Source organism: Cytobacillus sp. S13-E01 (assembly GCF_029193815.1).
Lineage (GTDB): Bacteria > Bacillota > Bacilli > Bacillales > Bacillaceae_L > Bacillus_BV.
Genome location: NZ_JARFVC010000002.1, coordinates 115,343 through 173,013, shown reverse-complemented (window position 1 = coordinate 173,013; position 57,671 = coordinate 115,343). Strand labels below are relative to the sequence as shown.

The window sequence follows — 57,671 nt, the reverse complement described above, 5'->3', positions numbered from 1 at the left end:
ATTTGAGTTTGCCTAACTAGTTGCCGCAAGTGAAAGCAAAGATAGGCTAGAATTTATCTCTGAACATTTACAGCTTTTTTTATTGCTAAAAACACTATACCGAACGTATATTTCCTTTACTTCTCTCATATGATGAATTAAATCATATAAATGGGGTGTTCATGTTGATCGAAAAAGCAAATTCTAGTAAAGAATCCAAAGACTTATTAATTTCAGAAGAGTCTGCAGGAAGGTTTTGTGAACTAACTGAACAAGCAAAGAAAATAGATAAAGAATTGAAAGATTTAAAGAACAGTATAAATATGTATTTTGACGAGAAGGTTGGTGCAAATCAAAAAGGGGAAATAGTTATTGGAGAGTATAAAATTACTAGACAAATAAGAATCAGTGAAAATTTTGATGATGAAAAAACGGTACAAAAGTTAGAAAAATTAAAGCTAAATGATTGCATTGAGTATATTAAAAAGCCTGATTCCAAAAAGATTGAGGCTGTTATTACGTTAGGATTATTAGATAAGAAGGAGCTTGAAGGCTGTGTTACTCAAAAAACGACACAAGCGATTATAGTTAAAGCGAAGTAGATGTTTTAAACATTAAATGCTAGCTGTGAGCTTTTTGCCCTACCTTTTCCTATGGTAGTTACATATCCTAAAAGTAATTCCATAAGGAAGGGGGATAACTAGATGCAAAGAAATGTATTTGGATTTTGCGTTCCAGGATATAATTGGTGTGGTCCAGGGTGTAATGGACCTGGTGCTCCTACTAATAGGGTTGACGCTTGTTGTAGATTACATGATAGGTGCATAAACAGTTACGGACCTTCGTGTAGATGTGATAGACAGTTTTTAAATTGTTTACATTCTAGAATAAACCCTCATAGTAGGGAAGGCCAGGATGCGAGATTTTTCTATAATTTTATGAGGATGAAATATAACTTTGATTGTAGAAACTTTCATTGAATTTTTAGGGGCAGTTTATCCCCCACCTAAACTTCCTCGCATTTTCCAAGTTTTGAGGTGGGGGGTACGGCCTCTTAAGCGTGGGAAAAAAATGAGGCAACACTAGAGCGATTGTCACCTCATTTTTTAAAAGCAGTCTGTACCCGGTTATGGCATATAGAACCAGGTTATTTGTTTAACATTGAATATACTTCTGCATCTAGCTTTTTAGCTAATTCTTCTTTATACGTTTTTACATACTCTGGTTCAGCGGTAATTTTTCCTCCATAGAAGATAATGTCTTCTACAGATTCGACTTCCACTGTTACCACTCTATATTTCATCGTTTTTTCAATGACGTCAGAAATTTCTGCTTTTCCTTTAATAGAATAACAGCTACCTGCACCGATAACACCTAGAGTAATCTCAGGATTTGCTTGAATATTGGTAACACTAGTTCCTTTATGACCCAATGCAAATTTAATTACTTTGCCACCCTGATGTGCAACAAGCCAAGAAACAATAGAAAGGTTTGGTTTATTTGTTTCAGCGTCCATAGTTACTAAGGAAACAATTTTTTCCCCTTGCAGTAAATCGACTAATTCTTGACTTAACATTGTTGTATTATTACTACTCACAGAATTGTACCTCCTATATTCTAGTTGGTTTTAATTGTAAACAAAACTTACCAAAATAGAAAGTGTTTTGCATTCATAGTGTAATTAACATACTTTCAATGAGATTGAAAATAGTTTAAAATCGATTTATGTATTACAAAGGAGGTAGGAACATTGATTCATAAATCATGGCTAGAAAAACCAACAATTCGAAAAGTTAAATGTGTACATACCAACGCAGAAAAGTACATGGTCAATCGTGCGCTAACTGAAGGAAAAGAATACGAACTAAAAAATGAAACAGAAGAATTTTATTTTATTGTTGATAATACTGGTAAAATTGGCAGCTATTACAAAGACTATTTTGCTAGCTAACAAGAAGAACGCAGGGGATAAAAGGTAGCCTGAATTTATGGTAAGTAGTTCGGTTCAGAGGTGGAAAATCAAAATAACAGGTCATTTTTAAGACGAATTCGCATATGAATTCGTCTTTTTGTCTATACTGATATTATAAGGTTTATGGAGTTTTAATAGTAAAATTAGCATTAGTTTTAACAAACGTTTTAAGAGATGAGGGAATCAGCATCGTTTAATAAATAAGCGGAGAAATTTCTCTTAATTACGAAATAGCACTTAAAATAGCTTAAATAGACGGAAGGATTCCGACTATTTACACAAAAAACGTCAAAAAGGATCATTTTGCATTGCTTAAGCGGAAAACCTCCGCTTATATACCCCGAACCAAGCCTTATTACGCAGTTTAACCGGAAAACCTCCTCTTATTTTAATTATCACTGGGTACTAAATTTAGGAGATGACTTCTGATGTATTTAGAAATGTCGCAAGAATTGACATCTCAATTGACATTTAATTTTGAGTGTCCAATAAGCATTGTCCTTTAAATTTATTTTGTCATTAGTGGTTTTATTTTACTATAAGAGGTATTATAAATCCCTATATAAAAGGAAAATGGCATACGTCGATTCGTATGCCATTTCTAATGTTAATTTTCCGCCTGTGTACCTCAAAACGGAACGGTTTAATGTTAAAACCTCTGCGTTTTCTATGCGTTTTGAGTTGGCAAAAATTGTGTAAATTGGCTGGTTATTTAACTTGTTAAATTGAGTTTTCTACTTCATAACCGAACTACCTAAAATTATGGCTAGCTCCTTAATTTTACAGATATTGATTAAACATTTGTTGTATCAGCTATATATTCATTCATTAAACCAACGATATATGTTGCTTCTTCTTCTCTAAAGAAAAACATAATTTTTTCTTCAGATTCACCACCATTTTGTCTTGTGATTGTATTTCGCAATAATACACCTTCACCAGTATCACGCATTTTACCTACTTTATAAGAAATAGCATGTTCCATACTGTCATAAGGGTTGTTATCTTCAATATGGATATACTTATCATTTGAAATCCACTCAATCTCTTCATAGTCGTCATAGTCTTCGTTATCATCATCTTGCTCTACATCATTGATGAAGTCTTCATCATCTAAAGTTTCTTCTTCGTCATCGGTAAGTTGTTCAACATACTCAGCGTCGAATTCCTCTAAATACTCGTGGAATGCTGTATGAATAAAACTTAACATTTCATCTAGGTTTGAAAATAGAACCTTTGCATGCAGCTCAGCCTCATCATCAAAATGATAAGAATAAAACTCTTGGTTAATTGGATCGAAATTTATTATACAAAATTCATCATCTTCATCCCCAAGATCAATAGAGAAAATGTAAGAAGGATGTTGTTCAGTTGTATCGGTATCAAATAATATTTCAAAATCCCGGGATCCTTCACAAACATCTGGTAGACTAACTCTAACTACATTCTCCATTCGCGAAAACCATTCTAAACTCATGAACATTCCTCCTCAGGGTTATAGTATGTATACCTTAACATTGTTCCCAAAAGTAAAAGATTAATTCTTTAAAGATGTATTCGTGTGAGAATGATATATATGGAAGCAGTTATTTGACACTCTCCTTGATAATCTGTATAGTTTAATGTATAAATACTAAATGAATAATCTAAAATATGTTTGTGAGACATTCACCTATTATAAAGAGTACAGATCCGGACTTTTTATAATGTGTGAATTTTTTTCATAAATGTAGAATTCTCTACATATCATTTAGTTTTGGAGGCAATTGTCGTGAAATCTGTGGTTTAATACAGAGAAAGGCTTCGGATTTATCGAAGTGGAAGGTGAAAGTGATGTTTTTGTGCATTTTAATTTAAACTAAAGACGGTTTTAAAGCTCTAGAAGAAGGTCAACTTGTACAATTTGATTTTATTGAAGGAAAATCGCGGACCTCAAGCAGAAAATGCAGTGAAATTATAAGATATAATTTATAGTTGCACTCCCATTGTAAGGGTAGCTTATATGTAACACATTCACAGGAGGGATTAATTATGGCATTTGGAAGAAAACCTGAGGAAGAAATTATAAAAGAAGAAACAAAAGTATGGGAATGTTCTTCAGATGAGTGTAAATGTTGGTTAAGAGATAACTTTAAAAGTACTGAAATTCCTGCCTGTCCAATATGTGAAAGTGAAATGGTAGAATCAACTAGAGAGCTACAAGTACTTACAAATCATAGTCAAGTTAATAAAGCGTCTAGCTAGTTAATAAAAGAACCACAGGGCTCGGAGATTTTCCGAGCCTTGTGGTTTTTTAGTCAACAACAAGGTAAGCAATCATCGGACCGTTTTGTTCAATATCTGAATGTGTTAAACAGATTAATCTGTAAACGCCTTCTTCGTTAATGTTGAGATTTACGATTGTTTCTTTGCCCTTCGTTACTGTTCCTTTACTATCAGTACCCTCGATGATAAATGGATGTTCATTTCCATTTACACCATATATACTCAACTTAACATTTTGTCCTTTTGGTAGATAAATCGTACCAGGGTCCCAGCGGTAAGCTTCTATTTCTTTCCCATCCGCTGTTTTACTTTTAAATTCACCAGTAACCATGTTTACTTCATACTCCAATGCTTGCCCCTTAGCAGTTGGTAGTGATTCTCTTTCGACAACATACCAACCGCTAACTGCAGCCAAACAGACTAACACTAAAAAGAATGCATATTTTTTCCTGATATACACCAACCTCATCATTATCACCCCTAAGCTTGTATTACTGTCATATATATGCGCTAGGGGTGCGAAAACTTGTCTACTTTAGAAAAATAATCTAGGTATTGGAAAAATGTAGTATATTTCTATTGATATTGGTAAGGAATATCAAGTCAAAAAGCCGTTGCTAAACGACATGTAGAAGGATAAAGCAACTAAGAGGAATGAGAAAATCGTCATTCCCCATCAAACTGAAGATTTACCTTATACTCCACCGCTAGTGCTTGGAATCGTTTTTCATGTTGATCAAGTAATTCATTTACTTGATCAACTTTATTGTTAGCTTCATCAAATAAGGTGTCATTATCTGCTTCAAGTGAATCTTTAAAATCGATAAATACCGCTAACTGCAATTCCATTGCTTGAATGTAAAGTGAATGTAACTCTGTTACTTCTTCTGTTTCCAATTCAATATTTTTTAAATTCACTAGAAAGGACTGAAAGGGTGGAATAATTTCTTGATTTAAATTAGTAAGGGCTTTTTCATTATCAGGCTCTTGTACAAAGCTTTCCTCATATTTCGCAAGCAGGGTATTTTGTACTTCGTTTAATGTACTAATTTCTTCAATATAGCTGTTGATTTCATTTTTTACTTTAATCCCATTTATAATTTCTCCTGGCCCAGCACAGGCGGCCAATAATAAAGCTGAAATCAGGATAGAGGGAACTATGTCGAAAGTTTTCCTCACGTTATCACCTCGTTTATACTGTTTTAATTATGATTAACAATGCAAGTAAATATTATGTTCTACATGACAAAGACACAAAAATTAGGTAAAGTAACATAATAGTGTAATTTTTAAAAATTAAAAAATCGATTTTTAATGAGGTGTCATATGAATTTTACAGTTGCTACTAGAATGAACGGTTTTAAAGAAAGTGTATTTAACGAATTGTCGATGTATAAAAAGCTTAAAATAGCGGAGGGGAAAGAAATAATAGATTTAAGTGTTGGTAGCCCAGATCTACCACCACCAGCATACATAACAGATGAACTTAACAAACATATTAAAGACCCAACAGCTTATGGTTATACATTGACAGGGACAAATGAGTTTAAAGAGGCAGTAAGTAGTTATTATAGAACTAGATATAATGTTTCATTACAAGCCACTAATGAAGTGTTGATGTTAATGGGTTCTCAGGATGGACTCGTGCACTTACCAATGGTATTTGCAAATCCTGAGGATTACATTTTGGTTCCTGATCCAGGGTATACTGCCTATGCTACAGCAATTGCAATGGCAGGGGCTAAAGCTTTCCCATTACCGTTAAAAGCTGAAAATGAATTTATACCTGATTTATCAAATGTCCCTACCGAAATAGCACAAAAAGCAAAACTAATGATACTTAACTTCCCAGGTAATCCAATTCCAGCGTTAGCATCTGTTGAGTTTTTTCAGGAAGTCATTGATTTTGCAAAAAAATATAATATCATTGTCGTCCATGATTTTGCATATTCAGAGCTTTATTATGAGAAAGAAAAACCAATTAGCTTTTTATCTATTCCAGGCGCAAGGGATGTTGGCGTTGAATTTAACTCTTTATCAAAAAGTTTTAATTTAGCGGGCTGTCGAATTGGATATTTGGTAGGCAATCCGGGTATTATTCAATCATTACAAGTTCTAAAAAGCAATCTAGATTATGGTGTATTTTTACCGATTCAGAAAGCGGCTATTGCAGCACTAACTAATTCTAGCGGATTTAGTGACGAATTAAGGAATACATATAAAAATAGAAGAGACACTTTGGTTAATGGTTTAAACGAACTCGGTTGGAATGTCGAAGCACCAAAAGCATCCATGTTTGTTTGGGCTGAAATTCCTAAAGGTTATACTTCAACTTCATTTACATATGAACTACTAGACAAAGCAGGCGTTGTGGTGACACCTGGAAGTGCCTTTGGTGAAACAGGGGAGGGTTATGTAAGGATTGCTCTTGTTCAAGATGAAGAAATATTACTAAAAGTAGTTACAAAAATAAAAAATAGTGGATTGTTTGAAGGAGAAAGTTAAGTCGAAGCTAGAGTAGGAGTTCTGTTTGTTCGCAAATTCTATGTAATGAGCGAACCCTTAACAAATAATGTGTCCCATAGGTCGATATTAGACCTATAGGACACATTTTTTAAAAGATAAGAAAGTATAAAAATTTGTACCAAGTTTTAGTGTCTAGCTCCGGGCGCCACCCGGCTCTATGGTATAAGCCAATCCCTTCCCGAAGGCAAAAAACGCCTTCAGTCAGGGCTCGTCTTATGCTTGTCGCCGATAGGCGGGCGCGCCTTTCGCTTTTCTTATGATAAAGTTTGATCCTTGCTTTTTACATGTTTATTTTTCTTCATTGCCTTTGTAATGTATCCTCCTTTAAAATTACGAGGTTCATAAGATACGATAAAGGCACTAGGTTCGTACGTACTAACAATCTTTATAAATTCAGCCTCGCGATCACGTCTAGCGGTACAATCAAGTCGATATCTACGAGCTTGATTCATTCCTTCCACTTCTGCCGTAGACACACTGAAGCCTTCATCTCGTAAGTGACTAGTTAATTCTTCGTTTTTATTCATAATATTTACTTCGATCGAAACATAGCCAATTGCTAGCTTTTGTTCTATAATTTGACCAATATATATACCTACACCAAAACCTAACGCATAGGAAGCCATATTTAAATAATTTGATAAATCACTAAAAACAATTCCGAGTGCTATAACGTAGATGACCCCTTCGAGCATCCCAAGAGCTGCCGCTTTTTCTTTCATCCCCTTGACCATCGTAATTGTTCTCAATGTTAACACCGGAACAAATAAAAGTTGAGCAATGAAAATGATGAGTGCTTGAAGCATCATCCCACCTTCTTTCTAAAATTTATAACTTATGTAGTGTAACAGGATTTTATTATTGTAGCTAGTCATTTTTTATGTCAATTCTATTCTAGTATTTCAATTTAGTAACAAAAGAAAAGGTGTAAGTTGGTGCGGATAGAGGTGTGTATTACTGATTAGCATCTTCTGAAGTCTAACTGTAACAAAAATTAAGATAGGGGATTTACACTTCTAGTTCTGAAGACGATGAAAAAACTTCAATTTATAGATAATAACGAAATGATGTAAATTAACGAGTAACAATAGTTTACAAAGGGGACGGTAGGGAGGTAGCCCTTAAAGAAGGGGGAAATGTTAAAGAGCTTGGAATCCAAGCTCTTATCATAATGCTAATTGTAGTTCTAATTACTCAAAACTTTGTTCAAGCTCATCAACTAATGAGCCAACATATGCTACTGCTTTTCTGATTGCATCTGGTTTAGACATATCAACACCGGCATATTTCATTAACTCCAATGGAGTCTTCGTTCCACCAGCTTTTAATACTTCAAGCCAACGATCAACTGCAGGTTGACCTTCTTCTTTGATTAGTTGTGCCACAGCAGTAGATGCGGTTAATCCAGCTGAGTATGTGTATGGATACAATCCCATATAGTAATGCGGTTGACGCATCCAAGTTAAGCTAGCATCCTCATCAATCTCGACTGCATCTCCCCAGAAATTAGAAAGAGTTTCTGCTTTTTGTTCACATAAAGTTGTAGCTGTAATTGGATTTCCTGCTTCTGCTAATGTATAGATTCGTCTTTGGAACTCACCTTCTAGTAAGTGCGTTACAAAGTTGTGGTAGTACGTACCAAGGAATTGTAATAAGATCCAACGTTTCATCCGCTTATCATCTGTTTTTGCTAATATATGTTGACCAAGTAGAAGCTCATTCATTGTAGATGGTGCTTCTACGAAATATGTTGAAGGTCGTGTATTTGAGAGCTTTTGATTTTTGTTAGCTAAGTAAAAATGACCAGCATGGCCTAACTCATGTGTAAGAACGAAGGCACCTCGCATTGTATCTGTCCAACTAAGTAGGATATACGGATGTGAACCATATGGGCTAGAACAGAAAGCCCCAGTGGACTTACCGACATTCTCAGCTAAATCAACCCATCTATCCGTTAAAGCCATTTTCATGATTTCGTTATATTCTGGCCCCATTACTTCTAATGATTCAAGAATGATTTTACTAACTTCTTCATACGTCGTTGTAGGATTGAATTCTGGATCTAGTGGTGCTTTTAAATCACAAAATAACATCTTATCTAAACCTAGTACTTTCTTTTTAAGTTTAGCTAAACGACGCATATGTGGTGCAAGCTCGTTTTGAATAACATCTAGTTGGTTGTTGTACATTTCTAGTGTTACTTGTTGTGGGTGTAAAAGCATCTCTGTTACAGATCCATAATTACGAAGCTTAGAAATTGTCACTTGTTTCTTTACTTCAGTAGCATAAGTAGCAGCAAAGGTATTTTTATATTGCTTTAAAGTCTTTACAAATCCATCATACGCATTACGTCTTGTCGTAGTGTTCGGTGATAGTTCATAACGATCCTCAAATAAAGCGAAAGAAAGAGGCAACTCCTCACCATTGTCATCTTCAAACGATGCAAATTCCATATCAGATGATTTACTACGTTGATAAATCATGTAAGGAGAGCTATGTACTTCACCTAATGCCGCTAAGGCTTCTTCTGTATCTGCTGAAAGAGTATAGGGTTTTTTATCAAGTATATCTTTTAAGGTCTTTTGGAAGGTTTCTAGTTCTTTCTCACTTTCTATGTAACGTTCAAGAGTTCCCTCTGGTAAAGCAAGGGCCTCAGATTCTATGAAAGATAATGAAGCACTTATTTTTGCTAGCGCTGACGCAACTCTAGCAGCATTTGCTTGATTTACTGGATTCGTTCCATCTTCAGATATTCTAAGGTTTGCGTATGTAGCGACAAGTACAATTCTCTCATACAGATTTTCTTGGGCATTCAAGCATGCTAATAACACCTCTGCCCCATCTGATAATCTTCCTTTATATTGTGTAACTGAAGGAAGATCTTGCTGAACTGATCCTAATTCTTTTTCCCAGTCTTCAGTTGTTTTAAATAAATCTTCTAAATTCCAAGTTAATTCAACAGGAACCTCTGCACGAGTTAATCTTTTTTGTTTTATTTTTTCCATAGCGATTCTCCTTTTTTTCTATTTTGATGCAAGTATTTCGGTAGTCTAACGAATTTAATTATATAGTAAAAATCACTATTTGGGTATTAATTTTCTGAATCTTATACTTTTTAATAGAAGGTTAAATTTCAAAGATATACATTATGGTATAGGAGAAAAGAATAATAAACAGGGTTGCCTGTTAAATATAGTAAGTTCTGCAATCTCTATTGCCAAGCCATTCAATATTTCAGGATTCTGTATAGTCTGCTTTGTTAGATTTCAATGGAAGATGTATAGAAGTAGAATAGTAGTATAGTGGAGAAATGAATAAGCACATCAAGCTAGCCTTAAACGTTATTTTATCGGGTGTCATCATATAGAAAAGCCCCTACAATATTAGGAGCGGCTTTTCTATATGATTCTGAAAAATGCTAGCTTAACATTTCACTTCTGCATTTTTTCTAGCATAGTAATACCAGTTAATGATAATCGAAATTACATAAAATGCAATGAAGAAGTATAGTGCATTAATAGGTGTACCATAGGAATTTACAGACCATCCAAATAATTTTGGTATGAAGAACGAACCGTATGCTGCACATGCTGCACTAAATCCAAGAACTGGGGCAGCCTCTTTGGCAGGAAAAATGATAGGGATCATTTGGAATGTTGAACCAGATCCTATCCCTGATGCAATGAAAAGCACCAAGAATGAAAGTAAGAATCCTATGAAGTTTCCTGCGTTACTAAAGAAAATAACAGATCCAGCACCAAAAATCATTACAATAAATACGTAAGATGTAACTCTAGCTCCACCAAGTTTGTCTGAAATCCAACCACCTATTGGACGAAAAGCAGCAGCTAAAAATGCTCCAAGAAAAGCTAATGGTACATACTCAGGATATTGTGATTTTAATAAAAGTGGAAATGCAGCTGCATACCCGATGAACGATCCGAAAGTTGCAACATAAAGCAATGTCATAACCCAATTATGCTTACGTTTTACAATAACAAATTGGTCAGCGACTGATTGTTTTGAATTCGGAAGATTATCCATCCCAAAATATGCAACAATTGTCATAATTATAATTGGGATTACCCAAATAAACGCTGCGTTTTGTAACCAAATTTGTGTACCATCAGGTAGAACTTGACCTTCTCCGCCAATAAACGCAAAGGTACTTACAGTTATGATTAATGGTGTTACAAATTGTACAACCGAAACACCCATGTTACCTAATCCGCCATTTATACCAAGTGCAGTTCCTTTTTCTTTTTTAGGAAAGAAGAAACTAATGTTTGCTGATGAGGATGAGAAATTCCCCCCACCAAGCCCACAAAGAGCTGCTAATAAAAGCATTATGGAGTAGGGGGTATCTGGATTTTGAACTGCAAAGCCAATACCTATTGCTGGAATCGCAAGTGCCCCGGTCGAGATAACAGTCCAGTTCCTCCCGCCAAATTTCCCGACTGCAAAAGTATAAAAGAATCGTAGTGTTGCACCGACTAAACCTGGTACAGCAGCTAATGTAAATAATTGTTCAGGTGTAAATGCAAAGCCTATATCATTTAATCGTACCGCTACCACAGACCATATTTGCCAAACGATAAAAGCAAGCATCAGCGAAGGTACGGAAATCCATAAGTTTCTTCTTGCGTGTTGCCTACCTTCTGATTTCCAAAAATGTTCATCTTCTGGATACCAATTAGTTATTCTTGCCATGATAATTCCTCCAATATGTTTCATCTTTCATCTAGTAATCTTAAAAGTACTAATCTACCCTCATAATACTTTCTCTAAAAAAATCTAAATGTGAGGTTTATCACAATGATCTATGAAATGTTGTGGCTTTGGTTGGAATATCATAAAATTGTAACAACTGTCGGTGAATGACAGACAATAAGAAATGAGATGTTTCTAAATTATAAAGTCAGCCATTGTATTGTTTTATATAGGAAGGAAACTTATTTCGAATGTCGAAGTATTAGAGTGAGAAATATGAGAGTGGGGGAGAAAAATGATTACCGTAAAGAAAAGTGATGTAATAGAGGATTTTCATGGAACTAGAGTAGCAGATCCATATCGTTGGTTAGAGAATACAGATTTAGTCGATACATTGTACATTGGATTGGGAAAAGGCAATGGAAACAGAATGTTCGAATCGAAAGCGGGTCATGGATTAGGAAAGCCAACTTCAAAGTTGATAAATGAATGGGTGGACTTTTATGCTTTTCTTGATAAGGAATTAATTTAACGGTTGACAAAAGTGGGATTTTTCTCGCTTTTTTTAAAGATTAGAAAGTATTCCATTTTTACCTGGTTTTTCTGTCTAGCTCCGGGCGCCCTGGGCAACGTGTTGTAACAAGTAAATAGTATAACAAGTAAAAGATGTAATAGGAGAGAGCGTAACGTTAGAGTGACACATGCTCAAACCATCATTCATAAATCCAATGAAATTTAATTTTAATACATGTTGCTGACAAATAAAGACAAACTATAGTAGTGCTCATGCAACAATTTAAATTTTATGGAGGAATGATGATGTTAAAAAGGCTTTTCCTAATCACTCTCATCTTGATGTTTTCGGTACCGGTCTATACTGGAGCGCAAATTAAAACCTTTAAGGAGCCGCCATTCGAATTTTATAAGGTTTCTCCGGGTGATTCATTTTGGTATATTGCTCAGCGTTATGGTCTTGACTACCGCCAACTAATGCAGCTTAATCCAAATATAGTACCAACAAATATGCAAGTTGGGGAAATTATTCGATTAAAAGCATCTGCTTCAAGCCCGAGTAGTTTTGAAGACCAGGTTGCCAAGTTAGTAAACGCAGAAAGAGCTAAACAAGGTTTACGACCACTTACACATAGAGCAGATGTGAAAAATGTGGCACAGAAAAAAGCAAGAGATCTTATTAACTCAAACTACTTCGCGCATACAAGTCCAAACTATGGTTCACCGTTCCAAATGCTAAAAACATTCGGAATCAACTACCAAAGTGCAGGTGAAAACATCGCAAAAGGTCAGAAGACACCTCAGGAAGTTATGGATGCTTGGATGAACTCTTCAGGTCATAGAGCAAACATTCTTAAAGCAGAATACGATACAATTGGTGTAGGTTTTTACAAGGGAGCATGGGTTCAATTGTTTCTAAAAGCACGGTAGGTGTACCTAGAAAAAGTATGTGCTTCTGACAACGTAGATAAAATTGCCAAGTTGAGTGTAAAGATTTGTGTTGGTTTTTAAACTCAGCTTTATTTATCAGAAGAGGAACAAACATAATAAGGGCAAACTAAATAATCAGTTTGCCATTATTATGTTTGTACAATTTTATTATACCATTTTCTCCTTAAGTTCGCTGTACCTACTAATAGAAACTTCACCTAATAATTGGATGAAAATTTCAGCCGTCATTACAGCGTCGTTTAAGGCGTGGTGACGTGTTCTCCTGCTTATAGAAAATCGTTCAATTAAATCATCTAAGTAGTTTTTTTGTGAAGGGTATAACTTATTTGCTAATAAAAATGAATCTAGATATTCAGGAGAAAATTCAGGTAAACCCCATTTTTTAAACCTCTTTTTTAAGAAGTTGATATCAAAGCTAGCAGGGTGTGCAACTAGTATGGTTCCTTCACTAAACTGCAAAAACTCACTCATAACAATAGGTAAAGGTTCACCATCAATAATCTCTTTTTTCTTTAGGCCAGTAAACCTTTTGGTTGATTTGGTTACAGTTTGGAGAGGGCTTATCACTTTATAAAAAGAATTGCTATATTGGACTTGTGAGTGTTTAACCTTTACTGCTCCAATTGAGATTATTTCATCACCTAACTCAGGGAAAAAGCCAGTTGTCTCCAGGTCGAATATTGTAAATGTGCAATCAGCAAGCTCCTTATTATCAATTGCAGTTGGTTGATAGTTTTTTAATGTTTGCATTAAAGTAGCATAGGAAGGGTGCTGTTTTGCATTCCTAATTTTATATTTTAAAATAAATTGTTTTAAAAAATAGTATTCTAAAATCTTTAAGTCTACTGGCAAAACTATATCACCCGATTTCTATTTAAACTAATCTTAAGAGCTTGTTGCATTCGATTAGCAACCTGTAAGGCTTCTTTTAATTTATTTTTATCCTCTTTAGAAACTTCATTTAAAGTTAGAATGTTTGTAGTAGGCCTTCCTTCACGTAATTCAAATAAATTCTGTTTTAATCGCATAGAGATTAGGTGGTGAAGTGCAATTTTAGCATTTTCGATATCTCTGGGGTGAAAGGCTTGTAGCTTTTTAAGTTCGTTCAATCTTTTGATTGTATTTACCTCTCGTATGCCATATTTAATTGAATAAATCCGTACACAATTTATAATCTGCATTAATCCAGACTTCTTTACGTCTAATGTCTTTTGCTTTGTCAGGATATTCATTTTTCCAAGTGAGTTAACAGGAACCCGAAATCTTAATGTGTCCTTTATTAATAGTTGCTGTAGATTTAACGAACGTTTAACCTTCTTAGTGATAAGTGTTCTAATTTCTTCGGCAAGCATAAAATCTCCATAAATTGGACGAAAGTCATAAAACATTGTGAAATTTTGGATTTCTTCAGCGTCCATTTCTTTTAACCAGAACATAATTTCGTTCTGCCATTCACTGAAGGACTTCCGCCATTTAAGCTCACGAGCCATTATTCCACCTTTACACTCCTCGAAACCACAAGTAGCTAATCGTTTGTTTATTTTTGTGGTAAAAATGTCAAAGTATGAATTGATTTTATTTTGGTTTGAGAGATGGTTATAATCATTCAAGATAATTCCATTGTCTTGGTCTGTACTAAAGGCTTGTTCTTTTCTACCCTGACTTCCCATTACAATGAAACAATAATTAATAGGGGGTAGTCCGTATCCTTCATTTTTCATTTCTATTTCAGTAAGTTTAATAATTTGTCTATAAAGATGATCATTATGATTTGTGATCGTTTCTGATACATCATATGCAAAATGATCTTGCTCAAGTAAGCTTTCGATCAGTCCATGAAACTGCTGATTACCTTCTGGAGATAAATCGACCAACTCATCGTAAGACTCTGAAGAAATTACTTTATGTGTTAACTCAATAAAGTTGGAGTTTTCCATTCCTATAAAAGAATCTTTAGAAAGCGTGCCTTTTACAACTTGGTTCGTAGAGATAATTGGAATAAAGTTAATCTGATGAAATTTTAAATATGCAACTGCTTCATAGGCAAACGTTTCTTCATTTAACCAATAGGGGCTTCTATTTGCCCAATCTATGACTTTATTTAAAAAAGGAGAACCCTGTGTAATAAAGCGTAATATATCCACCTGGTTTATGACGCCTTCAAAGGTATTATTATCATTGCTGATAATTAGTCCGTTTACACCTAAAGTTAGCATTTTCTCTGCAGCAGTGGTCATCAGTTCATTTGGCTCAATAAAATAGGGTTTTTCCATAATAGTCTTGATTCTTGTTCGGAATAGTGAATTAGCTGTCGTATCATGTTGAGAGGATTTATATTTAATCTCGTCATATAAGGTTTTCATTCTCTCCCCGATACTTTCAAACATCACTCTAGAGAAGTCCTTATTCTTTGTCATAATGTCAAAAAAGTCTTTTTTGTTAAACCGAAAAACAGTACTATCCTCGATAACCTGTACGGAGAAAGTCATTTCACCACTAGTCACCATGATCATTAATCCCATTAAATCGCCAGGGTAGTAGAATCGCAATGAGACCTGCTCACCGCTCGGACGATGCAAGATATTTTTAGCAAGTCCGGAAACTAAAAAGAATATATCTAAGTCCTCAACCTTCTCATTTTCATGAAACAGATATTCATTCTTTGAAAAAGTCTTTTGTCTGGCATTCGTAACAATTGTCTCAAGTTCATCTTCTGTTAACAAATTAAAAGGGTAGTGGTTTTCAAAAAGAGTATATAATTCTGTATGGTTCATTGTTACACCACCTTTAAAAATTACTTTATAAATAAACCGTAACATTAATATAGAAAGATATAAAGGGATATGCGGTATATGTAGAGATTTTAGAAATAGGAAGGGAAAGTGAAAATAAAAAAAGACGTCTGTTTAAACAGACGTCTTTTGCGTATTGAGGCGAAGGACCGAACGCCACATCGCTCGTGCCAAAAGGCATGTCCTGCGACTTACACAATTTTAGCTCATCGCTAAATTAATATAACATGCATAAAAACATTATACAAGCATTTATATCTGGTAATATTGTCCTATAGTGGACGCTTTTGGATTACAAGACCATGTCAGACTGGACATAATGATAAAGTAATTTGGCAGTGTTGTCGATAGATGTTTCATGTGTACGTTCAAAAGCATGGGAAGAATCGATTCCCGGTCCAATTAACCCGTGAACGATGTCATGTCCTGAACGAATAGCAGCTGACGCATCAGAGCCATAGAAAGGATAAATATCAAGCTTATAACCAATCTTATTTTCCTCGGCTAGGCCAACAAGCTTCTTTCTAAACTGATAATGATAAGGACCACTAGCATCTTTTACACAAATTGAAACAGTGTACTCATCAGTTGACTGACCGTCCCCCATAGCGCCCATATCAACTGCTAAATATTCAACTGTTTCTGGAGTGATATTTGAATTCCCACCATAACCAATTTCCTCGTTATTCGAAATTAGGAAATGGGTAGTATAGGGAAGCTTAATATTATCTGCTTTAACTTGTTTTATTAATTGCAGAAGAATGGCAACACTTGCTTTATCATCTAAATGCCGAGACTTAATATAGCCACTTGGGGTTACTTGAACTCTAGGATCAAACGAAACAAAATCACCAACTTCAATACCTAATGCACGAACATCGTCAGCATTCTTAATAACTTCATCTATTCTTACTTCCATATTATCTTGGTTACGCTCTGCTTTTCCCGCATCTTTATAAACGTGAACAGATGTTTGATGCATAAGGATCGTGCCAGTAAATATTTTTCCAGAAGATGTTTCAATTTGACAATATTCACCCTCTATCGAATTGTATTTAAAGCCTCCAATTAAATCTAGCTTCAATCTACCACTGGCTTTAATTTCTTTCACAATTGCACCTAAAGTATCAACATGCGCGGTAAGCATTCTGTGTTGGGTGTTGTCTTTACCTGGTAAAGTGGCAATTAGTCCACCTTTTCGATTCCTTTTCGTTTCGACTTGTAATTCAGATAAGAATCTTTCTACATATGTAATCACTTCATTTGTGTTTCCCGAAGGACTAGGAATGGAAACTAAGTTTTTTAAAAGGTTTATTGTTTCAGCAGTATTTGGATAATTCAAAAGAAAGCTCCTCTCAAATTTTGGATTTGTACTATTTTCCAATTATATCATAATTGATGTAGACTACTAGTTATCTACTTTTCTCATCGGCAAGAGAGCCTGGATTTCCAAGCTCTTTTTATTTTTTACTATTTACGTAAAGAGGGCCTAATGTCACCTCAAACCCAATCGAAGTATTCAAATCTAACACACTAATACTGCCTTCAATAGTATCGGCAAAATCAAGATCACGTAGTGTAAATGTTACTTCTCCATCTGAATCGTTGGTAGTGATGGCAGTTATAGTTTCTTCCGTTAGTAATTTATCATCGTTATACATTTTTACATTTAACCGAAAAGCAACATTAGCGCGATTGATGACTGAAAATGATAGTGTGTTATTGTTAATACCTTTAAGTGTCGGAGTTGCTAAGAGTCTCCTTTTATCAATGGTAAGTCCCGTTTTTTCTTCAAAATAGGAGTGAAGTTTGCTTAGCTCTAATACATTCGTTAATTGTTGATTGTCATGCTGTATCATTGTATAAAATGCTTCATTAGTTAGTACATCTTTCACTTCAACCTTTCTAGTAGATCCGTAGAGTAGTACATAATCATCTGCTATTATTTCTTGAGGATAGGAACCATATTGGTTTGTTGAATAATTAACGAAGGCATCCCATCGAATGGAAGCCACATCTAAGCCTCTTAGTTTAGACCATTTTGAAAACGGGAAGTGATGGGAAGGGAAGTAATAATAAGTAAAATGATGCCCATATTCATGTGCAAGTGTTTCTCTATACATTTCTGGCTCAGTGTATTTATCACCGTGATATAAGGTAATTGTGTTGGTTAAGGCATGATATTGTCCCTTAGTATCATAATCCTCAGAAGGGTAATCACCTAAACCTTCTCCCACAACTTTTACTTCTTGTAAAAATTTAATTTCCTCACCATGCTTGTTTTGAATGAGTTCTTCATATAATTTCTGAAGCTTTTTTTCGTTCCATTCGTCTGTATAGCTAATAAACTGAATTCCCTCGGGAGATTTATAGTTTGCATAATAGGTAGAGTCATAGATAATTGGATCTAAACTTACTAAAAGCGGTAAACAGATAATGATAGATAGTAATAATAGACGTTTTTTCATGATGTATATCACCCTTCAATCCATTTTATCATGATAGTGTAGAAGGAATATCTAGTTAAATTTTAGTAATAAAAAAGATCAGTTTAACTTGATGTCAAACTGATCAGATGCAGATATGAAATTCATTAGAATCAATACATGATTTCTTGGTCCACTAGATTACCACTCATTTACTGATATAAAGGATTCCATTTTATTTCACCGGATTTATTAATATAGTCAACTTCAACCTGAAAATTATGTTTTTCATAAAAATGGATAAGTCGGTCTAAATGATCCCAGTCTCTTTCTGCAAGGTCGCCTGTTATATATTGAATGTTTTGTTCTTTAGCTAGGACTTTTAAATAGTCCATGCAAATCGAACCAAAGCCTTTGTTTGCGTCACCTTTAATATCTCCAATGTGGATAGTATTATTGTCCGAGTAATAGGCTTGAATTGAAAAGTCCCATATCCCTTTATAGGGTGTCTCACAATCATCTAACATAATTTTACAGGAGTTGCCATCATTGAGTACATAAATTATAACCCAGCTATTCTCATACGTTTGCTCAATACCAATGATTTTCCATTTTTTTGCAATTTCCTTCATATTATCTTGCATTCTAAATAGTTGAAATTCGAGATTTTCAAGATCTTCTCTTAATTCCCCCTCATCCTTTGTTTCCACATCATCCATTCCTAATAATTTCGTAAACACTAGTTAGAAACTCCTTTCTAGCCATTTTAGTACAGGGAGTGCTATAAAAATCACTCAAGATATATCATATATATTCAAGGCATAAATGTTGAGTGAGTAAATTTAAGCACAACAAGTTATAAATTATACTTTATTTTTACTGGAAATACAACTTGTTAAAAAAATAATATAGAGTGGTATGATAGTAGTAGGATTATTTAATTATAATAGAGTAATAATTGGATCATAAGTCAGGAGAGATCTTTCATGGAGAAGTTTATAGAGAACAAAAAGGAAGAAATGCTCGGGCTATTAGAGCAAATTGTTAATATTGATAGTGGTTCATATGTAAAAGAAGGTATTGACCAAATTGGAGAAATTTTAAAAGAAAAATATGAAACATTAGGTTTTGTAGTTGATGTTATTGAAGAAAAAGAAAATGGAAATCACCTTGTCATTTCACATAAGGAAGCTAGTAATCCGAAAATTCTACTAATTGCTCACATGGATACAGTGTTTCCAAAGGGTACTGTTGTACAAAGACCATTTACAATTGAAGGTGAACGTGCCTATGGGCCAGGTGTAATTGATATGAAAGCTAGTCAAGTAACTCTTTTATATGCAATTAAGTCTTTAGTAGATAGTAATGATCCATCCTATAAAAATATTCAAATTGTCTTAAACAGTGATGAAGAGATTGGTTCTCCTTCTTCTCGGTCTTTAATTGAAAAATGTGCGGAAGATAAGGGATATGCTTTAGTGATGGAACCAGCAAGGAAAGATGGGTCACTCGTTTCATCAAGAAGAGGAAAAGGAAACTATACATTGCATGTAAAGGGGCGTGCAGCACATTCTGGAATAGAACCCGAAAAAGGAAGAAGTGCGATCGAAGAACTGGCCCACAAAGTCATACAATTACATGAACTTACCGATCATGAAAAAGGTATTAGTGTCAATGTAGGTATGATTGAAGGTGGCTCTTCTGTTAATACAGTCTCTGATAATGCTATAGCACATGTTGATATCCGCATTACAGAATTAGACCAAGTACAGCCCTTAGAAGATAAAATTGAAGAAATTTGTGCTTCTACGGACATTCCAGGTACAGAAATAGAATTAGAAGGTGAAATGAACCGCCCTCCAATGGAAAAGAATGAGCAAACGAAATCACTTTTACACACGATTCAAAAAGTTGGTCACGAAATTGGGTTAGAAATTGAGGATACTGCAACTGGTGGTGGCTCTGATGCTTCCTTTACCTCAGCAAAAGGTGTTGCAACCATTGATGGACTAGGACCTGTCGGAGGTAATCCACATAGTGAAAACGAATATTTGGAAATTCCTACATTAACTGAACGAACATATTTACTAGCCAAGATTATTAAGCGACTAACTACCGATAAATGAAAAAGATAGAAGCAATCTAATCTTTGTTGGACAGTTAATTATTTAAAGCCTTATAATAATCTTATAAAAACGTAAGGAGATAATTACTTAATGAAACTATTTACTAAGCAACGTACTCTTGTATTTACACTAATTTTTCTATTAACAGTATTAGCAGGATGTGGTACTAAAGAATCAACTGAAACTGAGATTGGAAGTGACACCTCCGCTAAAACCGGTGAAAACCCAATAGTAACAATTACGATGGAGAATAAGGATATTATTAAACTTGAACTATATCCTGATATCGCTCCAAATACTGTCGCAAATTTCATTTCCTTAATAGAAAAAAATTATTATGATGGGCTCATTTTTCATAGAGTTATACCTGGCTTTATGATTCAAGGCGGTGACCCAGACGGTACAGGTGCTGGCGGTCCAGGATATAGTATTTCAGGTGAGTTCACCGCAAATGGGTTTACAAATGACTTGAAGCACGAAAAAGGTGTTATTTCTATGGCTAGAACTCAAGACCCTAACTCAGCTGGTTCGCAATTTTTTATTATGGCTGAGGATGCTCCTAGTCTTGATGGACAATATGCGTCATTTGGTAAAGTAATTGAGGGACAAGAGGTTGTAAGTTCAGTTGTATCTGTAGAAAGAGACAGCGTGGATAAACCATTAGAGGATCAAAAAATTAGTACCATAACAGTCGATACGTTTGGCGTAGATTATGGTGAACCGAAAAAGACAGAGTAGTAATGAATGATAGATAGACTAAGGACCTGCTTATTGCAGGTTCTTTTCTTATTGTTAAGGAATTTATAAAATTGTAAGGTTGTGTATAACTTCGTGACTCTGTCTATCTACGTCTAGCTCCAGGCGCCATCGACTCGAGGTCATAAGCCATTTCCTTTAAGAAGGAAAAACCACCTTCTTAAAGGAACCGTCTTATGCTTGTCGCCGATAAGCGGGCGCCCTGCGCTTTTGTTCAAAGATAAGAAAGTATAAAAATTTGTACCAAGTTTTAGTGTCTAGCTCCGGGCGCCATCGACTCGAGGTCATAAGCCAATCCGTCCGGAAGGTAAAGAACAACCTTCCAGCCGGCTTGTCTTATGCTTGTCGCCGATAGGCGGGCGCCCTGCGCTTTTCTTATTAGAAAAGTAAATTATCCTTCGATTATCGAAATAGTTGTTGAATATACATATGTAATCATTTAGAATTATAAGATAATTTAATAATTTGAACAGCTTCTGGGGGACTACAAATGTTAAGAGTTTTATCGTATTTAAAGCCTTACCGCATTGCAATGGCTATTGCGTTAGCACTTATGCTAACCGAGTTAATTGTAGAGCTTTGGCAGCCATTACTAATTGCAAAAATAATTGATGATGGGATTTTACAAAATGATCTTTCTGTTGTGTATAAATGGGGGGGAGTAATGGTTGGGTTGTCGTTTTTGGCTTTTGCAGCGGGGATTATAAATTCTTTCTTTGCTGCACACGTAAGTCAAAGCTATGGATTTGACCTTCGTAAGAATCTATTTATGAAGGTTCAATCATTCTCATTTGCTAATTTCAATGAATTTCAAACATCGTCATTGATAACACGTTTTACGAATGATGTCACACAGCTGCAAAATACTGTTTTTATGAGTTTGCGAATAATGCTAAGGGCTCCGTTACTGATAATCGGTGGAATGGTTATGGCCTTATTTGTAAATGTAAAGCTTGCCTTGATTTTAGTGATTGCGGTTCCAGCGTTACTAGTATTTTTATTAATCGTGATGAATAAAGGAAGTAGATTATTTAAATCTGTTCAAGAAAGATTAGACGATGTAAATAGAGTAATGCGCGAAAATCTTTCGGGGATGAGACTTATTAAAGCTTTTCTTAGATGGAAACATGAAGTCAACCGTTTTACAAATGTTAATCAAAAACTAATGGATAAAACAATAACGTCATTGCGTGTCATAGAATTCACAATGCCAGTTTTATTATTAGTGATGAACGTAAGCATTTTAGCAATCCTTTGGTTTGGAAGTGTGCAAGTAAATGTTGGCAATGTAAAAGTAGGGGAAATTGTTGCACTTGTCAATTACTCAACCCGGATCATGGGTGCTTTTTCTATTTTTACTTTTATCATATTAATTTTTTCACGTGCCAAAGCATCTGGAAATCGTATATCAGATGTATTAGTAGCAGATGTTGATATGACTGATGCACTAGATTCCATCTATCCTACAAGATTTAAGGAAGGTGTTATTGAGTTTAAGGATGTTTCTTTTACATATCCAGGGAATAATCAGCAAGTATTACATAATATTTCCTTTACTGCTTATTCTGGTCAAACAATTGCAGTGCTTGGGGCAACAGGCTCAGGGAAATCTTCTTTATTTCAATTAATACCACGTCTGTATGATGTTAACAGTGGTCAAATTTTAATTGACGGTTTAGACGTAAAAACCTTAAAACAAGATAATCTACGAAAACAAATAGGCTATGTCCCACAGGAGGCTTTATTGTTTACAGGTACGGTAAAGGACAATATGATGTGGGGGAAGGAAGATGCTTCAATGGAAGAAATTATTGAAGCGACAAAGAATGCACAAATTCATGAAACAATTGATAAACTTCCTAATAAATACGAAACGTTAATAGGTCAAAAGGGTGTTAATCTTTCTGGTGGACAGAAGCAACGCTTGTCAATCGCTAGAGCGCTTATTCGGAAACCTAGAATTCTACTGTTAGACGATAGTACAAGTGCGTTAGATTTAAAAACAGAAGCTAAACTGCTAAAAGCATTGGAAAAGTACATTTGTACAACCTTGATCATTACACAAAAAATTACAACGGCGATGGAAGCAGATAACATATTGTTATTAGAAGATGGGAAACTGATTGAACAAGGTAATCATAACTATCTTGTGAAAAATTCAGATCTTTACCAAAAAATCTTCCAATCACAATTTGGAGAGGAGGCGCTTAAGCATGTCAGAGAAGCAAACTGAGCTAATCCCAACATCTAAAAAAGCTGGTAAGAAGGAGATAAGAAGAAATTGGCTTGGTACACTAAAAAGAATATGGATGTTTCTTGCTGATCGAAAAGGCTTGTTACTGCTCGTACTGCTTATGGTTGTCATCAGTTCGGCCTTAGGGTTACTTGGACCATTTCTGGTAGGTATGGCTATTGATAAATATATTATTACAAAGGATAGTCAAGGACTTTTTATTCTTTTATTGTATTTAATCATCATTTATATCATTCATTCGATTTCGATTTTCTTTCAAAACTATTGGATGATTGGAATAGCTCAAAATACTGTATTCAAAATGAGGACACAGCTTTTTAATCATCTCCATAAACTACCGATTCAGTTCTTTGATAAAAGACAGCAAGGGGAGCTTATGAGTCGTGTTACAAATGATATTGAAAATGTAAGTTCGACTTTGAATAGCTCTTTTATACAAGTTTTTTCTAGCGTACTTACACTAATCGGTACAATTGCTGTAATGTTATACTTAAGTCCTTTATTAACTTTTATAACATTATTGATCATTCCAATTATGTTTTTAGGGTTAAAATGGATTACAAATAGGACAGGAAAACTATTTAAAGAACAACAACGCAACATCGGAAGTTTAAACGGTTATATAGAAGAAACCATTTCTGGTCAACGAATTGTAAAGACATTTTCACAAGAGGAACGAGTCATCGCGGAGTTTATGGAAAAAAATAAAAAACTTAAAGCCTCTGGATATTGGGCACAGACCTATTCAGGCTTCATTCCAAAACTAATGAATTTGCTTAATAATTTAAGCTTTGCACTAATAGCTGGGATTGGTGGATTGTTAGCTTTAAATGGTGGTAGTGCTAGTATATCCATTGGTGTGATTGTCATTTTTACGGAATATTCGAGACAGTTTACCCGCCCTTTAAATGACCTTGCGAACCAGTTTAATACATTATTATCTGCTATCGCCGGTGCAGAGAGAGTATTTGAAATTCTTGATGAGGAAGTTGAAGCAAAGGACGAAAAAAATGCGTTCGAATTAGATCAGGTTAAAGGTGCAGTGGAGTTTAAAAATGTTTCTTTTTCTTACGAAGAAGATGGCAATACCATTCAGGATGTCAGTTTCTATGTAAGTCCTGGAGAAACTGTAGCGTTAGTAGGTCCTACAGGAGCAGGTAAAACAACGATTATAAACCTTATTTCAAGGTTTTACGATACGAATCAAGGAACAATTCTGATTGATAAAAAAGATATGAAAGACTTTAAACGGTCAAGTCTCCGTCATCATATGGGCTTTGTCTTACAAGATACCTACCTGTTCCAAGGAACAATAAGAGAAAATATTAGATATGGAGACCTAATGGCAACAGATGAGGAAGTAGAACGTGCTGCTAAATTGGCTAATGCTCATTCATTTATTATGAAATTGCCGAATAAGTATGAAACGCTAATTAATCAAGATGGTAGCGGGATTAGCCAAGGACAAAAACAGCTTTTGTCTATTGCGAGAGCGTTCTTGCCAAACCCATCAATTTTAATACTAGATGAAGCTACAAGTAGTGTTGACACAATAACCGAGTTGAAAATACAGGAAGCTCTACAAAGACTAATGAAAAATAGAACCTGCTTTGTTATCGCTCACAGATTAAACACGATTCAACAAGCAGATCAAATTTTAGTGTTGGAAGAAGGTAAAATTATAGAAAAAGGCTCACATGCTACACTCCTAAAACAGAAAGGATTTTATTACGGGCTATTTCATAGTCACTTAAAGCAAGAGATTGGATAACAGATTATATAGTGCAGTATCCGATAAAGTGGATGCTGTTTTTTTAATCAATTTCTATCCCACCTTAAATTTAAACATTCGCTTAAATATCAGGGTAAATTTGATATCTGGATTAATATGGTATGAGCAAAAAAAGAAGTCTAGGGAAATAATAACAACGATAACCCTTGAAAGGATGGATGCCTGATGTCATTAGAATGGTTTGATCGTGTAAGCGGAGAACTTCAAGACCACTTAGAATCAATCTGCGACAAATATGACCAAGTGGGTCATATGTCTATTGATCGTGGTGCGAAACACCCTCGTATTGAGTTTTTTGTTGATACTCGAGAAGATGATGGAAGAGATTATTTTTGTACATTGTTCTATGATCCAAATAATGAAGAATTTTATGTAGAATCGTTTGATTTTGAATTCGAACAGACATCAAGAACGCTTCTTTCAGATATAGAAGATATCGTTGACGCGGTTCATGAAAGCTTCCATGAGTATATGAATGAAGATGATGATGACATAGAAGAATTCTATGTAACTGAAGATGATGATGGAGAAGAATACTTATTGAGTGATGATGATGAGTTTGAAGAATATTATGCTAGTGAAGATGATACAGGTAATGATATTATGGAAGAAATTGATGTAGAATGGACTACTCCTGAGGTAACAGCATATGAACACGAAGATGAAGTTACCGTAACCTATCAATTCGGTATTGTTGAAGAGACTGGTGACGGTGTGCTTCGTCGTGTTAACCGGGTTAGGACAATTGATGAGGAACTAATTGAAGATGAAACTAATTTTATTTTTAGCAAAGAAGAAGCAAGTACAATTATAACAATGATTGCTAGTAATATGGACTATTTAAGTGAATTAAACTTTGATCAATTGGATTAATACATTAAAACGACTACCAATAAAGTAGTCGTTTTTTGCGTGCTTAATTAATATTCAAATAGATAACATAGGTTGAACGGTCTTCATCAATTTCGGTAGAGATTTTTTGATATTCAATTTCACCTAATAAAATATAATCATTACCTAAAAAGGCCAAAGCTTCATCATGCGAATGAAAATCATATTTAAGTAATAAAGTAGATTCCTTTTCAGCAGAATAATGTCTAAGCTCTAATGTAACATGGGAGTATGAAGTGGCACTATAAAAGGCAGTTTCTTCCTTATCCTCTTCAACATAAATAACAAACATATTTCTTTCTAGGGCAGATGAAGTTTTAGTATATACTTTTTTATCTTTAATAAAATAATCACATAGCCTTCTACAAAAAATCTCAGTTTGGTCTAAGTTGTTATAATGATATAATGCAGGATACGCATTTTGTGGATCATTTAAACGGTATTCTAATTTTGTTATTTTTTCCATTTTAACCTCCAAAAGTATCGTTATTTCTACTATACTATAATAGGGTGACCTGAAGCTATTTCTTAATAAGTGTGTTTAGCTCCGGGCACGCCTTGCACTTTTCGTATGAAAGGAGGAATTGAGTTGACAAAAACGAAGAAGCTTTTAACCGGAATTATCTCCGCAGCAATGGTTACTTCCGTTGCTGGATGTAATAATCAGCAGTCATTACCGCCTGAGCCAACCGATGAGGAATGTCGTGATTGGGAGTGGGATGGTGAAGATGGTGTTTGGGAATGTGATGATAGAAATTCACCGCGATATGGACACTTCTTTTACGGCGGAATGTTTTTTGCTTCTAGAAGTCTGCTGCGTTCTAATAGCTCATTTCAAAATTATAAATCGAGCAACTCATTTAAAGGAGCAAAATCGGGTTTTGGGTCCGGTTCTAGGGGAGGATTTGGAGGCTAATGTCAAAAGGCTTAGCTATAGGGCATCATAACATAATGAGAGAAAAGTTTTACGGGTCTATCAAATCCTTTTGGCATAACCTTAATGATCAAGAATACGCGCTTTACGATATTTTATCGATGACGAATGTTGAAGTGGAAGAAATTAGACTGGCTACAACAAGAATAGGTCATATCTTTTTCAAAACAGCCAAGCTTTTAAGGAGGTCTGATGAGGCAACTCTTAAACAGTTAGATTTTCCAGGCGAAATTCTCCCGTTTATTAGACATATTGCTCTTCCGGTCGAATCAGTTATTTCAAGGGTAGATCTTGTGAGAACAAAAGATGGCTTAAAGGTTCTTGAGTTAAATGCTGACACGCCGACGTTTGAAAAAGAAGTCTTTCATATAAATAATGTCGTGTTAAAGCATTTTGGTATGATAGATCCAAATCAAGGATTGGAAAGTGTATTAGGGAAAGAAATCCAAAAAGCGATTATTGAATGCCATCTTCGAACACAACAAGAACATAATCCGTATGTTGTCTTTACTTCCCATGGTGATCATGTTGAAGATAAGGAAACTACTAAATATTTGATGAATCTCAGCACTATTACTACCTCCTATATCCCATTAGATAAGCTACATATTATTAAAAATGTAGGCCTTTTTGATAATGAAGGTAGAAAAATTGATGTCGTTTACAGACAGACATACCCACTGGAACATTTAATTGAAGATCAAGATACACCTTCTAGTGAAAAGGTTGGCTTACAGCTGCTAGAACTTGTAGTAGCCGGGAAATTGTCTATGATAAATCCTATATCATCATTTTTACTTCAATCCAAAGCTGTACAATCGGTGATTTGGGGAATGATGGAGCTAGGACACCCTTTTTTTTCAGAGGAAGAAAGAGAATGGATTCACGCTTATTTTCTTCCAACATATCTAGAAAAAGATCCATTTGTTACAAGAGGTATAAGGTATGTTAAGAAACCGAGCTTTGGTAGAGAAGGAGATACAGTAGAAATCTTTGAAAATAACCAAATGGTTGATGAGGATATAAATAAAACATATAAAGATTCTCTTCCAGTCTACCAACAGTATATTGATTTACCCTCTCATCCAATTATGACAACATATGGTCGTAGAGAGAGCAAATTATTAATTGGAAGCTTTTTAGTGAATGGTAAAGCGAGTGGAATAGGGGTCAGAGCTGGAAATCAGATTACAGATAATAATGCATATTTTTTACCTGTGGGTATAAAATTGTAAAAATGAAGGGATTGAGTGAATGTGACTTTCTTAGAGCTATTTTTATCTACTCTATCGTATATTGGAACTGCTGTAGTGTTATTGTTCATCGGAATCGTCCTATTTGAAGTGACAACAAAAAATAAAGAATTTCAATTGATTAAAAACGGTAACAAAGCGGCAGTCTATGCTTTTGGAGGAAGAATCCTTGGACTTGCGATTGTTTTGTATGCCTCAATCTCGAACTCCGTTAATTTGTTTGATATGGTCATTTGGGGTACTCTAGCAATCATTATTCAAATTATTTTGTTTTATTTAGCAGAACTTTTAACACCAACCTTTAATATTACAAAAGCGATAGACGATAACAACCAAGCAGTTGGATTGTTTTTATTGTTTTTATCGGTATCACTTGGGTTAATTATAGCTGCGTCGTTAACTTATTAGAAATGTGCAGGCTCTACGGAGCTAGAGTGAAAAATGAAATGAAGATGGCAACGCATTAACACTCGGATAAAAAATCGAAGAATTTAGTGACGATTTATTCATTGGCAGTATTATTGTAACCTTCAGTGTATTTTACTTTCGTGTGTTTTAACGATTTTGTTTTCTAAGTTGAAATATAAAAGTGCTGAATATAAAAGTGCATATCTAAAGATATTGGTTTATGTTCTTCTCAGCACTCATTGATTTTATTATATTATAGCTCCATAAGTCTTCTCATCACAAATAATAAACAGCTTTGCGTTAGTAGAGATTTGTCGATCTAAATCTGATACGATAGAAATGTCATTACCGTCTCCAACGAGAACGGCACCGTTTGAGGCTAAGTATTGTGATGCGTCACGATAAGTAGTCCATTCTGCCTTTTTACTGATATGATATAAATCATAACCCTTGTGAGAGGTAAGTTGACGGATAATCTCACTTGAACCGTTAAATAACATGGACCTAGCAGCAAGATGTGCAGCAGTGTCGTTTGGTGTGATAAATTCTTCTACATTCGCATGCTCAAAGGCTTTCAAATGTTTGGAATCTAAAACCTCACATATCGTATAGATGCTTTTGTTATGCTGATTGCCAATTTGCTCTAATACAGAAGCGATTAGCAGGGTAACACCATCTGATTCTGACGTTTTTTTCGCACCATCTTGGGCAAATACCATGATGGACTTACATGATAGAAGATTTGCTTGATAGAGGGTTTCTTCAACCGCGGGATCCCCACTAACAAATTCAACCCGTTCGTGTAAGATGGGTATTTTTGCTAATTGCTCATCAACGATAACGATATGAATATCCTTGAATGTATGAAGAAGTTCTTGAAGAGCGATCCTAGTTCGATTTGTCCAATTAACCAAAATGATATGGTCAGTTGCTGTCACTTTCATTTTCCCTTCCTCCTTTAACCTCTTCCGAAGACTTAACGCTTCAATAATTTTGCCGATTACAACTGTCATTAAGCCGATGCCGATGACATATAAAAACATTGCAAATATTTTTCCTTGTACTGTTGTAGGAGAGATATCACCATATCCAACAGTCACAACAGTCGTCATCGTCCACCATAAACCTTCAAATGCACTTGTAAAAACATCAGGCTCTAAATAATTGATAAAAAAGCTACTAAATAAAATCAAAGAAGTAGTAGCAAAAAATAACGTCCAATTACTCATTTTAATTGCATTGATCCAAATCCGTTTAAAAAATAGCAAAATGCCACTCCCCATTTATAATGTTATGTTAGTATCTTAACATAGACCTACAGTTCTTAAGCAACTGAAAAACCGGAAAAAATTTAGTGATAATGTGAAATTAATGGATGGTGAAGTCATGTATTTAAAAAAAATCACACTGTTAAAAGAAAATATATCTAGCTTTCATTCTTATCCATTCTCTATCCCTGTATTTAAAGAGTTAAACGAGTTAAACTTTAAAAGCACGGTAACATTTTTTGTTGGAGAGAATGGATCAGGAAAATCAACACTACTTGAAGCAATTGCAACTCAAATTGGGTTTAATAAAGCGGGTGGAAGTCAGAATAATTTCTTTGAAATAGAGGATACGGTGTCATCCTTAGCGGGTTACCTAAGATTATCATGGCTCCCTAAAATTTCAAACGGCTTCTTCTTAAGAGCGGAGACATTTTATGATTTTGCTTCTTATTTAAACGAATTACAACGAGAAAACCCAAGCATTAACGTCTTCTCATCTTATGGGGGCAAATCATTACATGAGCAATCACATGGGGAATCCTTTCTTTCTTTATTTAAAAACCGGTTTGGAAAAAAAGGAATTTATTTACTAGATGAACCTGAGGCAGCTCTTTCACCAGCGCGTCAGCTTGCGTTATTAAAAGTCATTCATGACCTTGAGCAGGAAGGTGCCTCACAATTTATTATTGCTACACACTCACCAATTCTGTTAGGGTATCCCAATGCAACGATCTTACATTTTGATGGTTCGATCCATGAAATAGACTATGAGGATACAGAGCATTATCAGCTAACAAAATATTTTCTAAATAATAGGGAAGGGATGCTCAATAAGCTTTTGAATGATACAGATTGAATTCTGAACAGATGTGTTGTGGTCCTAGGTTTTAAAAAAATGGGTGTGTATCAAAGTGATACCATCCATTTTAAGAACTTGGACCATACTAGTTTTTCTATATTTGCTCCACGTCTTTCTTCAGCTTAAAGAGTTTTTCTTTTGCACTAGTGCTAAGTGAATACCCTTTTTGTACTTTTTTACTATCTCCCTTTTCTATACCTTCTAATTGAAGACTTAGTCCAGCTGTATAATCTGTTAGTAATTTGGTGATATAGTTTTGAAGGTCGTTTAATTCCTTGTTTTCGGTTATAGGATCGTTAAGGATTTTACTTACTACAATTAAGGTTTCTTCATGGGCGATACTCATTGCTTCAATTGCACCTTCAAGTTCATCATATTTCTGTTGTTCTTCTAATAACAAATCCAACTCTTTCATAATTTGGCTAGACAGTTGAACATTTCGCACAAACTCAGTAAATATTTCTTTTTCATTATTAGATAATTCGATTGGTAGGTTTGGCTGTTTTTGATTAACGTTATTATCTCTTGTAATTTCTTCATCGTTATTATTTGTTAGGAAGGTTATTAGTACAAAAGCCAGTGAAAAAATGAAAAGAAGGTAAAACGGGATAGATTTCATGAAATTTTCCTCCTATGCTTGTCATATGTTCCATTAATATCTATGAATGAAAACTAGTAAATATGTGTTTATTATAAGGGTATTTATTTTGTATGATGGTTAATTAAAATAAAAAAATGAAAGAAACACATTATTTTTTGGTGGTTTTACGAATAGTGAGATCAACATTATATGTTACGATACAAATTGTGAAGTGATTAACCACTCTATCCATTATTTTTTCCGCTTGGGGAGGAGACTTTTAAATGAAATTACGTGTATCAGCAGTTCAATATCATCTACACACAATAGACAGCTTTAAAGAATTTGAAGCACAAGTTACCCATTATGTAAAAACAGCTGCAGAATTTAATACTGACTTTATCCTCTTTCCAGAGTTTATAACAACACAATTAATGTCGATAGATAATCAAAATGTTTTCCAAACGATTCAACATCTACCACAATATACTGAGCTTTATTACAACTTGTTTTCATCACTAGCAAGAGAAACGGGGACACACATTATCGGAGGTACCCATGTAATCGAAGATAATGGTCGCTTATATAATGTAGTCCATATGTTCTATCCGGATGGTAGAATTGCAAAGCAACCAAAACTTCATATTACACCAACAGAAGTAGATGAATGGAATATCACTCCTGGTGACGGGTTACAAGTTTTTCATACCATTAAGGGTACTGTCGCTGTATTAACATGCTATGATATTGAGTTTCCTGAAATTGTCCGTATGGCTAGGGCAATGGGAGCTGATGTTATCTTTTGTCCTTCATGTACCGATGATTCGCATGGCTTTAACCGTGTTAGATATTCCTGTCATGCTAGAACTATCGAGAATCAAGTATATGTTGTAACAACTGGGACTGTGGGCGCTTTACCGACAGTTGATTTTATGAGAGCAAACTACGGTCAAGCCGCAGTGATTACACCAAATGATATACCATTCCCACAGCGTGGCATTATGATTGAAGGCGATATTAATAACGACATGATAGTGACAGCTGACCTAGATTTAGAACTTCTTTATGAAGTTCGTGAAAAAGGATCTGTTACAACATGGCGTGATCGACGTGTTGACCTGTATCCTGACTTTGAACAGTTAGTAAAAGCAAAACCTGAGATGATCGGTTAATAGAAAGGGGTGTTTTTCGTGTATAGAAAAGAATTATATCTCTACCATAAAGACACACCGATTAAAGTGATTGTTCGTAACTACAACAAAGATGACTTCCAAGCATTAATTGATATTCAAAGAAAAAGCTTTCCACCACCTTTTCCTTCTGAGCTTTTATGGAATGAGGAGCAATTGACGAACCACATCACACTATTCCCAGAAGGGGCACTTTGTGTTGAGATTGATGGTGAGTTAGCGGGTTCAATGACGGGACTATTAGTCGACTTTAATCCTAGTAATCCAATTCATACATGGGAAGAAATTACCGATAGCGGTTATATCCGCAATCATAATCCTGGGGGAAATACATTATATGTAGTTGATATTTGTGTTAAACCTTCCTACCGTATGCTTGATTTAGGAAAACTATTAATGCAATCAATGTATGATGTTGTTCTTCACAAAGGACTTGATCGATTATTGGGTGGGGGAAGAATGCCTGGGTATCACAAAGTTTCAAATGAAATGTCACCAGAGGACTACGTAGAGAACGTGTTAAGTGGAGAAATGAGAGATCCCGTCATTTCGTTCCTGCTTCGGTGCGGTAGAACGCCTGTTACACTTGTAGAAAACTATCTAGAAGATGAAGAATCACTTAATTACGGATTCTTAATGGAATGGAAAAATCCCTTTAAAACGTTTAAGGAGGAGTAAATTATGGAGTATGTTCAACTCAAAAATATAAATGATCCGTTATTTGCACAAATGCACAAATTAATGCAAAAAATCTTTCCAAAAGAAGAAGTCCTTGACTTTGATTTATGGAAAGAGCCTTTAGAAGATCCTTCGATTCGTATGTTTGTGGCTGTACAGGAAGGAAATGTAGTGGGAGCAACTGAATACCGTTATTACCCAGATACAAATATTGCAATGACTGATTTTACTATCATAGGTCAAGAAGGTCTTGGGATTGGCAAGTTCTTAGCAAATAAACGTACGGAAGATTTAAATCAATTGGCACATGGAACAGAGATCATTGGAATGTTTGCTGAAATTTATAATCCATATATGGTTGAGAATTTTACATTTGGTGGCGTAACCGTTATGAACCCATTTGTTAGACGTGAAGTATTATCACATCTTGGTTACCAAAAGCTAAATTTTTCGTATGTTCATCCTTCTTGGTTAAATGATGGTGAAGCTGTACATGGACTAGATTTGTGTTTTCTACCATTTAAATCTGGTGTGACTTCATTAGAAGGGAAATTTATTGCGAAGTTTTTAAAAACGTATTATACTGTTCTACCGAATAAACCAGTAGAATGGCTGCAAATGATAGATCACCTCGAAAGTCGGGAAGAAGTGGAGTTGCAACCAATTTAAAATATATACTTATATACCTACTTAAGCGTGTTTAGTAGGTATATTTTTTTTGAAATGGTAGAATAGTCATAATACTAAAATCTGATGGATGTGTAAAAATATGAAATCAAACTGGCAATCAATTCTCCGTCAATATCGAAAGGATATCTCTAAGCAACGTAATAAATCTCGTTTTATTTCTTTTGAAAACTACGAAAAGGACTCTACATATTCTAATTTTACAGAAGACCCAGGAATTTTATTTATTCATACAGGCGCAATTGGCTATCAAATTGGTGAAGATGAATTTAGATCGTTGAGGCAGGGGGAGCATTTGTTTTATCCAAAGGGAGTGACTTTAACTTTCGAGATAAAAGAAGACACATTTTGTACTCGCTTTGATCTAAAAAGAGTGATTGTTGAACAATTTATCGAATTACTCAAGAACTATGGGAGCTACCCTAAATCTATGGATCAACAACCAAACAGGCTATGTATATTTCAGCAGACACGGTCAGAAGCTATCGATGAACTACTAGAAGAGCAGGTCCATCAATATTTTGAATTAAACAAGGATCACGATTTTTTTATTAGCCAATCTCTGTGTAAAATCATGTATCATATATTTCCGGATGAACATATGCTTTCAAAAATTGTTTATCTGATTGAAACACCATTTTATCCAGAGGCAATTCAAGAAGTTGAGAGCTATATAATTGAGAATTACCATCAGCCACTTCGTATGAAACAATTGCTTGAGGTAGCGATGGTTAGTGAATCAAATTTAAGCAGATTATATAAAAAGTATTTTGGTATGTCTCCAATGGAAAGATTAACGACGATTCGGATGGAACAAGCAGCTCAATTGCTACGGAACTCCTCGACAACGATAACTGAAGTGGCTGTTCAAGTAGGCTATCAAAGTATGTCAGCGTTTGTTCAACAATTCAAGAAAAAATTTGGGTTATCGCCAAAGCGATTTCAATCTTCTCATTCGTAACATACTATACAAAAGAAAAAAATTACATAGAGGACGTGACATTTAAATGAATCTTAAAGTACTTAAAGGACAGCATCATGTTTCAGCGATAACGGGAAATGCAAAGAAAAACTATCATTTTTACACGAAAATCCTTGGACTAAGACTTGTTAAAAAAACAGTGAATCAAGATGATACATCTGTATATCATTTATTTTATGCTGATGAACGAGGAAACCCAGGTACAGACTTAACATTTTTTGAAATTCCACGCGCAGGCCAAACACATTTTGGTACAAACAGTATTTCCGCAACCTCCTTACGTGTTCCAGCAGATGCTTCTTTAGATTATTGGAAAAAACGTTTTGAAGAATATGGAGTAGAACATGATGGAATATCTCAGCAAACTGGCCGCACAACTTTAGCATTTAGGGACTTTGAAGGTCAAAGAATGATCCTTGTTTCTGATGAACATAACATCGGAGTACAAGGTGGTAAGGCGTGGGATGAGAGCCCGGTACCAACAGAACACGCGATATATGGTCTAGGACCTGTTCATTTGACTGTATCGCAAATTGGTAAAACGATAACAGTATTAACTGATGTATTAGGTTTTAGAAAAAAAGGTACATATACCATTGGTCAAAGTGAGATTATCGTGTTCGAAACGGGTGAAGGTGGTACAGGTGGAGAAATCCATCTTGAAGAACGAACTGATTTACCAGTAGAGAGGCCAGGCAGAGGTAGTGTACATCATGTAGCTTTTAGAGTTGAAGATGAAGAAGAGCTACGTAAATGGGTAGATCACCTTAAACAATTGAGAATTCCAAGTTCAGGGTTTGTTGAACGCTACTATTTCAAATCATTGTATTTCCGTGAGCCAAACGGAATATTGTTCGAACTAGCTACAGACGGTCCAGGTTTTGAAGGTGATGAGCCATTCGAGGAACTTGGAAAAAATCTAGCGCTACCACCATATTTTGAGGATAGAAGAGAAGAAATTGAAGCCAAGTTAGAACCTTTAGATACCAATGAATAAAAATAGTAACCAGAATAACAGCGTGTAAAATATAAACAATACATGTAGAGGATAGGTTCAAAAGGGATTCATCCTATTGATTTTCATATCATTCCAAGAGTATTTTTATTCCTCTACTTATTTCTTTAAACAGGGATTAAAATGGATAGTGTGAAAAAAGTCACGACAAAACTCCTCATTCCATGCTATCCTAGCTATATACAACTTTGTGAGGTGAAGATTATGCAACTTACAGTAGAAAAAAATTTTGAACAGACTAAAGAAGACAAAAAAGTGCCATCAACCTATTCAAGGACAAATCCATTTCAAGCGAGAGTTCTCGAAAATATAAATTTAAATGGAGCTGGCTCTAGTAAAGAAACAAGGCATATTGAGTTATCGTTAAAAGAATCAGGACTTTCCTATAATCCGGGTGATTGCCTTGGTATTATCCCTGAAAACGATCCTGAACTAGTAGCTGCCCTTCTTGATGAAATGAAGTGGGATGCACAAGAGGCCGTAACAATTAATAAACAAGGTGATACACTTCCACTGAAAGAAGCGCTGACAACACATTTTGAAATTACATTATTAACGAAAAAAGTGCTACAGCTTGCCGCTGCATTAACAGAAAACGAGGAGTTACAAAGGCTTGTTTCTGTTGAAAAAGTGGCCCAACTAAAGGAATATATCGACGGGCGTGATTTCCTTGACTTGTTACGTGATTTTGGCCCTTGGAATGCGACTGCCCAGGAAATTGTGTCTCTTTTAAGAAAGATGCCGCCACGCCTATATTCAATAGCAAGCAGTTTTACCGCAAACCCTGGTGAAGTGCATCTAACGATCGGTGCTGTACGCTATACGGCACACGGACGCGATCGAAAAGGAGTTTGCTCTGTTTTATGTTCGGAACGTCTTCATGAAGGAGATACGATTCCGGTATTTATTCAACAAAATAAACACTTTAATCTACCAGATTCCGAAGATACAGACATTATTATGGTTGGACCAGGTACGGGCATTGCACCATTCCGTTCATTTATCCAGGAACGTGCAATGAATAGAGGAAAAGGTAGAGCGTGGTTATTTTATGGAGATCAGCATTCTGCGACGGATTTCTTATATCAGAATGAGTTAGAAAAATACCAAAAAGATGGTGTACTGACAAAATTAGATGCCGCCTTCTCCCGTGATTCGGATCAAAAAGTATATGTACAGCATAAAATGCTTGAAAACAGCAAGGAATTGTTTGAATGGCTAGAAAAGGGAGCATACTTCTATATTTGCGGTGATAAGCAATATATGGCGAAAGATGTCCACAACACGCTTATTGATGTAATTGAAAAAGAAGGTGTAATGACCCGGGAAGCAGCAGAAGCGTATCTAAATGATTTGCAGAAGCAAAAGCGTTACCAACGTGATGTGTATTAATAATTGGTAGCAGTGGCGCTTACTATTTATGTGTATTTTATCCCGCATTAACGGGCAGTAAGTCCCCCATTTTAAAACTTAGAGAATTCGAAGAAGTTTTGAAGTGGGGGAAACAAAAGGGTATCGAATTCTTACAACCGTTTTACTTTTATTGTTCACTATTCCTACTATCAATTAAACCTAGACGCTCGTTTTCATATTTAATTTTTAAATAATCCACATGTGGAACTACATCATCCCTGTAGAAAATCGTTAAACCACTATGTTCTTTAACATAGTCTCCATCCTTTAACCCATCCAGAGTTAATTTAAACTTTGATAGACCTCACCTACTTTTTTCATTGTAGCCAATTCGAACTCCACTTTTATTACGTTTTACCATTAATTTTTGAAGAAATTTACTAGCTTCCTCCGTTATGTGCACTGATAACACCTCATTTAAAGATAGTTTATCTATATTCCCTTTTAGGGGTCCCACCAACAAAGTTAAGATAACTGCATTTTGTTGGTGGGACCCCTTTTACGGATAGTGAATAAGAAAGCTTTACCCTAGGAAGTATAGAGATATGAGATACTTTCTAATTCCTATACTATTTACATTGTTATTATTTCAAACACCGCACAAAAGTAGTGCAGATGAATTGGTAACAGTGAAGTTAAATAATGACATTAAAGATACAAACGAGCTAACAGTTCAATTTAATGGAGATTATTTTTCGCTTGATTCAACCTTAACAATAAAAGAAGGAGTCGTATATAATCTTACTGAAAAAAATGGGCAACTTATTCTAAGTGGTGATAATGAAACGCTAGAGCTAGGTGACTCATTAGTTGTGCTGCCAGGAGAATATAACCAGGACCATTTCGTAGAAGTTAATGAAAGGCCTTATTTAGGGGCGTTTGAATTTACAATCGAAGAAGATGGGAACATTAGGCCAGTGAATCAATTGCCACTGGAGGATTATTTAAAAGGAGTGGTCCCATTTGAGGTATTTCCTACTTGGGGTATCGAAACATTAAAATCTCAAGCCTTGGCAGCAAGAACATATGCCGTGTCACACCTAAACAAAGTGATAGATGATACAATTTCCTATCAGGTCTATGGTGGCTACCAGTGGATGGATACAACAACACAAGCGGTAGAGGAAACGAAGGGAGAAGTTCTTACCTATAATAACAAGTTAATTGAGGCCTTTTATTCTGCTAGTAATGGTGGAATAACTGAAAATAATGCCCATGTATGGGGAGGGAAAGAAGTTAGCTATTACCCGATTAAAAATGATCCCTATGATCCAATTAATCCTTGGGAGTTTAAATTGCACAGTGCACAAGTTGTTTTAGAAGAGATAGATTGGGATAATGACTTAGGCTGGGAAGAAGCAACCGAAATGGATCAGGAACTAACCGGCTCAATGTCGCATTGGTTACAAAGAAATGGTTATCCTGGTGATATTAAAATACTTTCTATCTCCAATTTTACATTATCAGCAGAGAAACTTAATTCAAATAGATCCGTATCGGGTTCAATAAAAATTGACTTTTTACAGCGGTTATATGATGGAACCATACTACTGCAAGAATATGAGCTAAATGATGAAAAATTAAATAAAATACGGCCCCTTATTGGTGGTACTCAATTTAAAAGCTATCTCATCGACTCTCTTGAATTTAAGGATGGTATATATACGATGAAAGGAAAAGGATACGGACACGGTGTAGGAATGAGTCAATGGGGAGCGCATATAATGGGGCAGCTGGGAAAAAATTATAAAGAAATAGTGCAATTTTATTTTCCAGGGACTGAAATAACCAAGTATGTCAAATAGATATCATAAATAGAAAAAGTAGTCTAAATATTAACGTTAGACTACTTTTTTATGGAAACAAAAAGGTGAACCAGAATTATCTGGTGTTCACCTTTAAAAAGTGTATTTAAACGGTTGAATTCCTAATGTAAAAATGCTAAAATTAATTGTATTTTACCCTAAAAATGTAAAATTAGTAAAAATATATCTATTTTAATTTTACAGTATTTTCTTTAGTTTGTCAAACCTATTTTAAGGAGTGTTTGAATGGCAGAACAAAATAAGGATTGGGTAGTAGAAGAAGATAGGATTGCACAGATTCTAGAGGAAATTAAAAAAAAGATGAAATATTTAGAGCACAGCACCGGTGGTTTAAAAGAGGATATTATTGGACTCAGAAATACGTTTTGGGATGATATTAGAGTTAATCTAGACGAACCAAATGAAAGGGCAGAAACATTTTCAAGTATTAAACAACAAGCGGAAATTCTTTCTGAACGCGAAAGAAGTCATAGACTGTTTCATAAACAACTTAAGACTTTAGTAAGGTTAAAGGATTCACCTTATTTTGGTCGAGTGGATTTTTTAGAAAAGGGAGAAAGAAATACTGATAAAATTTACCTTGGAATTGCTTCCTTGATGGATGAACATGATGAGAATTTTTTAATTTATGACTGGCGTGCCCCTATTTCTAGTTTGTATTACGATCATACTCCAGGTAATACTAGCTATAAAACAATGGAAGGCACAATAGAAGGGATAATGGAGCTAAAACGCCAATTTATCATTCGTCGTGGTCAAATGAAAAGTATGTTTGATACAGGTGTAACAATTGGAGATGAGTTATTAAAAGAAGTTCTTAGTAATAATTCGGATACGCAAATGAAAAGTATTGTTGTTACGATTCAAAAAGAACAAAATCAAATTATTCGGAATGAGGGTAGTACGTATCTAATAGTACAGGGTGTCGCAGGTAGTGGTAAAACATCCGCAGCTCTCCAACGTGTTGCATATTTATTATATCAACATCGAACCGTATTGAGCTCTAAAAACATTATGCTATTTTCACCGAATCCTTTGTTCAACAGCTATGTTTCAACAGTTCTACCAGAGCTTGGTGAAGAAAATATGGAACAAACAACCTTTCAAGAATATTTAGAATATCGAATTGGAGATTATTTTTATATTGAAGACCCATTTACACAGATGGAGTATTTGTTAACTAACTCAAGTGATAGCCGTGAGTACGACATAAGTTTAAGTGCTATTAGGTATAAAGCAAGTCTTGATTTTAAGGAAGTTATTGATGAGTATATTGGCTCATTAGCAAAGAGTGGGTTGTCCTTTAATGACTTGAAGTTTAAAGGTGAAACATTCATTTCGGCTGATGAGATTACCAGTTATTTCTACTCTTTACGTTTGGATATTTCAATTCCTAATAGAATAACCCTTGTAGTTGAATGGTTATTAAATGAATTATCCATTAAAGAAAAACAAGAACGTAAAAAGGATTGGGTAACCCTAGAGAGTGAACTTCTTGATCGGGAAGATTATTTAAAAATCTTTAAGAAGCTCCAAAAACAAACAAGATTTTCAGAAGACACCTTTGATGACTTTGATCGTGAGCAAAAATTAATTGCAAAAGTTATAGTATCACGATATTTCAAACCTTTAAAGGACTACGTAAAAGAACTTGAATTTATCGCTGTAGATCGTACCTATCTGCAATTATTCAACACATATACACCGAAGAACAATCACAACGTTCCTGAAAATTGGCAGGATATTTGTAAACGAACGTCCTCAAAGCTAATGAATAATGAATTGGCATTTGAAGATGCAACACCATTTCTGTACTTCCAAGATCAACTAGAGGGACAGAAATCGAATTCATTCATTAGGCACCTGTTTATCGATGAAGCACAAGATTACTCACCATTCCAACTTGCATATATCAAACAACTTTTCCCTAAAAGTAAAATGACAATTCTTGGCGATGTGAACCAAGCTATCTATCCACACTCAATAAATGCGCCAACACTATTGTCATCCGATTTATATCAATCAGAAAAAGTCGAAAAAATTACGCTAACTCAAAGCTACCGTTCAACAAAACAAATTATTAATTTTTCCAAAGAAATACTTGAAGGTGGTGAATTAATCAAACCCTTTAACAGAACAGGAAATAAACCTACACTTAGAGAGTTTGAAAAAAAGGCAGAACACAAAGAAATGCTATTAAAACAAATAACTCGTCTGCAAGAAGATGGGCATGAAACGATTGCGATTATCTGTAAAACTGCAAAAGAGAGTAAGGAGGTATTCGAAGACTTAAAGGATCATTTGGCTATTCGCCTTATGAAAAAGGATACTTCTACCTTTGAAAAAGGACTATTAATCCTTCCGACGTATTTAGCAAAAGGAATTGAGTTTGATGCGGTTATCATTTATAATGCATCCGACAAACAATATCATGGAGATTATGAACGGAATCTCTTTTACACCGCTTGCACACGTGCAATGCATGAATTACATCTTTTTTCCTTAGGGCCAAGGAGTAGGTTTTTTACTAAAATTGATTCAGATTCATATGAGTTGTTGTAAAGTGAAACTAACAATTAGTGGGGGATTAGCTGCTCCCTTAAGCGTGGGTTAAATACGAAAAGCAGTCTTTCATCAGACTGCTTTTTGGCTTTAGACATATAGTTTTTCTTTCACACTGTTCATAATTGCAATAACATTGTTCATCCAGTGATTATTTAAACCTTCTTTATCATTTGTTGCATTGGTAGGTGCGTATTTTTGCTGAATTTCCGTTATTGTTTCTTTGCCATTGTCTACATATTTCATTTTTAAATAAGCGGCTTTGAATTGGATACTATCCTCAACCGAGATGAATTTTTGCCATTTTGTACCTCCTAGAACTGTTTCTTCACAGCCTAGGTTTGGGTAATCTGCTCCAAAAATCTCTTGATAATTGCCAGGCATACATATCATTCCACCAATATTATTCCACGGCGCACCTGCAATATCGGATTGACCCCAACCTGTTTCTTGTGCAGCGACTGCAACAAGAAAGACTGGATCAATTTCGTTTTTTTCTGCAGCTTGTACAAAAAGATCTCCTAAGCCCTTAAATTCTCCAGATAATGATTGGTCTAATTCTTCACCTGTAATTGTTGTAGTGTTCGTAACTTTATAGCTAGGGGAAACCCTTTTGTTCGTTTCTGATGTTGCTTCCATTTTATTTTCTAGCTTTTTGACCTTACTAATCTTTGTTTCTTGGGGTATAGTATGTTTATAAGAAAGTGAGAAACTCACTGTAATAAATAGTAGAAAACTAGTTATGAACAGAAAGGCTTGACGGTGTTTCTCATTTTTGAAGATATTCACTAGTCATCCCTCCAGTTAATCATGTAGACTTAGGCAAGCTTAACATATTAATATTACAAAGTAATTACACACAGCTATCAAGTTTGTGTTGCAATCTTGAAAAGGGTAATTAGCATATTTTTTTGAAAGCGCTGTTTTGGTTTATACTATAGGGGATATCTAGTCCTTGGAACAAGATATAAGTAAATTATTAAAGGAATAAATTAACTCTTATTTTTTGAAGGAGTAGTAGTAAAATGAATCCAATCAAGGATCATCTTAAAGAAAATTTAAAGGTTATTTTTGTCGGTTTTAATCCGAGTATTCGTTCAGCGGAAACTGGTCATCATTTTGCCAATCCAAACAATCGTTTTTGGACGATATTGTATAAAGCAGGCTTAACACCTAGAAAATTAGATACGACTGAGGATTATAAGCTAATAGAATTAGGCTATGGTTTAACAAATATTGTCCCAAGACCAACAAAGGCTGCAGACGAAATAACAAAGGAAGAATATATCATCGGTCGAGAAGAACTAAAGAGAAAGATCGCTCACTATAAACCAAAAATCATTTGTTATGTAGGAAAAGGTGTTTACCAGGAATTAAGTGGTAAGAAAAAGCAACCATGGGGTGTTCAGGAAACATCGGTTGTGGAAGATACGGTAGATTTCGTTGCACCTTCATCAAGTGGGTTGGTAAGAATGAAAATCGATGAGATTGTTGAGATTTATAGAGGTTTAACGAAGATTTTGTGATTTGGGTTGGCAGCTACGTTGGAATTTACAAAATAGCCAACTCAAATCGCGAAACAGATGGTGGAAGAATTTCTAAATACTCGTCCAAAACAATAAAATACTTGTCCAAGAACCACAAAATACTTGCTTGAGAACGATAAATTCTTATTTGGGAACGTATGCTGCGTGAGAATGGCTCAATCACCTTTACCTATCTCAAGCTTCAACAAACTTTATTTCAATCTACTTTTAATCACAAAGGAGCGCATTCATTAAATGACTAAACTACTCATTGCAGACCGCGACCATAATGAACGAATTGGCATTGGGTGGTTAGTGTCATCCTATTCGCTTCCATTTGAAAAAGTATTACTGTGCGATAATTTTGAAGATATGGTATCAACAATTGAAAATGAATTACCTGATGTTGTCTTTATTGAATTGGATATGATACCTAAAGCACAATGGCATAGCTTTAAAGTTCAGGTAAGCAGGTATGTTAAACAAATTGTTGTCACAACAACAGAAGCAACTTTTGATCGTGCTATGCAAGCGATTGAAATTCAAGCTATCAATCTATTAGTAAAACCACATTCGCCTGATTTAATTAAGAAAACCCTTCAAAAATGCTTACAAGGAGAACGAGAACTTACCCATTTATTGTCAGTAAAAACACAGATAAGTTCGGAAGATGTTACATACCAATCTCTTTTTATAGACAGTGAAAGACCAGTTACTCCTTATCAACTTTGTGTTATGCAAACTGAAAATAGGGACTCATTAAGTCACCTGAGATCGTATTTAGAAGAGTTCGAGTTTCATTTTCGACCATCGATTTTACCGTTAAGTGATCTGATCATTTGTGTCTTTCCTGAAGAAGTACTACTTGTTAAACAAGAGGTAAATCGACTTTTTCAAACATGGAACGAGAAGTACGGAGATCCACTAGCTATCGTCTATCATTCTATACCAACAAATCAACAATCACTTCACACTATGTATATACAATCTAAACGAGCGTTAGAGTTAACCTTTTACAAGGGCTATAGACAAGTCATTTTGCTTGATAGAGATTGGGAATGGGACTTGATTGATCCGTTTTTGAATCCTACTGAACAAAGGGATTGGGTTGAAATGCTTCATAATGATAATCCAGAACAAATTAAAACCTGGATGTATCAAGAATTTCTAAGAGTCAAGGAACCCTACCCAGAACCAGGATTAATCCGGACAAGATTAACAAGTATTTTAGCACAGGTTCGTAGATTCATGAAAACCTATCAGCTGGATAAAAGCGAATATGAACGCTCCTACCATCAGGTGTTTGAAACAATTCTCTATAATCCGGTTCTCTATCGAATTGTCCAAGATATCCTACTTTTTATTTATCAGCTTTTAAGGGGTGTAAAAAAACAACAAGAGTTATCAAAGGTAGATGTAATAGAACGCGGTATTTTATATATAGAAACACATTTTCGTGATCGGAATTTATCGTTACAAAAGGTAGCCCAATTCGTTGATCGTAGCCCGGCCTATTTTAGTCATCTCCTTGTAAAAAAGCATGGAATGCCACTCAGCCAACTCATAACCAGTCTTAGAATAAAGGAAGCAAAAAAATTATTGCGAGAATCACAGTTAACCATTCAAGAAATTGCAACCGAGACAGGCTTTGGAAATGCAAACTATTTTAGTCGGATTTTTAAAGAACAGACGGGAGCCACGCCAAGTAATTATCGGAAATATGGATTAAACATCGAAACGAAATAAGATGTAGGTAACCAGCTTGGATGATCCAAGCTTTTTTCTTTTTAGACGTTTTTTAAATGATGAAAGCCAAATTCTTATGTGCACCGTCTAATTAGTATAATGAGAATTGAAGTAGGTGATTTAGATTATTAAGTTAGTTAAAAAAGCCCAAAAGGGGAATGAAAAAGCGTTCTTAGAATTGTATCAAATGTACGAAGAGGACATTTATAGAACTGCTTTTGTATATTTAAAAAATCAAGAGGAAGCGCTTGATGTTGTACAAGAAACCGCTTATCGCTCTTTTAAGTCAATTAAGAATGTAAAAGAACCGGAGTACTTTAAAACATGGCTTATACGAATAACCATTAGTTGCTCAATCGATCTGTTAAGACAGCGTAAAAAAATCGTGCATCTTAACCAAGATTATCAGGAAGTTATTTCAGCAAAGCAAGAGGAGGAGGATATTCCACTTTCACTAACCTTGAGAGATTTAATCGAGTTTTTAGGAGAACAAGAAAAAGAGGTAATTATCCTTCGATATTATCATGATTATACAATTAAAGCGATTGCAGATTTGCTAGAACTTCCTTTAGGAACGGTGAAAACGATATTATACCGCTCATTGAAAAAATTAAGACAACAAGTAAAGGAGGTTCAGCTGTATGAGTAATAAAATTAAAAGTGAGATCAATAAAATCCCAATTCCACCTGGTCTCCACAAAAAAAGCATAGCAGGTGTTCAACAAGCAAAACTTGAACAAAGAAAAAAATTTGGAGTCTTTACTAATAGGAAAAAAATTCTAGCAGCCGTGTTAGCAGGTCTATTACTATTTTCAGCAACTTTTTTCCATACAGAGGTTTTAGCAGCAGTTAAAAGGGCTCTTCAATTTGTCCCGGGACTAGGGCTTATTCATGAGGAAGAAATGCCAGTTGAAAGATATATCCTTCAAAAACCAGTAACGCTAGAGCTGGATAATGGAAGGATCATGGTTACAGGAATGATGATCGATGAAAAAATGACATTGATAAATGTAGTGGGATATGATACTCCATTACGCCAAAATATAAAAATAGTAAATGAAAAGGGAAACGAATATAAAGAATTCTCTATTCCTAGTTCCCAAACACTTTCTGGTAGTAAAGAATGGATAGCATCATACTGGCATGATGGAAAGCTCGATATTACTGAAGAGGCACAAATTATCCTTGAAGGAAAACAAGATATAATTATTCCATTAACACTTGAAAAAGCAAAATCATATGAAAGCTATACAGATATGGGTGAAATATCTACCATAAATAGTGTAGAAATAGTTGCGATACCACAAAGAGTTGCTGATAAATTAAGAATTAGTTTGATATCGCAACATCCAAAGGATTTTAGGATTTCGGATTATGGACTCTTTCCTATGTATGCACGTGAACAGATGATTTCCGTCCAAGATAGCGTTGGTAAGGAGTATGAAATCGAGAATTCACCTGGGATTTCCGCACCTGTTAGTGAGTTCTACTTTCAATTAGCAGAAAATGAAGTAGAAAACTATGTGATTACATTACCTGAAATTTATGTGGTATATTCTGATGAACAGAAAGTTACCTTACCGATTCCTGAAACTGAGGCTGATTTAAACGAAAGCTTTACACTCTCAGGTTTTCCAGTACAACTAACAAAAGTTGAACGGATCGAAGAAGACAGGGTTAGAGTATATGTTGATGTTCAATTTGATGAACAAAATGATAAGCAGTTACGCAATTTCAGGATAAAGGAAATGGGCCATATGGTGAAGGTTAGTGATGGTACTGGAGAAATACTTTACCTTGAATTCGATATTGAACCTATAAGGAAGAAAATAAAAGTAACATTCCAACAACCTGAAGTAATTTTGAAAGGACCATGGAAGTTTGAATTTCCGGTAGAACGATATTTTTTAAAATAGGGAATAACTGCTATAGAGCTACAACTATTGTGGCTCTGTTCTTTATTAAAAGAAAAAGTTAAAGCGTGGTTGCAAAAAGTAAAAGTAATACGGAACGGGTATATGTCCTATAAGTGAAAAACAACGGTTGTTTTAGAACTAGTTGACTGTTGCTTATCTTCTGTGTAACCTTCGACAATGACTTTATCATTGAAAATTTCAACTTGTAAGTAGTCGCACCCATTAAATAATTCAAGTGCATCTTTTTTACGGATATCTATTACAGGCTTTGTCGTTTCTTTTAAAACACGTTTAGAAACGGTGTTATCCTTTCTGCTTCTTGTAGATTTTGAAATTTAATAATCTCAGGGTAATGAATTTCACAGTAATATCCAACTAGTTTTTGATCAGTCAAATCATAGACTGGTTTTAAGCTTTTTACTTTGTTATCTCTTTTCATACAGTATAAACAATATTTACTTCGGTCAATTGTCATATTATCACCTAAAGGTTACAGTAGGATGAAATGTATTTATTTTACTCCATAATTTTAAGCAAATCACCAGGTATATCTATACCATATTTGAATTTATTCAAAATACTGTTATAATATAAATAAGATAACATAAAATAAAAAAGAACGGTAAGTGCGCTAACACCTACCGTTTGGCATAATAGAAGTTTTCTCTAAGGGAGAATCCTTTAAAACCAATATTCTTTAAAAAAATCACCCTAAGTTGCTAGGCTCAAGGGTGATTTTTTTTTGTCTTTATGAAAGGCCAAGATTGCAATGATCAACATTCCGAATCCTATCATCAAACTCAAAGCTTGATAAACTTCCATACTCTCTCACCCCCTAAAAGGGGTAAAAGCACTCTCACCCAAGAACATATTTCTATTATACCTATCTACATTATACCATATCGAATAGCAAGAAACCCATGTTTATAAGGATTTTAATTGGTTTTATAAAGTTTCCTTTTATCTAGTGCCTGGTTCTCTTTGGGAAAAATAATCTATATTTACATCAAAGATTAATGATAATTTATTTAGCACTTCCATGTCTGGTGTTCTTCTTTTATTGTTCTCGTAACGACTAATACTATTTGAACTCATACCCAATTTCTTAGCAAGTTGAGATTGTGTAATATTTTTTGAATGTCGTAGTTGTCTAATCTTATAGCCATAGGTATCTATTTTCATTATTCTTCCTTTGTATCGAACTCATAATGACTCATACTCTGTTATAATTTTATAAAATGTATTTTTTTTAAGATTTAGCATTTTTTGCTTAATAACAGTAAAAAACCGAAAAAAAATATCATTATCTAAATATTTTATAGGAATATTATTGAAAGCGCTTTATTACTAATAATTAATCTATAAATAGTATAGAAATTTGAATCTTCGTTATCTATTTATCATCCCCATACTCACGTTACACTTAAACTATCAGAAAAATATAAAAAAAGGGTGATAACAATGCAAACGAATGAAACTAAAAAACGAAAAATAGAAAATTATAGTGGTTCTGAGCTACATGCAAAGGGATGGATTCAAGAAGCCGCACTTAGAATGTTAATGAACAATCTAAATGAGGATGTTGCAGAACGTCCGGAAGATTTGGTTGTGTATGGTGGGATTGGAAAGGCTGCACGTAATTGGGAAAGTTATGATTCGATAGTGAAAACGCTTCTACATTTGGAAAATGATGAAACACTACTTGTTCAATCAGGTAAGCCTGTTGCCGTTTTTAAAACACATACAGATGCACCAAAAGTTTTAATCGCAAATTCAAATCTCGTTCCAGCATGGGCAAACTGGGATCATTTTAATGAACTTGATAAAAAGGGATTAATGATGTATGGCCAAATGACTGCAGGAAGCTGGATTTACATCGGAAGCCAAGGAATTGTCCAAGGAACATATGAGACATTTGCCGAATGTGGACGTCAGCATTTCAACGGAACATTAAAAGGGACAATTACATTAACGGCTGGACTAGGTGGTATGGGTGGAGCTCAGCCTTTAGCGGTCACATTAAATGATGGCGTTTGTATTGCAATTGAAGTTGATCGTACGCGAATTCAGCGTCGTTTAGATACGAAGTATTTAGATACAATGACAGAAAACCTAGATGAAGCTATTCAAATGGCATTAGAGGCCAAACGTGCAGGAAAACCGTTATCAATTGGGCTTTTAGGAAATGCTGCAGAACTACTACCAATGATGGTTGAAAAGGGCTTTGTACCTGATATATTAACAGATCAAACCTCATCACATGATCCGCTCAATGGTTATACGCCAGATGGGATGACGTTAGACGAAGCAGCAGAATTAAAGAGTCGTTTACCGAAAGTCTATGTTGAGAAGGCAAAGCTGAGCATTGCGAAACATGTTCGTTCGATGCTTGAGATGCAAAAGCTTGGTGCAGTTACATTTGATTACGGAAATAACATTCGCCAGGTAGCAAAAGACGAAGGCGTTGAAAATGCATTTGATTTTCCTGGATTTGTTCCAGCCTATATTCGCCCGCAATTCTGTGAAGGGAAGGGTCCTTTCCGTTGGGTAGCATTATCTGGAGACCCTGAGGATATTTATAAAACAGATGAAGTGATTCTTCGTGAATTTAGTGACAATGAGCATTTATGTAAATGGATTAAAATGGCACAGGAAAAAATTCAATTCCAAGGACTTCCTGCCCGAATTTGTTGGCTAGGTTACGGTGAAAGAGCAAGATTTGGAAAAATCATCAATGACATGGTAGCAAGTGGGGAGCTAAAAGCACCAATAGTTATCGGACGTGACCATCTGGATTCAGGCTCTGTTGCTTCACCTAACCGTGAGACAGAAGCGATGAAAGATGGTAGTGACGCAGTCGCTGACTGGCCAATCTTAAATGCTCTGATTAATAGTATTGGTGGAGCAAGCTGGGTATCTGTCCATCATGGTGGTGGTGTAGGAATGGGTTATTCCCTTCACGCAGGAATGGTTATTGTAGCAGACGGTACGAAAGAAGCAGAAAAACGACTTGAACGTGTTTTAACAACAGATCCAGGTATGGGTGTTGTACGCCACGCAGACGCTGGCTATGACTTAGCCATTAAGACAGCGAAAGAAAAAGGAATCAAGATTCCGATGCTAGATTAGTAATAATAAGATTTAAGAAAGGAGCTTCGAGATGATACAAAAACCAATCTTTATTCGTCATGCTAACCAATTAATTACCTTGAAAAATAGTTCTAGCGCGCCTCTAAAGGGTAACGAAATGAATGAACTTCATATTATTGAAGATGGAAGCGTATGGCTTGAACATGGCATAATCCAAGCTGTAGGAACTGACAAAGAGGTAGCAGAGCTGTTTCAAGAACGCTTAGAAGAAGCATATGTTATCGATGCTACTGGCAAAATTGTGACGCCAGGCCTTGTCGATCCTCATACGCATCTTGTGCATGCTGGTAGTCGTGAAAATGAATTTAATATGAGACTCCAAGGCGCAACCTATATGGAAATTATGAATGCTGGTGGTGGTATCCATTCATCAACTAAAGCAACTAGAGAAGCCACACATGAACAACTATATGAACAAAGCTACAAACGATTGGATCAATTTTTACTTCATGGAGTAACAACTGTTGAAGCGAAAAGTGGATATGGTTTAGCTTGGGAGCATGAATTGAAGCAATTAGAAGTTGCCAAAACCTTACATGAACAACATCCAATAGATATTGTCAGTACCTTTATGGGTGCACATGCCGTTCCGGCTAATTTTAAAGAAAATCCTGATGAGTTTGTCGATTTAGTGATTAATGAGATGATTCCAAGGGTTGCTGAACTTGGTTTAGCTGAATTCAATGATGTATTTTGTGAGCGTGGTGTGTTTACGCCAAAGCAATCAAAACGAATTTTAGAAGCGGGTCTTGATCATGGTTTATTAGCTAAAATTCATGCTGATGAAATTGAACCATATGCTGGCGCTGAACTTGCAGCAGAAGTTGGTGCTGTTTCAGCTGATCATTTATTACGCGTGTCAGATGAGGGTGTCATTGCAATGGCGGAGCATGGTGTCATCGCAGTCCTTCTCCCTGGCACAGCATTTTTCTTAATGGCTGATTTTGCAAATGGTCGAAGAATGATTGATGCAGGTGTAGCTGTTGCGTTATCAACGGATTCAAACCCTGGCTCCTCACCGACTATTTCCTTACCGTTTATTATGAATCTAGGTTGCTTAAAAATGGGAATGACTCCAGCCGAGGTTCTTACAGCTACAACCATAAATGCGGCACATGCCATTAAAAGAGGTCATGAAGTAGGAAGTATTGAAAAAGGAAAAAAAGCTGATATTACAATTTTTAACGTCCCTAACTTTTATCAATTAGTCTATCACTACGGGATGAATCATACAGATTCAGTTATTAAAGGTGGCAAAATGGTTGTTCAAGGTGGGCAGTTGGTATGAATCAATATCCCTATCCATTATTAAATCCACCTAACTTTAAGTGGAGAATGAGTGAAGAAATTGTAGAACCAAAGGTAAATGAATGGGTATCTACTTTAAAAGAGAGTGAAACACCAGATTGGTCCCAGTATGACGTAACGCTACTGGGCATCCCACTCTCGCGTTCTTCGATAAGTGCGTCAGCTGCAAGTGAAAACCCTGACGCAATGCGCAGAGCCTGGAAATCGTTTTCTACTTATAATATTGACTATGACGTTGACCTTTCGAGTCTAAAAGTAGTCGACCTCGGTGATGTTCGCCAGCATGTAACAGATATTTCATTATGCCATACCAACATTATCGAAGCGATGGAAGGAATGCAATCTAATCATCCAAATTCACTCCCAATCATGATTGGTGGGGATCATTCGATTACTGCAATGCTTATCAAAGGTTGGAAAAACGTTCACAAAAGTGAGGAAATAGGTATTCTTCAATTTGATACCCATTTTGATCTTCGTGATCTGAAAGAATTTGGGCCAGCAAATGGTACTCCAATCCGAAACTTGATTGAGAGTGGAAATGTAAAAGGGGAGAATGTCTACAATATTGGACTACATGGCTTTTTTAATTCCAAATCGTTAAAGCAGTATGCCGATGAAGTGAAACTTAACTACACCACGTTGAGAGAAACTAGAAAACGTGGTATTGAAGCTACAGTTCAAGCAGCACTTAATGAACTATCTAAAAAAGTGGATACAATCTATCTCACAGTTGACATGGATGTACTAGATATCGGAATGGCGCCAGGTGCACCTGCTGCTACACCTGGCGGGATGAGGACAGATGAATTGTTCGAAGCGGTCACCATTGCTGGTCTTTGTTCTAAGGTAAAAGCAATGGACATCGTATGTCTTGATCCGAACAAAGACGTTGGGGATGCAACAGTAAAAGCTGGTGTACATGTGATGCTATCATTTTTAACTGGGTATTTGATGAGAACACAAGAAAAGTAGTGAAATTTACTACTTTTCTGATGAAAGTTTTCTGAAATGTTAGACTAGAGAATATACTTTTGATATAAAGCTAAATAATCTATGAAAGTGAGGGATTAAGTATGGAAAATAACACAAATGTGAATTTGAATCAAAACCCACAGCTTAACACAGGTTCGAATTTAGTAAAGTTTTTTCTATTTAGTGCAATTGGAATTTTTATGTTCTTCATCCCTATCACGGTTGGAGAGAAATCGTCCATTCCGCTTGATCACATTGTTACTTGGATAAATACTACTTTTTCTGGAGCAGTACCATACTATGCCTTGATTGTTATTTTTCTAGGTGCGATTTATCCGTTCTATACAAAAACGTGGAACAAAAATAATGTAAACACAGTCTTCTCATTATTAAAAGTTCTAGGTTTGGTTGTTGCAGTGATGCTAGTATTTAAAGCAGGTCCAGCCTGGTTGTTTGAACCGAGCATGGGGCCATTCTTATATGAAAAACTTGTTATTCCAGTAGGTGTTTTAGTACCGATTGGTTCCGTATTTTTGGCCTTACTTGTGGGTTATGGATTGCTTGAATTTATTGGAGTTATACTTCAACCTGTCATGCGGCCTATATGGAAAACACCTGGAAGGTCAGCTATTGATGCGGTAGCCTCGTTTGTAGGCAGTTATTCAATTGGACTACTCATCACCAATAGAGTTTTTAAAGAAGGAAAATACACAATAAAAGAAGCAACTATAATTGCAACAGGTTTTTCAACTGTTTCAGCTACCTTTATGATTGTTGTCGCTAAGACTTTAGGTTTAATGGAAATTTGGAATGTTTATTTCTGGTCAACTTTGATTGTCACTTTTCTAGTAACTGCGATAACAGTTCGAATTTGGCCATTAAACAGTATTAGTGAAGAGTATTATGAAGGAAAAGGTAACCCTGAAGAAATCATCAAGGGGAATCGTCTGAAAACAGCTTGGGAGTATGCAATGGAAGCATCACTGAAATCTCCTAGTCTATTAAAAAACATATCTTTAAATCTTAAAGATGGGTTTATTATGACAATGAGTATTCTTCCGTCGATTATGTCAGTAGGTTTATTAGGTCTAGTACTTGCTGAATTTACACCTGTATTTGACATCATTGGTTATATTTTTTATCCATTCACATTCCTTTTACAAATTCCTGAACCATTATTAGCAGCTAAAGCATCTGCAATTGAGATTGCTGAAATGTTCTTACCAGCACTATTGGTTGTTGATGCACCAATGATCACAAAATTTGTAGTGGCTGTTGTCTCAGTTTCGGCAATATTATTTTTCTCAGCCTTAATTCCTTGTATCTTATCAACCGACATTCCAATAAGTATCCCTAAATTATTAGTTCTTTGGATTGAAAGGACCATTTTGACTTTAATTATCGCTACACCCATTGCATATATATTTCTTTAGGTATGAAAAGAATAGTTAAAATATTTTAACTATTCACATTGACAATCCAATTGTACATCTATAAAATTATAGATAAGACAATAGATATTAGTTTGTAAGACTAAAATAAACATAGAATAGTGAGATTATTTCAATGAATGTGAAGCCAGATTTACGCATCGGCAAAAATGCAATGCATTTAGCACTTTTTGGCTCAGAAGAAGTAAGTCAAGAATACATTAAAGATTTAAGATTGCAAGGCTTTGTTTTTTGCCAAGGTAAAACAGGCTCCATGGAAACAAATAAAATAGTTGCTGCGATTGAGACGGCTGCTAAAAGAAATGGAGTTATTGAAACCGATGTTTATCGTGAAACCCACGCACTATATCATGCAATAATGGAGGCGCTTCATGGTGTGACAAGAGGGCAAGTACTGCTTGGGACTGTATTAAGATCTGTGGGATTAAGCTTTTCAGTCGTTAGGGGTAAACCATATCTTTCAGAAGAAGAAGGCGAATGGATTGCAGTTGCTCTTTACGGAACGATCGGTGCTCCTGTAAAAGGAGCCGAACACGAGGCGATCGGCCTAGGAATAAATCATATCTAAAAGCCCAAAGTAAATAGTTAATAGGGGGCTGTACCAATTAATGGTTTTTAAAAATCATTATTTTGGTATGGCTCCTTTTTTGTTGCTAAGGAATTTATAAAATTGTAAGGTTTTGTATAACTTCGTGTCTTTGACTATCTACGTCCAGCTCCGGGCGCCATCGGACCTGAGGTCATAAGCCATTTCCTTTAAGAAGGAAAAACCACCTTCTTTAATGATCCGTCCTTATGCTTGTCGCCGATAAGCGGGCGCCCTGCGCTTTTGTTCTTGCTAAAAATCAATCATACTAAGGAGAGTTTACATGTTAAAACTTACTGGAAATTCATTAACAATTGAGCAGGCTAAGAATATTATTTATGATTTTGAAAAAGTAGAAGTTCCTGAAAATGTATGGGATCAGGTGGATGCTAGTAGGAAAGCTGTCGATGATATCGTAGCTAATCAGAAAGTAGTGTACGGAATCACAACGGGCTTTGGAAAGTTTAGTGATGTCTTCATTAACCAAAATGATGTCGATGAACTACAAATCAATTTAATTAGAAGTCACGCCTGTGGGATGGGGGAACCTTTTCCTGAGTTAGTCTCAAGAGCAATGGTATTGCTAAGGGCTAATGCTTTATTAAAAGGATTTTCAGGAATTAGACGAGATGTCGTGGAGTTATTAATTGACTTACTAAATCTTAGAATTCACCCGATTGTGCCCCAACAAGGTTCATTAGGAGCAAGTGGAGATTTGGCGCCTCTTTCCCATATTGCACTTGTTTTAGTTGGTGAGGGAGAAGTTCATTTTCAAAATGAGCGAATGAAAACTGTCGAAGCATTTAAGATTGCAGGCCTAAACCCAATTACATTAAAGGCAAAAGAAGGCTTGGCCTTAATCAATGGTACACAAGCAATGACAGCAATGGGGCTAGTTAACTATATTGAAGCATCCAATCTTGCATTCCAAGCTGATTTTATCTCAGCATTAACACTAGAAGGCCTTCAAGGAATCATTGATGCGTTTGATGAAGATATTCATACTGCAAGAGGCTATAAGGAACAAATAGAAGTGGCGGCAAGAATGCGTGAAATAGTAGAAGGAAGTCAATTGATTACTAGTCAAGGAGAATTAAGAGTACAAGATGCCTATTCTTTAAGATGTATTCCTCAAGTCCATGGTGCTTCACTACAAGTGTTAGCCTATGTTCGTGAAAAGCTAGAAATTGAAATGAATGCAGCAACAGATAATCCACTAATTTTCGATGGTGGTAACAAAGTGCTATCAGGAGGTAATTTCCACGGTCAACCGATTGCCTTTGCAATGGATTTTTTAAAAATTGGAATGGCGGAGTTAGCAAACATTTCTGAACGAAGAATTGAACGAATGGTTAATCCACAGTTGAATGATCTACCACCATTTTTAAGCCCATCACCTGGTTTGCAATCTGGTGCAATGATCATGCAATATGCAGCGGCTTCGTTAGTTTCAGAAAATAAAACATTGGCACATCCAGCGAGTGTTGATTCAATCCCATCATCTGCTAATCAAGAAGACCATGTTAGTATGGGAACAATCGGTTCACGCCATGCATACCAAGTGATTACTAATGTCCGAAGAGTTCTTGCGATTGAATTCATTTGTGCAATGCAGGCAGTAGAATACCGAGGGGTTGAAAAGATGTCACCACTGACTCGTACTATCTATGAAGAGGGACGTAAAGTTATTCCGTCGATTGTAAAGGATCGTGTTTTTTCAATAGATATTGAGAACATGTCCGAATGGTTAAAAGACCTAGACTTAGAGAATTTTTTAAACGAAAAAAAAAGAATGAGTGATGTCCAAGTTATGAGTTGAACAATAAAGTGATCCTTCAATCAGTGGGAGGTTTCTTTATCCACCTCTAAATTCCTCACATTCTCCAAGTTTTGAGATGGGGGTACTGCATCTCAAGTGTGGAATAAATTAGATATTAATTGGTTTAAAGCTTCCAAGTAGTTTTTATAACTATTTTCGGAAGCTTTTTTGCTGAAATTAGTATCGACTACTTGTAATATATCAGCTAGTGTATAATGTTTCTTTCTAAGCTTAAATATGTATACTCAAAAAAATCCTCTAAAACATTGCTTAATATTAAAAAACTACATTCTTTACTCTTTTTATAAATCAGCGGTGGGTCTAAGTGACTTTCAACACTCACTATCCCCCTTCCGAAGTTTTCTAAGCAATTAGGCTGATATATTTCTCGATAAACAAGAAGCTGCTTTAGCAGAATTAGCAGAAGGACTTGATTTTAAAAAATAAAAAACGCTAAACCTCCAAGGAAACACGAAGAGATTAATGTACTATATAGCACGTTCACCTCTTCGTCTTCCTTTTTTAAAAAAATTTCAATAACTGTAAGGGGTGAGGAAAATGACAAAAGATCGTACTTTAGCTTTTTTAACGGGCTTATTTACTATTGTAATGTTTGTTGAGACCTTTAAGATTGCTGAAAAATCAAACTGGCAAGCATATGGATCAGCGTTCTATCCAAGAGTTTTACTTTTGGTTATAGGTGTTTTGGCCATATTTTTATTCATTAATTCTTTTAGAGATAAGAGGACAACTGCAGAACAAAGAAAGGTTAAAGACTAGAAAACGCTTTGGCGGGAACACTACAAAGTTATTTTACTCTTTGTAAGTTTTGGAATATATGTGTTGATACTTGCTAAAGTAGGATTTATTATCGCGACCGCTCTTTATCTATTTGTTTCACAGTCTATTTTGATGGGATTTAAAAATAAAAACAAATTACTATTGAATCTATTGGTCACTATCATCGCGACTCTATCTGTATTTACAATTTTTAACTATGGCTTAAATGTATGGTTACCGTAACAGAAAAAGAAAGGAGGTAAAATATTAAGTAGTTCAGATAATGTGGAGAAAACTTAAAATCGCAGCCTAAATAACATACGTTTTCGTAACGTAAATAACACGTGAATTAACAATACAAATAACAAACCAAAAAAGCTTGGGATATCCCAAGCTTTTTACTATTAAATATGTTGTTCTTATTCGATTAACGCATCCAATCGCTGAATAGTTGAACAGCCGATTTCCCGTTAAACTTTTGCATTTTTAAATAATGAAACTAGGTTCTCTGCTAATTGAGATTTATAGAGGGAAAAACTCCCCTTAATTAGCAAAATGGTACTGAAAACAGCTTAAATAGAGGGAGAAATTCCTCTTATTTGACTCGAAAAACGTGAAAATAGGTAGCTTTGCTTTGTATAGAGGGAAAAACTCACCTTATATCCCCCAAAAACCACTTCTAATCTGCATCTAACAGTAAAATCTCCCCTTATTTTTCTATCACTGGTTGCTCAATCTTCATCTTCCCATCTTTCGTATCTGCTAATAGCATTTATAGCCATTTAGTTTTCTTGGAGCAGATTAAA

At 35.3% G+C, this 57,671-nt stretch carries 54 protein-coding genes and 2 pseudogenes; 37 read left to right on the top strand and 19 right to left on the bottom strand.

Features of this window, described 5'->3' with window-relative positions; genetic code table 11:
• The first annotated feature begins 164 nt into the window (after positions 1-164).
• Positions 165-581, top strand: coding sequence for a hypothetical protein (locus tag PY093_RS02725; protein WP_275644333.1), 417 nt, complete (start codon positions 165-167; stop codon positions 579-581).
• Positions 582-683: 102 nt separating this feature from the next.
• Positions 684-959 (top strand): Parvovirus coat protein VP1-like protein, encoded by a 276-nt coding sequence (locus tag PY093_RS02720; RefSeq protein ID WP_275644332.1) that lies wholly within the window; start codon positions 684-686, stop codon positions 957-959.
• Positions 960-1,126: 167 nt separating this feature from the next.
• Here the strand turns inward: PY093_RS02720 and PY093_RS02715 are convergent, their stop codons facing one another.
• Positions 1,127-1,576, bottom strand: a complete 450-nt coding sequence (locus tag PY093_RS02715) for a pyridoxamine 5'-phosphate oxidase family protein (protein WP_275644331.1) — start codon at positions 1,574-1,576, stop codon at positions 1,127-1,129.
• A gap of 153 nt (positions 1,577-1,729) precedes the next feature.
• On the opposite strand from PY093_RS02715, the gene PY093_RS02710 reads away from it, so the two are divergent.
• A complete protein-coding gene (locus PY093_RS02710; RefSeq protein ID WP_275644330.1) occupies positions 1,730-1,930 on the top strand; it encodes a DUF6501 family protein in 201 nt (66 codons plus the stop codon).
• An 814-nt stretch (positions 1,931-2,744) separates the two neighbouring features.
• Here PY093_RS02710 and PY093_RS02705 read toward each other — a convergent pair.
• Complete coding sequence (locus PY093_RS02705) at positions 2,745-3,428, bottom strand: hypothetical protein (protein WP_275644329.1); 684 nt, start codon at positions 3,426-3,428, stop codon at positions 2,745-2,747.
• Between the two features lie 301 nt (positions 3,429-3,729).
• Here PY093_RS02705 and PY093_RS02700 point away from each other — a divergent pair.
• Both PY093_RS02700 and PY093_RS02695 read left to right on the top strand, forming a co-directional pair.
• A pseudogene (locus tag PY093_RS02700) lies at positions 3,730-3,911 on the top strand (cold-shock protein).
• A 71-nt stretch (positions 3,912-3,982) separates the two neighbouring features.
• On the top strand, positions 3,983-4,195 hold the full coding sequence (locus tag PY093_RS02695; RefSeq protein WP_275644328.1) for a cold-inducible protein YdjO-related protein: 213 nt from the start codon (positions 3,983-3,985) through the stop codon (positions 4,193-4,195).
• 49 nt (positions 4,196-4,244) lie between these two features.
• Here the strand turns inward: PY093_RS02695 and PY093_RS02690 are convergent, their stop codons facing one another.
• Together PY093_RS02690 and PY093_RS02685 are read right to left on the bottom strand one after the other, a co-directional pair.
• Positions 4,245-4,685, bottom strand: coding sequence for a cupredoxin domain-containing protein (locus tag PY093_RS02690; RefSeq protein WP_275644327.1), 441 nt, complete (start codon positions 4,683-4,685; stop codon positions 4,245-4,247).
• 197 nt (positions 4,686-4,882) lie between these two features.
• On the bottom strand, positions 4,883-5,395 hold the full coding sequence (locus PY093_RS02685) for a SadB/YajI family lipoprotein (RefSeq protein ID WP_275644326.1): 513 nt from the start codon (positions 5,393-5,395) through the stop codon (positions 4,883-4,885).
• 147 nt (positions 5,396-5,542) lie between these two features.
• On the opposite strand from PY093_RS02685, the gene PY093_RS02680 reads away from it, so the two are divergent.
• Positions 5,543-6,721 carry an LL-diaminopimelate aminotransferase gene (locus tag PY093_RS02680; RefSeq protein WP_275644325.1) on the top strand — a complete coding sequence of 393 codons (1,179 nt, stop codon included), beginning with the start codon at positions 5,543-5,545 and terminating at the stop codon, positions 6,719-6,721.
• Between the two features lie 275 nt (positions 6,722-6,996).
• Here the strand turns inward: PY093_RS02680 and PY093_RS02675 are convergent, their stop codons facing one another.
• The 3 genes from PY093_RS02675 to PY093_RS02665 all read right to left on the bottom strand — a co-directional run bounded on the left by PY093_RS02675 (position 6,997) and on the right by PY093_RS02665 (position 11,452).
• The gene (locus PY093_RS02675) at positions 6,997-7,548 is read right to left on the bottom strand and encodes a DUF2179 domain-containing protein (RefSeq protein WP_275644464.1); all 552 of its coding nucleotides are present in this window, start codon (positions 7,546-7,548) and stop codon (positions 6,997-6,999) included.
• A gap of 384 nt (positions 7,549-7,932) precedes the next feature.
• On the bottom strand, positions 7,933-9,747 hold the full coding sequence (pepF, locus tag PY093_RS02670) for an oligoendopeptidase F (RefSeq protein WP_275644324.1): 1,815 nt from the start codon (positions 9,745-9,747) through the stop codon (positions 7,933-7,935).
• Positions 9,748-10,165: 418 nt separating this feature from the next.
• Positions 10,166-11,452, bottom strand: coding sequence for a NarK family nitrate/nitrite MFS transporter (locus tag PY093_RS02665; RefSeq protein WP_275644323.1), 1,287 nt, complete (start codon positions 11,450-11,452; stop codon positions 10,166-10,168).
• A 295-nt stretch (positions 11,453-11,747) separates the two neighbouring features.
• Here PY093_RS02665 and PY093_RS02660 point away from each other — a divergent pair, with 295 nt between their 5' ends.
• Together PY093_RS02660 and PY093_RS02655 are read left to right on the top strand one after the other, a co-directional pair.
• A complete protein-coding gene (locus PY093_RS02660; protein ID WP_275644322.1) occupies positions 11,748-11,984 on the top strand; it encodes a hypothetical protein in 237 nt (78 codons plus the stop codon).
• Positions 11,985-12,271: 287 nt separating this feature from the next.
• The gene (locus PY093_RS02655; RefSeq protein WP_275644321.1) at positions 12,272-12,895 is read left to right on the top strand and encodes a CAP domain-containing protein; all 624 of its coding nucleotides are present in this window, start codon (positions 12,272-12,274) and stop codon (positions 12,893-12,895) included.
• Positions 12,896-13,063: 168 nt separating this feature from the next.
• Here the strand turns inward: PY093_RS02655 and PY093_RS02650 are convergent, their stop codons facing one another.
• From PY093_RS02650 to PY093_RS02630, 5 genes are all read right to left on the bottom strand, one after another.
• A complete protein-coding gene (locus PY093_RS02650; RefSeq protein WP_275644320.1) occupies positions 13,064-13,768 on the bottom strand; it encodes a 3'-5' exonuclease in 705 nt (234 codons plus the stop codon).
• A gap of 2 nt (positions 13,769-13,770) precedes the next feature.
• The gene (locus PY093_RS02645) at positions 13,771-15,690 is read right to left on the bottom strand and encodes a DUF294 nucleotidyltransferase-like domain-containing protein (RefSeq protein ID WP_275644319.1); all 1,920 of its coding nucleotides are present in this window, start codon (positions 15,688-15,690) and stop codon (positions 13,771-13,773) included.
• Positions 15,691-16,000: 310 nt separating this feature from the next.
• Positions 16,001-17,050 (bottom strand): M42 family metallopeptidase, encoded by a 1,050-nt coding sequence (locus PY093_RS02640; RefSeq protein ID WP_275644318.1) that lies wholly within the window; start codon positions 17,048-17,050, stop codon positions 16,001-16,003.
• Between the two features lie 118 nt (positions 17,051-17,168).
• A complete protein-coding gene (locus PY093_RS02635) occupies positions 17,169-18,176 on the bottom strand; it encodes a hypothetical protein (RefSeq protein WP_275644317.1) in 1,008 nt (335 codons plus the stop codon).
• Between the two features lie 170 nt (positions 18,177-18,346).
• Positions 18,347-18,874 carry a hypothetical protein gene (locus PY093_RS02630; RefSeq protein ID WP_481769264.1) on the bottom strand — a complete coding sequence of 176 codons (528 nt, stop codon included), beginning with the start codon at positions 18,872-18,874 and terminating at the stop codon, positions 18,347-18,349.
• Positions 18,875-19,120: 246 nt separating this feature from the next.
• Between PY093_RS02630 and PY093_RS02625 the strand changes: the two genes are divergently transcribed.
• The 5 genes from PY093_RS02625 (at position 19,121) to PY093_RS02605 (ending at position 25,935) form a co-directional block, all read left to right on the top strand.
• A complete protein-coding gene (locus tag PY093_RS02625) occupies positions 19,121-20,260 on the top strand; it encodes a M20 family metallopeptidase (protein ID WP_275644316.1) in 1,140 nt (379 codons plus the stop codon).
• 90 nt (positions 20,261-20,350) lie between these two features.
• A complete protein-coding gene (locus PY093_RS02620; protein WP_275644315.1) occupies positions 20,351-20,998 on the top strand; it encodes a peptidylprolyl isomerase in 648 nt (215 codons plus the stop codon).
• A 508-nt stretch (positions 20,999-21,506) separates the two neighbouring features.
• The gene (locus PY093_RS02615) at positions 21,507-23,249 is read left to right on the top strand and encodes an ABC transporter ATP-binding protein (protein ID WP_275644314.1); all 1,743 of its coding nucleotides are present in this window, start codon (positions 21,507-21,509) and stop codon (positions 23,247-23,249) included.
• Positions 23,230-25,041: an ABC transporter ATP-binding protein gene (locus PY093_RS02610; RefSeq protein WP_275644313.1), complete on the top strand. Its 1,812-nt coding sequence runs from the start codon at positions 23,230-23,232 to the stop codon at positions 25,039-25,041. The genes PY093_RS02615 and PY093_RS02610 overlap by 20 nt, the downstream gene beginning before the upstream one ends.
• 186 nt (positions 25,042-25,227) lie before the next feature.
• The gene (locus PY093_RS02605; protein ID WP_275644312.1) at positions 25,228-25,935 is read left to right on the top strand and encodes a hypothetical protein; all 708 of its coding nucleotides are present in this window, start codon (positions 25,228-25,230) and stop codon (positions 25,933-25,935) included.
• 43 nt (positions 25,936-25,978) lie between these two features.
• On the opposite strand, the gene PY093_RS02600 is transcribed toward PY093_RS02605, so the two are convergent.
• On the bottom strand, positions 25,979-26,419 hold the full coding sequence (locus PY093_RS02600) for a hypothetical protein (protein WP_275644311.1): 441 nt from the start codon (positions 26,417-26,419) through the stop codon (positions 25,979-25,981).
• Positions 26,420-26,542: 123 nt separating this feature from the next.
• Between PY093_RS02600 and PY093_RS02595 the strand changes: the two genes are divergently transcribed.
• Genes PY093_RS02595 through PY093_RS02585 form a run of 3 tightly spaced genes read left to right on the top strand, consistent with a single transcriptional unit; the run spans position 26,543 to position 28,548 of the window.
• Entirely contained in the window at positions 26,543-26,869 is a 327-nt protein-coding gene (locus PY093_RS02595; RefSeq protein ID WP_275644310.1) for an aminotransferase yhxA, read from the top strand.
• Complete coding sequence (locus PY093_RS02590) at positions 26,869-28,122, top strand: glutathionylspermidine synthase family protein (RefSeq protein ID WP_275644309.1); 1,254 nt, start codon at positions 26,869-26,871, stop codon at positions 28,120-28,122. The genes PY093_RS02595 and PY093_RS02590 overlap by 1 nt, the downstream gene beginning before the upstream one ends.
• 21 nt (positions 28,123-28,143) lie before the next feature.
• A complete protein-coding gene (locus PY093_RS02585) occupies positions 28,144-28,548 on the top strand; it encodes a DUF350 domain-containing protein (protein ID WP_275644462.1) in 405 nt (134 codons plus the stop codon).
• Between the two features lie 248 nt (positions 28,549-28,796).
• Here PY093_RS02585 and PY093_RS02580 read toward each other — a convergent pair whose 3' ends face one another.
• Complete coding sequence (locus PY093_RS02580) at positions 28,797-29,816, bottom strand: ion channel (RefSeq protein ID WP_275644308.1); 1,020 nt, start codon at positions 29,814-29,816, stop codon at positions 28,797-28,799.
• Between the two features lie 118 nt (positions 29,817-29,934).
• Between PY093_RS02580 and PY093_RS02575 the strand changes: the two genes are divergently transcribed.
• Positions 29,935-30,672 carry an AAA family ATPase gene (locus PY093_RS02575; protein ID WP_275644307.1) on the top strand — a complete coding sequence of 246 codons (738 nt, stop codon included), beginning with the start codon at positions 29,935-29,937 and terminating at the stop codon, positions 30,670-30,672.
• Positions 30,673-30,769: 97 nt separating this feature from the next.
• Here PY093_RS02575 and PY093_RS02570 read toward each other — a convergent pair whose 3' ends face one another.
• On the bottom strand, positions 30,770-31,294 hold the full coding sequence (locus PY093_RS02570) for a hypothetical protein (protein WP_275644306.1): 525 nt from the start codon (positions 31,292-31,294) through the stop codon (positions 30,770-30,772).
• Between the two features lie 245 nt (positions 31,295-31,539).
• Here PY093_RS02570 and PY093_RS02565 point away from each other — a divergent pair, with 245 nt between their 5' ends.
• From PY093_RS02565 to helD, 8 genes are all read left to right on the top strand, one after another.
• Positions 31,540-32,427 carry a carbon-nitrogen hydrolase family protein gene (locus PY093_RS02565; protein ID WP_275644305.1) on the top strand — a complete coding sequence of 296 codons (888 nt, stop codon included), beginning with the start codon at positions 31,540-31,542 and terminating at the stop codon, positions 32,425-32,427.
• An 18-nt stretch (positions 32,428-32,445) separates the two neighbouring features.
• Positions 32,446-33,123, top strand: coding sequence for a GNAT family N-acetyltransferase (locus PY093_RS02560; RefSeq protein ID WP_275644304.1), 678 nt, complete (start codon positions 32,446-32,448; stop codon positions 33,121-33,123).
• 3 nt (positions 33,124-33,126) lie between these two features.
• On the top strand, positions 33,127-33,792 hold the full coding sequence (locus tag PY093_RS02555; RefSeq protein WP_275644303.1) for a GNAT family N-acetyltransferase: 666 nt from the start codon (positions 33,127-33,129) through the stop codon (positions 33,790-33,792).
• A gap of 100 nt (positions 33,793-33,892) precedes the next feature.
• On the top strand, positions 33,893-34,771 hold the full coding sequence (locus PY093_RS02550) for a helix-turn-helix domain-containing protein (protein ID WP_275644302.1): 879 nt from the start codon (positions 33,893-33,895) through the stop codon (positions 34,769-34,771).
• Between the two features lie 46 nt (positions 34,772-34,817).
• The gene (locus tag PY093_RS02545) at positions 34,818-35,789 is read left to right on the top strand and encodes a ring-cleaving dioxygenase (protein ID WP_275644301.1); all 972 of its coding nucleotides are present in this window, start codon (positions 34,818-34,820) and stop codon (positions 35,787-35,789) included.
• Between the two features lie 222 nt (positions 35,790-36,011).
• The gene (locus PY093_RS02540) at positions 36,012-37,199 is read left to right on the top strand and encodes a sulfite reductase subunit alpha (protein WP_275644300.1); all 1,188 of its coding nucleotides are present in this window, start codon (positions 36,012-36,014) and stop codon (positions 37,197-37,199) included.
• 566 nt (positions 37,200-37,765) lie between these two features.
• On the top strand, positions 37,766-39,025 hold the full coding sequence (locus PY093_RS02535; protein WP_275644299.1) for a SpoIID/LytB domain-containing protein: 1,260 nt from the start codon (positions 37,766-37,768) through the stop codon (positions 39,023-39,025).
• Positions 39,026-39,271: 246 nt separating this feature from the next.
• Positions 39,272-41,608 carry an RNA polymerase recycling motor HelD gene (helD, locus tag PY093_RS02530; RefSeq protein ID WP_275644298.1) on the top strand — a complete coding sequence of 779 codons (2,337 nt, stop codon included), beginning with the start codon at positions 39,272-39,274 and terminating at the stop codon, positions 41,606-41,608.
• A gap of 90 nt (positions 41,609-41,698) precedes the next feature.
• On the opposite strand, the gene PY093_RS02525 is transcribed toward helD, so the two are convergent.
• Positions 41,699-42,397 (bottom strand): glucosaminidase domain-containing protein, encoded by a 699-nt coding sequence (locus PY093_RS02525; RefSeq protein ID WP_275644297.1) that lies wholly within the window; start codon positions 42,395-42,397, stop codon positions 41,699-41,701.
• Positions 42,398-42,633: 236 nt separating this feature from the next.
• Here PY093_RS02525 and mug point away from each other — a divergent pair, with 236 nt between their 5' ends.
• From mug to PY093_RS02505, 4 genes are all read left to right on the top strand, one after another.
• The gene (gene mug / locus PY093_RS02520; RefSeq protein ID WP_275644296.1) at positions 42,634-43,134 is read left to right on the top strand and encodes a G/U mismatch-specific DNA glycosylase; all 501 of its coding nucleotides are present in this window, start codon (positions 42,634-42,636) and stop codon (positions 43,132-43,134) included.
• Positions 43,135-43,389: 255 nt separating this feature from the next.
• On the top strand, positions 43,390-44,880 hold the full coding sequence (locus PY093_RS02515) for a helix-turn-helix domain-containing protein (RefSeq protein WP_275644295.1): 1,491 nt from the start codon (positions 43,390-43,392) through the stop codon (positions 44,878-44,880).
• Between the two features lie 124 nt (positions 44,881-45,004).
• Complete coding sequence (locus PY093_RS02510) at positions 45,005-45,529, top strand: sigma-70 family RNA polymerase sigma factor (RefSeq protein ID WP_275644461.1); 525 nt, start codon at positions 45,005-45,007, stop codon at positions 45,527-45,529.
• Positions 45,522-46,796, top strand: coding sequence for a hypothetical protein (locus tag PY093_RS02505; RefSeq protein ID WP_275644294.1), 1,275 nt, complete (start codon positions 45,522-45,524; stop codon positions 46,794-46,796). Before PY093_RS02510 ends, PY093_RS02505 begins: the two co-directional genes overlap by 8 nt.
• Positions 46,797-47,076: 280 nt before the next feature.
• Here the strand turns inward: PY093_RS02505 and PY093_RS02500 are convergent, their stop codons facing one another.
• The 3 genes from PY093_RS02500 to PY093_RS02490 form a co-directional block, all read right to left on the bottom strand.
• The gene (locus PY093_RS02500; RefSeq protein ID WP_275644293.1) at positions 47,077-47,271 is read right to left on the bottom strand and encodes a hypothetical protein; all 195 of its coding nucleotides are present in this window, start codon (positions 47,269-47,271) and stop codon (positions 47,077-47,079) included.
• Between the two features lie 236 nt (positions 47,272-47,507).
• A complete protein-coding gene (locus PY093_RS02495; protein WP_275644292.1) occupies positions 47,508-47,618 on the bottom strand; it encodes a putative holin-like toxin in 111 nt (36 codons plus the stop codon).
• 138 nt (positions 47,619-47,756) lie between these two features.
• Positions 47,757-47,978, bottom strand: a complete 222-nt coding sequence (locus PY093_RS02490; protein WP_275644291.1) for a helix-turn-helix domain-containing protein — start codon at positions 47,976-47,978, stop codon at positions 47,757-47,759.
• 279 nt (positions 47,979-48,257) lie between these two features.
• On the opposite strand from PY093_RS02490, the gene hutU reads away from it, so the two are divergent.
• The 8 genes and pseudogenes from hutU to PY093_RS21345 form a co-directional block, all read left to right on the top strand.
• Complete coding sequence (gene hutU, locus PY093_RS02485) at positions 48,258-49,925, top strand: urocanate hydratase (protein WP_275644290.1); 1,668 nt, start codon at positions 48,258-48,260, stop codon at positions 49,923-49,925.
• A 31-nt stretch (positions 49,926-49,956) separates the two neighbouring features.
• The gene (gene hutI / locus PY093_RS02480) at positions 49,957-51,234 is read left to right on the top strand and encodes an imidazolonepropionase (protein ID WP_275644289.1); all 1,278 of its coding nucleotides are present in this window, start codon (positions 49,957-49,959) and stop codon (positions 51,232-51,234) included.
• Positions 51,231-52,229, top strand: coding sequence for an agmatinase family protein (locus PY093_RS02475; RefSeq protein ID WP_275644288.1), 999 nt, complete (start codon positions 51,231-51,233; stop codon positions 52,227-52,229). Before hutI ends, PY093_RS02475 begins: the two co-directional genes overlap by 4 nt.
• Positions 52,230-52,330: 101 nt before the next feature.
• On the top strand, positions 52,331-53,662 hold the full coding sequence (locus PY093_RS02470; RefSeq protein WP_275644287.1) for a YjiH family protein: 1,332 nt from the start codon (positions 52,331-52,333) through the stop codon (positions 53,660-53,662).
• Positions 53,663-53,795: 133 nt separating this feature from the next.
• Complete coding sequence (gene hutP / locus PY093_RS02465) at positions 53,796-54,248, top strand: hut operon transcriptional regulator HutP (RefSeq protein WP_275644286.1); 453 nt, start codon at positions 53,796-53,798, stop codon at positions 54,246-54,248.
• A 301-nt stretch (positions 54,249-54,549) separates the two neighbouring features.
• On the top strand, positions 54,550-56,085 hold the full coding sequence (gene hutH / locus PY093_RS02460) for a histidine ammonia-lyase (protein WP_275644285.1): 1,536 nt from the start codon (positions 54,550-54,552) through the stop codon (positions 56,083-56,085).
• Between the two features lie 558 nt (positions 56,086-56,643).
• Positions 56,644-56,865: a hypothetical protein gene (locus PY093_RS02455; protein ID WP_275644284.1), complete on the top strand. Its 222-nt coding sequence runs from the start codon at positions 56,644-56,646 to the stop codon at positions 56,863-56,865.
• A gap of 18 nt (positions 56,866-56,883) precedes the next feature.
• Positions 56,884-57,108, top strand: a pseudogene (locus tag PY093_RS21345) (tripartite tricarboxylate transporter TctB family protein); the annotation flags it as partial.
• Positions 57,109-57,671 lie beyond the last annotated feature (563 nt).

Excerpts from the sequence above, each read along its gene's own strand:
- PY093_RS02495 (WP_275644292.1), bottom strand. The coding sequence starts at position 47,618 with ATGGAAGTTTATCAAGCTTTGAGTTTGATGATAGGATTCGGAATGTTG.
- PY093_RS02545 (WP_275644301.1), top strand. The coding sequence starts at position 34,818 with ATGAATCTTAAAGTACTTAAAGGACAGCATCATGTTTCAGCGATAACG.
- PY093_RS02600 (WP_275644311.1), bottom strand. The coding sequence starts at position 26,419 with ATGGAAAAAATAACAAAATTAGAATACCGTTTAAATGATCCACAAAAT.
- hutH (WP_275644285.1), top strand. The coding sequence starts at position 54,550 with ATGTTAAAACTTACTGGAAATTCATTAACAATTGAGCAGGCTAAGAAT.
- PY093_RS02620 (WP_275644315.1), top strand. The coding sequence starts at position 20,351 with ATGAAACTATTTACTAAGCAACGTACTCTTGTATTTACACTAATTTTT.
- PY093_RS02565 (WP_275644305.1), top strand. The coding sequence starts at position 31,540 with ATGAAATTACGTGTATCAGCAGTTCAATATCATCTACACACAATAGAC.
- PY093_RS02720 (WP_275644332.1), top strand. The coding sequence starts at position 684 with ATGCAAAGAAATGTATTTGGATTTTGCGTTCCAGGATATAATTGGTGT.
- PY093_RS02555 (WP_275644303.1), top strand. The coding sequence starts at position 33,127 with ATGGAGTATGTTCAACTCAAAAATATAAATGATCCGTTATTTGCACAA.
- PY093_RS02665 (WP_275644323.1), bottom strand. The coding sequence starts at position 11,452 with ATGGCAAGAATAACTAATTGGTATCCAGAAGATGAACATTTTTGGAAA.
- PY093_RS02455 (WP_275644284.1), top strand. The coding sequence starts at position 56,644 with ATGACAAAAGATCGTACTTTAGCTTTTTTAACGGGCTTATTTACTATT.
- PY093_RS02705 (WP_275644329.1), bottom strand. The coding sequence starts at position 3,428 with ATGAGTTTAGAATGGTTTTCGCGAATGGAGAATGTAGTTAGAGTTAGT.
- PY093_RS02660 (WP_275644322.1), top strand. The coding sequence starts at position 11,748 with ATGATTACCGTAAAGAAAAGTGATGTAATAGAGGATTTTCATGGAACT.
- PY093_RS02505 (WP_275644294.1), top strand. The coding sequence starts at position 45,522 with ATGAGTAATAAAATTAAAAGTGAGATCAATAAAATCCCAATTCCACCT.
- PY093_RS02695 (WP_275644328.1), top strand. The coding sequence starts at position 3,983 with ATGGCATTTGGAAGAAAACCTGAGGAAGAAATTATAAAAGAAGAAACA.
- PY093_RS02550 (WP_275644302.1), top strand. The coding sequence starts at position 33,893 with ATGAAATCAAACTGGCAATCAATTCTCCGTCAATATCGAAAGGATATC.
- PY093_RS02610 (WP_275644313.1), top strand. The coding sequence starts at position 23,230 with ATGTCAGAGAAGCAAACTGAGCTAATCCCAACATCTAAAAAAGCTGGT.
- PY093_RS02605 (WP_275644312.1), top strand. The coding sequence starts at position 25,228 with ATGTCATTAGAATGGTTTGATCGTGTAAGCGGAGAACTTCAAGACCAC.
- PY093_RS02675 (WP_275644464.1), bottom strand. The coding sequence starts at position 7,548 with ATGCTTCAAGCACTCATCATTTTCATTGCTCAACTTTTATTTGTTCCG.
- PY093_RS02475 (WP_275644288.1), top strand. The coding sequence starts at position 51,231 with ATGAATCAATATCCCTATCCATTATTAAATCCACCTAACTTTAAGTGG.
- PY093_RS02515 (WP_275644295.1), top strand. The coding sequence starts at position 43,390 with ATGACTAAACTACTCATTGCAGACCGCGACCATAATGAACGAATTGGC.
- PY093_RS02680 (WP_275644325.1), top strand. The coding sequence starts at position 5,543 with ATGAATTTTACAGTTGCTACTAGAATGAACGGTTTTAAAGAAAGTGTA.
- PY093_RS02490 (WP_275644291.1), bottom strand. The coding sequence starts at position 47,978 with ATGAAAATAGATACCTATGGCTATAAGATTAGACAACTACGACATTCA.
- PY093_RS02470 (WP_275644287.1), top strand. The coding sequence starts at position 52,331 with ATGGAAAATAACACAAATGTGAATTTGAATCAAAACCCACAGCTTAAC.
- helD (WP_275644298.1), top strand. The coding sequence starts at position 39,272 with ATGGCAGAACAAAATAAGGATTGGGTAGTAGAAGAAGATAGGATTGCA.
- hutI (WP_275644289.1), top strand. The coding sequence starts at position 49,957 with ATGATACAAAAACCAATCTTTATTCGTCATGCTAACCAATTAATTACC.
- PY093_RS02535 (WP_275644299.1), top strand. The coding sequence starts at position 37,766 with ATGAGATACTTTCTAATTCCTATACTATTTACATTGTTATTATTTCAA.
- PY093_RS02625 (WP_275644316.1), top strand. The coding sequence starts at position 19,121 with ATGGAGAAGTTTATAGAGAACAAAAAGGAAGAAATGCTCGGGCTATTA.
- PY093_RS02590 (WP_275644309.1), top strand. The coding sequence starts at position 26,869 with ATGTCAAAAGGCTTAGCTATAGGGCATCATAACATAATGAGAGAAAAG.
- pepF (WP_275644324.1), bottom strand. The coding sequence starts at position 9,747 with ATGGAAAAAATAAAACAAAAAAGATTAACTCGTGCAGAGGTTCCTGTT.
- PY093_RS02615 (WP_275644314.1), top strand. The coding sequence starts at position 21,507 with ATGTTAAGAGTTTTATCGTATTTAAAGCCTTACCGCATTGCAATGGCT.
- hutP (WP_275644286.1), top strand. The coding sequence starts at position 53,796 with ATGAATGTGAAGCCAGATTTACGCATCGGCAAAAATGCAATGCATTTA.
- PY093_RS02635 (WP_275644317.1), bottom strand. The coding sequence starts at position 18,176 with ATGAAAAAACGTCTATTATTACTATCTATCATTATCTGTTTACCGCTT.
- PY093_RS02690 (WP_275644327.1), bottom strand. The coding sequence starts at position 4,685 with ATGAGGTTGGTGTATATCAGGAAAAAATATGCATTCTTTTTAGTGTTA.
- hutU (WP_275644290.1), top strand. The coding sequence starts at position 48,258 with ATGCAAACGAATGAAACTAAAAAACGAAAAATAGAAAATTATAGTGGT.
- PY093_RS02570 (WP_275644306.1), bottom strand. The coding sequence starts at position 31,294 with ATGAAATCTATCCCGTTTTACCTTCTTTTCATTTTTTCACTGGCTTTT.
- mug (WP_275644296.1), top strand. The coding sequence starts at position 42,634 with ATGAATCCAATCAAGGATCATCTTAAAGAAAATTTAAAGGTTATTTTT.
- PY093_RS02540 (WP_275644300.1), top strand. The coding sequence starts at position 36,012 with ATGCAACTTACAGTAGAAAAAAATTTTGAACAGACTAAAGAAGACAAA.
- PY093_RS02645 (WP_275644319.1), bottom strand. The coding sequence starts at position 15,690 with ATGAACCATACAGAATTATATACTCTTTTTGAAAACCACTACCCTTTT.
- PY093_RS02500 (WP_275644293.1), bottom strand. The coding sequence starts at position 47,271 with ATGACAATTGACCGAAGTAAATATTGTTTATACTGTATGAAAAGAGAT.
- PY093_RS02655 (WP_275644321.1), top strand. The coding sequence starts at position 12,272 with ATGTTAAAAAGGCTTTTCCTAATCACTCTCATCTTGATGTTTTCGGTA.
- PY093_RS02575 (WP_275644307.1), top strand. The coding sequence starts at position 29,935 with ATGTATTTAAAAAAAATCACACTGTTAAAAGAAAATATATCTAGCTTT.